The organism is Sphaerimonospora thailandensis, assembly GCF_016863115.1.
Lineage (GTDB): Bacteria > Actinomycetota > Actinomycetes > Streptosporangiales > Streptosporangiaceae > Sphaerimonospora > Sphaerimonospora cavernae.
Window position 1 is genome coordinate 1 of record NZ_BOOG01000015.1, and the last position, 53170, is coordinate 53170.

General features: G+C 70.0%; 68 protein-coding genes and 1 pseudogene (1 of these 69 cut by a window edge). 28 read left to right on the forward strand and 41 right to left on the reverse strand.

Annotated features, from left to right (window positions below; genetic code table 11):
• Positions 1 to 300 (reverse strand): helix-turn-helix domain-containing protein (locus Mth01_RS08545; protein ID WP_239089479.1); only part of this gene is annotated, 300 nt, incomplete at its 3' end.
• Positions 301 to 386: 86 nt separating this feature from the next.
• On the opposite strand from Mth01_RS08545, the gene Mth01_RS08550 reads away from it, so the two are divergent.
• Positions 387 to 635 carry a hypothetical protein gene (locus tag Mth01_RS08550; RefSeq protein WP_204014093.1) on the forward strand — a complete coding sequence of 83 codons (249 nt, stop codon included), beginning with the start codon at positions 387 to 389 and terminating at the stop codon, positions 633 to 635.
• 83 nt (positions 636 to 718) lie between these two features.
• Here the strand turns inward: Mth01_RS08550 and Mth01_RS08555 are convergent, their stop codons facing one another.
• From Mth01_RS08555 to Mth01_RS08670, 24 genes are all read right to left on the reverse strand, one after another.
• Positions 719 to 922 carry a hypothetical protein gene (locus tag Mth01_RS08555; RefSeq protein ID WP_204014097.1) on the reverse strand — a complete coding sequence of 68 codons (204 nt, stop codon included), beginning with the start codon at positions 920 to 922 and terminating at the stop codon, positions 719 to 721.
• Positions 919 to 1092: a hypothetical protein gene (locus Mth01_RS08560; protein ID WP_204014100.1), complete on the reverse strand. Its 174-nt coding sequence runs from the start codon at positions 1090 to 1092 to the stop codon at positions 919 to 921. Before Mth01_RS08560 ends, Mth01_RS08555 begins: the two co-directional genes overlap by 4 nt.
• Positions 1089 to 1247: a hypothetical protein gene (locus tag Mth01_RS08565; protein WP_204014103.1), complete on the reverse strand. Its 159-nt coding sequence runs from the start codon at positions 1245 to 1247 to the stop codon at positions 1089 to 1091. Before Mth01_RS08565 ends, Mth01_RS08560 begins: the two co-directional genes overlap by 4 nt.
• The gene (locus Mth01_RS08570) at positions 1244 to 1483 is read right to left on the reverse strand and encodes a hypothetical protein (RefSeq protein WP_204014106.1); all 240 of its coding nucleotides are present in this window, start codon (positions 1481 to 1483) and stop codon (positions 1244 to 1246) included. The genes Mth01_RS08565 and Mth01_RS08570 overlap by 4 nt, the downstream gene beginning before the upstream one ends.
• A complete protein-coding gene (locus tag Mth01_RS08575; protein WP_204014109.1) occupies positions 1480 to 1701 on the reverse strand; it encodes a hypothetical protein in 222 nt (73 codons plus the stop codon). The genes Mth01_RS08570 and Mth01_RS08575 overlap by 4 nt, the downstream gene beginning before the upstream one ends.
• The gene (locus tag Mth01_RS08580) at positions 1698 to 1934 is read right to left on the reverse strand and encodes a hypothetical protein (protein WP_204014112.1); all 237 of its coding nucleotides are present in this window, start codon (positions 1932 to 1934) and stop codon (positions 1698 to 1700) included. Before Mth01_RS08580 ends, Mth01_RS08575 begins: the two co-directional genes overlap by 4 nt.
• Complete coding sequence (locus Mth01_RS08585; protein ID WP_204014115.1) at positions 1927 to 2205, reverse strand: hypothetical protein; 279 nt, start codon at positions 2203 to 2205, stop codon at positions 1927 to 1929. Before Mth01_RS08585 ends, Mth01_RS08580 begins: the two co-directional genes overlap by 8 nt.
• Positions 2202 to 2420: a hypothetical protein gene (locus tag Mth01_RS08590; RefSeq protein ID WP_204014118.1), complete on the reverse strand. Its 219-nt coding sequence runs from the start codon at positions 2418 to 2420 to the stop codon at positions 2202 to 2204. The genes Mth01_RS08585 and Mth01_RS08590 overlap by 4 nt, the downstream gene beginning before the upstream one ends.
• The gene (locus tag Mth01_RS08595; protein ID WP_204014121.1) at positions 2420 to 2890 is read right to left on the reverse strand and encodes a hypothetical protein; all 471 of its coding nucleotides are present in this window, start codon (positions 2888 to 2890) and stop codon (positions 2420 to 2422) included. The genes Mth01_RS08590 and Mth01_RS08595 overlap by 1 nt, the downstream gene beginning before the upstream one ends.
• A complete protein-coding gene (locus Mth01_RS08600) occupies positions 2887 to 3444 on the reverse strand; it encodes a hypothetical protein (protein WP_204014124.1) in 558 nt (185 codons plus the stop codon). Before Mth01_RS08600 ends, Mth01_RS08595 begins: the two co-directional genes overlap by 4 nt.
• The gene (locus Mth01_RS08605) at positions 3441 to 3647 is read right to left on the reverse strand and encodes a hypothetical protein (protein ID WP_204014127.1); all 207 of its coding nucleotides are present in this window, start codon (positions 3645 to 3647) and stop codon (positions 3441 to 3443) included. Before Mth01_RS08605 ends, Mth01_RS08600 begins: the two co-directional genes overlap by 4 nt.
• Positions 3637 to 3975: a hypothetical protein gene (locus Mth01_RS08610; protein ID WP_204014130.1), complete on the reverse strand. Its 339-nt coding sequence runs from the start codon at positions 3973 to 3975 to the stop codon at positions 3637 to 3639. The genes Mth01_RS08605 and Mth01_RS08610 overlap by 11 nt, the downstream gene beginning before the upstream one ends.
• The gene (locus tag Mth01_RS08615; protein ID WP_204014132.1) at positions 3972 to 4226 is read right to left on the reverse strand and encodes a hypothetical protein; all 255 of its coding nucleotides are present in this window, start codon (positions 4224 to 4226) and stop codon (positions 3972 to 3974) included. The genes Mth01_RS08610 and Mth01_RS08615 overlap by 4 nt, the downstream gene beginning before the upstream one ends.
• Positions 4227 to 4288: 62 nt before the next feature.
• Positions 4289 to 4717: a hypothetical protein gene (locus Mth01_RS08620; RefSeq protein WP_204014134.1), complete on the reverse strand. Its 429-nt coding sequence runs from the start codon at positions 4715 to 4717 to the stop codon at positions 4289 to 4291.
• Positions 4718 to 4802: 85 nt separating this feature from the next.
• A complete protein-coding gene (locus Mth01_RS08625; RefSeq protein ID WP_204014136.1) occupies positions 4803 to 5099 on the reverse strand; it encodes a hypothetical protein in 297 nt (98 codons plus the stop codon).
• Positions 5089 to 5274, reverse strand: coding sequence for a hypothetical protein (locus Mth01_RS08630; protein ID WP_204014138.1), 186 nt, complete (start codon positions 5272 to 5274; stop codon positions 5089 to 5091). Before Mth01_RS08630 ends, Mth01_RS08625 begins: the two co-directional genes overlap by 11 nt.
• Positions 5261 to 5500, reverse strand: a complete 240-nt coding sequence (locus Mth01_RS08635; protein WP_204014140.1) for a hypothetical protein — start codon at positions 5498 to 5500, stop codon at positions 5261 to 5263. Before Mth01_RS08635 ends, Mth01_RS08630 begins: the two co-directional genes overlap by 14 nt.
• A gap of 99 nt (positions 5501 to 5599) precedes the next feature.
• Positions 5600 to 6532, reverse strand: coding sequence for a recombinase RecT (locus tag Mth01_RS08640; RefSeq protein ID WP_204014142.1), 933 nt, complete (start codon positions 6530 to 6532; stop codon positions 5600 to 5602).
• Positions 6532 to 7548, reverse strand: a complete 1017-nt coding sequence (locus Mth01_RS30110) for a YqaJ viral recombinase family nuclease (protein WP_204014144.1) — start codon at positions 7546 to 7548, stop codon at positions 6532 to 6534. The genes Mth01_RS08640 and Mth01_RS30110 overlap by 1 nt, the downstream gene beginning before the upstream one ends.
• Positions 7545 to 7988: a hypothetical protein gene (locus tag Mth01_RS08650; protein ID WP_204014147.1), complete on the reverse strand. Its 444-nt coding sequence runs from the start codon at positions 7986 to 7988 to the stop codon at positions 7545 to 7547. Before Mth01_RS08650 ends, Mth01_RS30110 begins: the two co-directional genes overlap by 4 nt.
• On the reverse strand, positions 7985 to 8341 hold the full coding sequence (locus Mth01_RS08655) for a hypothetical protein (RefSeq protein WP_204014149.1): 357 nt from the start codon (positions 8339 to 8341) through the stop codon (positions 7985 to 7987). The genes Mth01_RS08650 and Mth01_RS08655 overlap by 4 nt, the downstream gene beginning before the upstream one ends.
• Complete coding sequence (locus tag Mth01_RS30275; RefSeq protein WP_204014151.1) at positions 8338 to 8646, reverse strand: helix-turn-helix domain-containing protein; 309 nt, start codon at positions 8644 to 8646, stop codon at positions 8338 to 8340. The genes Mth01_RS08655 and Mth01_RS30275 overlap by 4 nt, the downstream gene beginning before the upstream one ends.
• Positions 8647 to 8707: 61 nt before the next feature.
• Positions 8708 to 8941 carry a helix-turn-helix domain-containing protein gene (locus Mth01_RS08665; protein WP_204014153.1) on the reverse strand — a complete coding sequence of 78 codons (234 nt, stop codon included), beginning with the start codon at positions 8939 to 8941 and terminating at the stop codon, positions 8708 to 8710.
• 3 nt (positions 8942 to 8944) lie between these two features.
• Complete coding sequence (locus Mth01_RS08670; RefSeq protein ID WP_204014155.1) at positions 8945 to 9178, reverse strand: helix-turn-helix transcriptional regulator; 234 nt, start codon at positions 9176 to 9178, stop codon at positions 8945 to 8947.
• A gap of 243 nt (positions 9179 to 9421) precedes the next feature.
• Here Mth01_RS08670 and Mth01_RS08675 point away from each other — a divergent pair, with 243 nt between their 5' ends.
• The 3 genes from Mth01_RS08675 (at position 9422) to Mth01_RS08685 (ending at position 11612) form a co-directional block, all read left to right on the forward strand.
• On the forward strand, positions 9422 to 9850 hold the full coding sequence (locus Mth01_RS08675; protein WP_204014157.1) for a hypothetical protein: 429 nt from the start codon (positions 9422 to 9424) through the stop codon (positions 9848 to 9850).
• A 147-nt stretch (positions 9851 to 9997) separates the two neighbouring features.
• A complete protein-coding gene (locus Mth01_RS08680) occupies positions 9998 to 10366 on the forward strand; it encodes a hypothetical protein (protein ID WP_204014160.1) in 369 nt (122 codons plus the stop codon).
• Between the two features lie 43 nt (positions 10367 to 10409).
• Complete coding sequence (locus Mth01_RS08685) at positions 10410 to 11612, forward strand: tyrosine-type recombinase/integrase (RefSeq protein ID WP_204014163.1); 1203 nt, start codon at positions 10410 to 10412, stop codon at positions 11610 to 11612.
• Between the two features lie 121 nt (positions 11613 to 11733).
• On the opposite strand, the gene Mth01_RS08690 is transcribed toward Mth01_RS08685, so the two are convergent.
• From Mth01_RS08690 to Mth01_RS08700, 3 genes are read right to left on the reverse strand one after another with little or no spacing between them, the layout of a single operon-like run.
• Positions 11734 to 11904 (reverse strand): hypothetical protein, encoded by a 171-nt coding sequence (locus Mth01_RS08690; protein ID WP_204014167.1) that lies wholly within the window; start codon positions 11902 to 11904, stop codon positions 11734 to 11736.
• 18 nt (positions 11905 to 11922) lie between these two features.
• Entirely contained in the window at positions 11923 to 12237 is a 315-nt protein-coding gene (locus tag Mth01_RS08695; RefSeq protein ID WP_204014170.1) for a hypothetical protein, read from the reverse strand.
• 60 nt (positions 12238 to 12297) lie between these two features.
• Positions 12298 to 13338 carry a glycoside hydrolase family 18 protein gene (locus Mth01_RS08700; protein WP_204014172.1) on the reverse strand — a complete coding sequence of 347 codons (1041 nt, stop codon included), beginning with the start codon at positions 13336 to 13338 and terminating at the stop codon, positions 12298 to 12300.
• Positions 13339 to 13431: 93 nt separating this feature from the next.
• Here Mth01_RS08700 and Mth01_RS08705 point away from each other — a divergent pair, with 93 nt between their 5' ends.
• The 3 genes from Mth01_RS08705 to Mth01_RS08715 are packed head-to-tail and all read left to right on the forward strand — an operon-like array spanning position 13432 to position 18444.
• The gene (locus tag Mth01_RS08705; RefSeq protein WP_204014174.1) at positions 13432 to 14349 is read left to right on the forward strand and encodes an LLM class F420-dependent oxidoreductase; all 918 of its coding nucleotides are present in this window, start codon (positions 13432 to 13434) and stop codon (positions 14347 to 14349) included.
• A 55-nt stretch (positions 14350 to 14404) separates the two neighbouring features.
• Positions 14405 to 15907 carry a 3' terminal RNA ribose 2'-O-methyltransferase Hen1 gene (locus Mth01_RS08710; protein WP_204014176.1) on the forward strand — a complete coding sequence of 501 codons (1503 nt, stop codon included), beginning with the start codon at positions 14405 to 14407 and terminating at the stop codon, positions 15905 to 15907.
• A complete protein-coding gene (locus Mth01_RS08715; RefSeq protein WP_275408908.1) occupies positions 15907 to 18444 on the forward strand; it encodes a polynucleotide kinase-phosphatase in 2538 nt (845 codons plus the stop codon). Before Mth01_RS08710 ends, Mth01_RS08715 begins: the two co-directional genes overlap by 1 nt.
• Before the next feature lie 126 nt (positions 18445 to 18570).
• Here Mth01_RS08715 and Mth01_RS30115 read toward each other — a convergent pair whose 3' ends face one another.
• On the reverse strand, positions 18571 to 18696 hold the full coding sequence (locus tag Mth01_RS30115; protein WP_275408909.1) for a hypothetical protein: 126 nt from the start codon (positions 18694 to 18696) through the stop codon (positions 18571 to 18573).
• Positions 18697 to 19004: 308 nt separating this feature from the next.
• Positions 19005 to 20996, reverse strand: coding sequence for a ricin-type beta-trefoil lectin domain protein (locus Mth01_RS08720; protein WP_204014178.1), 1992 nt, complete (start codon positions 20994 to 20996; stop codon positions 19005 to 19007).
• Between the two features lie 246 nt (positions 20997 to 21242).
• Here Mth01_RS08720 and Mth01_RS08725 point away from each other — a divergent pair, with 246 nt between their 5' ends.
• Positions 21243 to 21965, forward strand: a complete 723-nt coding sequence (locus Mth01_RS08725) for a metal-dependent hydrolase (RefSeq protein ID WP_204014180.1) — start codon at positions 21243 to 21245, stop codon at positions 21963 to 21965.
• A gap of 177 nt (positions 21966 to 22142) precedes the next feature.
• Positions 22143 to 24926: an aconitate hydratase AcnA gene (acnA, locus tag Mth01_RS08730; RefSeq protein ID WP_204014182.1), complete on the forward strand. Its 2784-nt coding sequence runs from the start codon at positions 22143 to 22145 to the stop codon at positions 24924 to 24926.
• 68 nt (positions 24927 to 24994) lie between these two features.
• Here acnA and Mth01_RS08735 read toward each other — a convergent pair whose 3' ends face one another.
• The 3 genes from Mth01_RS08735 to Mth01_RS08745 are packed head-to-tail and all read right to left on the reverse strand — an operon-like array spanning position 24995 to position 25871.
• The gene (locus tag Mth01_RS08735; RefSeq protein WP_204014185.1) at positions 24995 to 25186 is read right to left on the reverse strand and encodes a hypothetical protein; all 192 of its coding nucleotides are present in this window, start codon (positions 25184 to 25186) and stop codon (positions 24995 to 24997) included.
• A gap of 50 nt (positions 25187 to 25236) precedes the next feature.
• Complete coding sequence (locus Mth01_RS08740; RefSeq protein WP_204014187.1) at positions 25237 to 25569, reverse strand: type II toxin-antitoxin system PemK/MazF family toxin; 333 nt, start codon at positions 25567 to 25569, stop codon at positions 25237 to 25239.
• Positions 25566 to 25871: a hypothetical protein gene (locus Mth01_RS08745; RefSeq protein WP_204014189.1), complete on the reverse strand. Its 306-nt coding sequence runs from the start codon at positions 25869 to 25871 to the stop codon at positions 25566 to 25568. Before Mth01_RS08745 ends, Mth01_RS08740 begins: the two co-directional genes overlap by 4 nt.
• Positions 25872 to 26076: 205 nt before the next feature.
• Here Mth01_RS08745 and Mth01_RS08750 point away from each other — a divergent pair, with 205 nt between their 5' ends.
• The 7 genes from Mth01_RS08750 to Mth01_RS08780 all read left to right on the forward strand — a co-directional run bounded on the left by Mth01_RS08750 (position 26077) and on the right by Mth01_RS08780 (position 33396).
• Positions 26077 to 26790 carry a sulfite exporter TauE/SafE family protein gene (locus Mth01_RS08750; RefSeq protein ID WP_308440778.1) on the forward strand — a complete coding sequence of 238 codons (714 nt, stop codon included), beginning with the start codon at positions 26077 to 26079 and terminating at the stop codon, positions 26788 to 26790.
• A gap of 102 nt (positions 26791 to 26892) precedes the next feature.
• A complete protein-coding gene (locus Mth01_RS08755; RefSeq protein ID WP_204014193.1) occupies positions 26893 to 27426 on the forward strand; it encodes a 2,4'-dihydroxyacetophenone dioxygenase family protein in 534 nt (177 codons plus the stop codon).
• Between the two features lie 177 nt (positions 27427 to 27603).
• Positions 27604 to 28572, forward strand: coding sequence for a helix-turn-helix domain-containing protein (locus Mth01_RS08760; RefSeq protein WP_204014195.1), 969 nt, complete (start codon positions 27604 to 27606; stop codon positions 28570 to 28572).
• A 279-nt stretch (positions 28573 to 28851) separates the two neighbouring features.
• Positions 28852 to 29964, forward strand: a complete 1113-nt coding sequence (locus Mth01_RS08765; RefSeq protein WP_204014197.1) for a sugar ABC transporter substrate-binding protein — start codon at positions 28852 to 28854, stop codon at positions 29962 to 29964.
• A gap of 127 nt (positions 29965 to 30091) precedes the next feature.
• Positions 30092 to 30868: an ATP-binding cassette domain-containing protein gene (locus Mth01_RS08770; protein ID WP_204014199.1), complete on the forward strand. Its 777-nt coding sequence runs from the start codon at positions 30092 to 30094 to the stop codon at positions 30866 to 30868.
• On the forward strand, positions 30865 to 32112 hold the full coding sequence (locus Mth01_RS08775; protein WP_204014202.1) for a sugar ABC transporter permease: 1248 nt from the start codon (positions 30865 to 30867) through the stop codon (positions 32110 to 32112). Before Mth01_RS08770 ends, Mth01_RS08775 begins: the two co-directional genes overlap by 4 nt.
• 78 nt (positions 32113 to 32190) lie before the next feature.
• Positions 32191 to 33396: an ROK family transcriptional regulator gene (locus Mth01_RS08780; RefSeq protein ID WP_204014205.1), complete on the forward strand. Its 1206-nt coding sequence runs from the start codon at positions 32191 to 32193 to the stop codon at positions 33394 to 33396.
• Between the two features lie 24 nt (positions 33397 to 33420).
• Here Mth01_RS08780 and Mth01_RS08785 read toward each other — a convergent pair whose 3' ends face one another.
• Entirely contained in the window at positions 33421 to 34305 is an 885-nt protein-coding gene (locus tag Mth01_RS08785; RefSeq protein ID WP_204014208.1) for a neutral zinc metallopeptidase, read from the reverse strand.
• Between the two features lie 157 nt (positions 34306 to 34462).
• On the opposite strand from Mth01_RS08785, the gene dxs reads away from it, so the two are divergent.
• From dxs to Mth01_RS08805, 4 genes are all read left to right on the forward strand, one after another.
• A complete protein-coding gene (dxs, locus tag Mth01_RS08790; protein ID WP_204014211.1) occupies positions 34463 to 36424 on the forward strand; it encodes a 1-deoxy-D-xylulose-5-phosphate synthase in 1962 nt (653 codons plus the stop codon).
• A gap of 68 nt (positions 36425 to 36492) precedes the next feature.
• Positions 36493 to 37971: an amino acid permease gene (locus tag Mth01_RS08795; RefSeq protein WP_275408910.1), complete on the forward strand. Its 1479-nt coding sequence runs from the start codon at positions 36493 to 36495 to the stop codon at positions 37969 to 37971.
• Between the two features lie 45 nt (positions 37972 to 38016).
• Entirely contained in the window at positions 38017 to 38226 is a 210-nt protein-coding gene (locus tag Mth01_RS08800) for a type II toxin-antitoxin system VapB family antitoxin (protein WP_239089480.1), read from the forward strand.
• On the forward strand, positions 38217 to 38645 hold the full coding sequence (locus Mth01_RS08805; RefSeq protein ID WP_204014214.1) for a PIN domain nuclease: 429 nt from the start codon (positions 38217 to 38219) through the stop codon (positions 38643 to 38645). The genes Mth01_RS08800 and Mth01_RS08805 overlap by 10 nt, the downstream gene beginning before the upstream one ends.
• On the opposite strand, the gene Mth01_RS08810 is transcribed toward Mth01_RS08805, so the two are convergent.
• The 4 genes from Mth01_RS08810 to Mth01_RS08825 form a co-directional block, all read right to left on the reverse strand.
• Positions 38638 to 40752 carry a 3-hydroxyacyl-CoA dehydrogenase NAD-binding domain-containing protein gene (locus Mth01_RS08810; protein WP_204014216.1) on the reverse strand — a complete coding sequence of 705 codons (2115 nt, stop codon included), beginning with the start codon at positions 40750 to 40752 and terminating at the stop codon, positions 38638 to 38640. The genes Mth01_RS08805 and Mth01_RS08810 overlap by 8 nt on opposite strands.
• Complete coding sequence (locus Mth01_RS08815) at positions 40749 to 41933, reverse strand: thiolase family protein (protein ID WP_407695927.1); 1185 nt, start codon at positions 41931 to 41933, stop codon at positions 40749 to 40751. Before Mth01_RS08815 ends, Mth01_RS08810 begins: the two co-directional genes overlap by 4 nt.
• A gap of 69 nt (positions 41934 to 42002) precedes the next feature.
• Positions 42003 to 43226, reverse strand: a complete 1224-nt coding sequence (locus Mth01_RS08820) for an HRDC domain-containing protein (protein ID WP_204014223.1) — start codon at positions 43224 to 43226, stop codon at positions 42003 to 42005.
• Positions 43227 to 43229: 3 nt separating this feature from the next.
• Entirely contained in the window at positions 43230 to 43817 is a 588-nt protein-coding gene (locus Mth01_RS08825; protein WP_204014226.1) for a DUF3000 domain-containing protein, read from the reverse strand.
• A 419-nt stretch (positions 43818 to 44236) separates the two neighbouring features.
• Here Mth01_RS08825 and hemE point away from each other — a divergent pair, with 419 nt between their 5' ends.
• Complete coding sequence (gene hemE / locus Mth01_RS08830; protein ID WP_204014229.1) at positions 44237 to 45274, forward strand: uroporphyrinogen decarboxylase; 1038 nt, start codon at positions 44237 to 44239, stop codon at positions 45272 to 45274.
• On the opposite strand, the gene Mth01_RS08835 is transcribed toward hemE, so the two are convergent.
• Entirely contained in the window at positions 45263 to 46291 is a 1029-nt protein-coding gene (locus tag Mth01_RS08835; RefSeq protein ID WP_239089487.1) for a DUF4349 domain-containing protein, read from the reverse strand. The genes hemE and Mth01_RS08835 overlap by 12 nt on opposite strands.
• A gap of 117 nt (positions 46292 to 46408) precedes the next feature.
• Here Mth01_RS08835 and hemG point away from each other — a divergent pair, with 117 nt between their 5' ends.
• The 3 genes from hemG to Mth01_RS08850 all read left to right on the forward strand — a co-directional run bounded on the left by hemG (position 46409) and on the right by Mth01_RS08850 (position 49309).
• Positions 46409 to 47875: a protoporphyrinogen oxidase gene (hemG, locus tag Mth01_RS08840; protein ID WP_204014249.1), complete on the forward strand. Its 1467-nt coding sequence runs from the start codon at positions 46409 to 46411 to the stop codon at positions 47873 to 47875.
• Positions 47872 to 48603 carry a hydrogen peroxide-dependent heme synthase gene (hemQ, locus tag Mth01_RS08845; RefSeq protein WP_204014251.1) on the forward strand — a complete coding sequence of 244 codons (732 nt, stop codon included), beginning with the start codon at positions 47872 to 47874 and terminating at the stop codon, positions 48601 to 48603. Before hemG ends, hemQ begins: the two co-directional genes overlap by 4 nt.
• Before the next feature lie 121 nt (positions 48604 to 48724).
• Positions 48725 to 49309, forward strand: coding sequence for a hypothetical protein (locus tag Mth01_RS08850; protein WP_204014253.1), 585 nt, complete (start codon positions 48725 to 48727; stop codon positions 49307 to 49309).
• 7 nt (positions 49310 to 49316) lie between these two features.
• Here the strand turns inward: Mth01_RS08850 and msrB are convergent, their stop codons facing one another.
• Positions 49317 to 49718, reverse strand: a complete 402-nt coding sequence (gene msrB, locus Mth01_RS08855) for a peptide-methionine (R)-S-oxide reductase MsrB (RefSeq protein WP_204014255.1) — start codon at positions 49716 to 49718, stop codon at positions 49317 to 49319.
• Positions 49719 to 49994: 276 nt separating this feature from the next.
• Here msrB and ligD point away from each other — a divergent pair, with 276 nt between their 5' ends.
• Positions 49995 to 50996, forward strand: coding sequence for a non-homologous end-joining DNA ligase (gene ligD, locus Mth01_RS08860; RefSeq protein WP_204014257.1), 1002 nt, complete (start codon positions 49995 to 49997; stop codon positions 50994 to 50996).
• 59 nt (positions 50997 to 51055) lie between these two features.
• Entirely contained in the window at positions 51056 to 51592 is a 537-nt protein-coding gene (locus Mth01_RS29615) for a phosphoadenosine phosphosulfate reductase domain-containing protein (RefSeq protein WP_239089481.1), read from the forward strand.
• A gap of 42 nt (positions 51593 to 51634) precedes the next feature.
• Here Mth01_RS29615 and Mth01_RS30365 read toward each other — a convergent pair.
• A pseudogene (locus tag Mth01_RS30365) lies at positions 51635 to 52225 on the reverse strand (alpha/beta hydrolase); the annotation flags it as partial.
• A 101-nt stretch (positions 52226 to 52326) separates the two neighbouring features.
• Between Mth01_RS30365 and Mth01_RS08870 the strand changes: the two are divergent.
• Both Mth01_RS08870 and Mth01_RS08875 read left to right on the forward strand, forming a co-directional pair.
• A complete protein-coding gene (locus Mth01_RS08870) occupies positions 52327 to 53052 on the forward strand; it encodes a pyrimidine reductase family protein (RefSeq protein WP_239089482.1) in 726 nt (241 codons plus the stop codon).
• Positions 53049 to 53170: the 5' portion of an ATP-dependent DNA ligase gene (locus tag Mth01_RS08875; RefSeq protein ID WP_204014263.1), read on the forward strand. The gene runs 982 nt beyond the window's last position; 122 of the gene's 1104 nt are visible here — the first part of the coding sequence; its start codon is at positions 53049 to 53051; its stop codon lies off the right edge, out of view. Before Mth01_RS08870 ends, Mth01_RS08875 begins: the two co-directional genes overlap by 4 nt.

Consider the following 53170-nt stretch of genomic DNA (forward strand, 5'->3'; position numbering starts at 1 on the left):
TGACCATGGGTCCATGAGCTTGTAAACGATCTCCCCGTGTCGGCCGCGAGCGTCACGGGACTGCACGCGGACCAGGTAGCCGTACTTCTCCAGTTGCCGCAGGGCGGCCCGTACCGCGTCCCGGCCGTCTTCGTCGGAGGCGGCGATGATCGCGGCCTGGCTGATGACGAAGCCGGGGCCGTGCGAGGCGAGCCAGCCGAGGACGCCGCGCGCCTTCCAGCCCAGCCGCCGGTCCCGCAGCCAGTCGTTGCTGATCTGCGTGAACCGATCGGCTGGCAGAGGCCCCCGCCATATGCGCATCAGGCCTGTCCCTCGTTTCCGATAGAAATACGTACCGAGTGCAGGATATAGGTTCCCGAACAAGCAACGGGTTTTATTATTCGGAAGTGACAACCCTGACCTGCCACCATGAGGAGGTGGACGACGACGTGAGGACCGAACTGGAAGAGGCCGCAGCCGCCTACCTGAACGCGCCGAAAAAGCTCCAGGCCGCGATCGTGCGCGCGGGCGAGCAAGGCGAAACCGCCGTGGAGATCGCCAAGACGATCAGCTTCGCGTACTCGCCGGACTACGTCGCGCGGATCATCCGCGAAGCGCTCGGCCCGCGCCGCCCTGGCCGCCGCAAGGCGGACTGACCTTCCCGCATGCCTGAGCGGCCGGACCATCACCCGGCCGCTCTTCGTCGTTCCGACCTGCACATCTCTCCCTGCGCCGCTGGTCACTCCTCCCGGGGCGGGACCTGTCTTCGGTCGTCTTCCAGCCAGGCCAGGGCGCGCGCCCGGGTCTCCCCGCTGATGACACCGCGGCGCATCGCGTCCAGCAGCCCGGCGCAGATCCCGAGTTCGGCGGCGAGGCCGTCCCATGTGAGGCCGCGCTCGCGGCGGCGGGCGTTGAGGGCGGAGTGCAGCCGCTGAGGCGTCACCGGGTCACCTCGCCGTCTCGTCCGGCGCGGCAGTGGCCGCCGGCCCGTCCGGTCCAGGTGAGGTCAAGGCGGTCCAGCGGGGGGTAGTGCGCGGCGGGCGTGCCGTCCCGGCGCTGGACTACCGCCCGGCCGCAGGTGGGGCAGGTGGTGCGAGGGCGTGGTGTGGTCATGTCGGCCTCCTCACGGTGACGCACCAGCCGACGCACGCCGGGCTGGTCGAGCCGCAGGTGCGGCACGGCAGGCAGCGCAGGCAGATCGTGGCGCGGGGCGAGCGGTAGACCTTCGGCCAGTGGCGGGCGCGCAGGCACGCGATCAGCTGCCTCATCGCCGCTCCTTGATGATCAGGGCGATCGCCACGATGACGGTGAGCGGCCACAGCAGGCTGTAGGCGATGGTCATCACGAGCAACGCGGTGCGGTAGGACCAGCCGGCCATCCGCTGCATGTCGCCTAGCGCGACGGCGAAGTGGTCCGGCCGAATGAACGCGGCGAACGCGAGGACGGCCAGCCAGCCGAACGCGCCGAGGACGTACAACTGGAGCCACAGCTCGACGGCGCTCACTCGGCACCTCCGTCCGTGACGAGCCCGGACAGGTGCTGTAGGGCGTCGGCCATCTGGTCTTGGGCGGTGAGGTCGGCGATCACCTGGCTCTTGGGCTCGCCGAGCATGGCGGCGACCTGCGCGGCGGCGTCCCGGCTGACGAGCCACGAGCGGACGTACATGACGCCGCGCTCGTCTTCGACGCCGATGGAGACGGTGGCGGTGACGTCGGGCGTCATCCGAGGTCACCGCCGATCCTGACGATGCCGGGCGTGGCCAGGTAGGCCTGGCGGGTGGCGGCCTTGGCCTCGGCGGTGGCGATGGACTCGGACAGGTGGGGGCCGAGCGTGGCGGCGAACTCGTCGGCGCCGATGGGGCAGACGTGCCAGGTGCGGGTGTGGGTGGTGCCGTCGGGGTTGCGGATGCTGATGCCGAGGTAGGCGGTGCGGTCGTCGGGCGGGTGGTCACACATCGGCGATCCCCCCGGGGGCGTTGGCCTCGTCGAGGACGGAGCCGTCGAGGGCGTCGCGGTCGGCCTGGTCGCCGGGGTCGAGCGCGGACTCGATGGTGGCGACGGCGTCCAGCAGCTGGGCGCGGAGCCGCTCGACCTCGCAGAGGAGGTCTCGGCGGTCGGCCTCGGCCTGAGTGAGCGCATAGCGGGGGTCGGTTGCGAGTCTCAGGCTGATGTCGTCACGGCGGCGGATATCGGCGAGGCGCTCGCCGGTCATGGGTTCGGTGGTCATGGGTTCTCCGTGAGGTGGTAGCGGTGGTTGCCGTCCGGGGCGTCCACGCGGACGGCGCGGCACTCGCGGATCAGCACGGCCAGGACGGCCGACACCGTCGCCGGGCCGATCCCGGGATGCCGCAGGGACGCCGCGTGAGCGATGGCGTAGACGGTCAGGCCGGGCCCGGCCGCGGGGAGCAGCCGGGCGATGTCGTCGACGCGGAACGTGGCCATCACGGCCCCTCGATGACGGGCGAGGGGTGGACGGCCGCCGGGCGGTCCTGTACGGCGGGGCTCGTCGAGGCGACGGACATGATCGTGACCAGCGCGGCCAGCCACACCACGGCGAAGACCAGACTCCCGGGCCGGATGGCGGGCCGGCCGGTGCGCAGGATCAGCGGGCGCACGTGCCAGGCCCCGCACGGGCAGCGGCGCACGCGGAGGAACGCGCCCCGCAACAGGCCGCCGTGGCGGGCCTGCCGCAACGCTGCGCGGGCGTGGCCGTAGGTGGGGTGCGGGTCCAACGCCAGGTGCGGGCAGGCCTCGACGTCGATCCATTCCTCCTGCGGCCAGAGCCGGTCATGCCAGTCGGCGAGGAGGTCGTCCGTGGCGTCCGGGTGCGTGGTGTAGGAGTCCGGGTGCCCGGGCGGGAGCCGTACGGGCTCCTCGAGGAGCCGGGCGTGTGGGAGGCGGCGGCGGGTCACTCGATCACCTGCCCGAAGAGGACGGCTCCCGCCGCCTGGGCGACTGCGCGCAAGGCGTTCACGAACGCACCGCCCGGAGCGCCCTCCGGTGTCGGGTAGAAGTGCTGCTCGACCGCTCCGGTGTCGCGGCGCCGGGTGGCCGACCAGAGCCGGCCGTGGATGTCGGCGCAGTAGGCGGTGGCGAGTTCGACGGCGTCTTCGCGCTGGTAGAAGCGCCGCTCCAGGCGGTCCCGCTGGAAGCGCGCTTGCTCGTCGTCGCTGGCGTCGTCGGATGGGGCCATGACGGCGTGCGCTTCGAACAGCAGCAGGAAGGCGTGCAAGGTGGAGACCTCCTGCTGCTGCTCCACCGCCGTGCGGGCCACCTTCACCATGAGGGCCGGGTAGTCGGTTGGGTGCACGCTCGGGTCGATCGCGGCCAGGGTGCCGGTCGTGATCTGCTCGCCGTCCCAGTGCAAGGTTCGGAACTCGTGCAGGGTGTCCCACTCGTGGGCATCGAGGGCCTGGCGGACGGTGGCCGCGAGGACCTCGCGGCCGGGTATGGGGCGGCGGGTCATGCGGTCACCTGGCGCAGGTGCGAGACGACCACGGCCTCGCGGATGGGCGGCTCACCATCGATGATCTGGTCCCACGTGACGTAGGCGACGCCCTCGCCGCGCAGGATGGCGACGCCGTCGACGGTGCCCAGGCGGCGGCCGCGGCGGACGCGGGACCCGGGAGGGGTGAGGACGTGTAGCAGGGCCAGGGCGTCAGTGCTCATCGGTGTCCTCCATGGGGGTGTCGTGGTGGTGGGTGGCGGCGAGCAGGGCGGCCTCGGCGGGGGCGGTGGCACGCTCGCGGTCGCGGCGCTCGAGTTCGGCGCGGACGATGGCGGCGTACCGCTCGCACGCCTGGCTGGTGGCGTAGGCGGTGTCGATCGCGGCGCGCAGGCGGGTGTCGTCGGCGTCCAGCGGGGTGCCGATCATCAGGCCGTCGATCCACAGCAGGACCGTGGACTCGGCGACCTCGACGCGGATGGTGTCGGGGGTGGCGTGGCGGTGGCCGGAGTAGACGGCGACGGGGTACGCCTCGGCGGGGATCTGGCTCATGCGGGGTCTCCCGTGGGTCGGCGGGTGGTGCGCTCGTGGGCGATGTGCAGCTGCTCGGCCATCACGCGGGCGGCCTGGGCGAACTGGTCGGCCATGTGGGGGTCGGTGAAGTCGAGTTCGATGCCGCACACGGCGAGGGTCGCGACGGGCTTGCCGGTGACCTTGTGGCGGATGCCGAGGAACTCGGCCTGGCCGGTGAGGTTGAGGCGTCCGGCGACCTGAAAGGCCGGGGTAGCCTGTTTGTCGATCATGTCCAGCTCCTTGCTGGTTGGGGGTCGCCCGCCGGGGAAGCGGCGGGCGACCACAGGTCGGACTAGAAGGGGCTCGGCTCGTACCGGGTCCACTGCGAGGTGGAGATGGTGCGCTCCCACGGCGTGCCGAGGTCCGGGCGGTCCCCGGCGGCGCGTTCGGCGATGGAGCGGTTCACGCCGGAGTAGGGCCCCGGCTTGTCGCCGTCGGGGGTCAGCGCGTACTCGTGGCGGTGGTCCCGGCCGTGCCAGGCCTCCAGCTCGGCGCGCGCCTGCCGCAGCTCGGCGATCAGCGCGGGCATGTACTCCAGCAGGATCTGTGCCGCTTCCTTGCCCTCGGCGCTCGCGCCCTCGACCAGGTGCCTCGCGTGGATGTCCGTGAGGACGCCGAGGTCGACGGGCGGCTCGCCCTCCAGCTCCGGCGCCTCGGGCTCGCGGTCGTCGTCCATCTCACGCGGGTCGACGTCGCGGCCGTACTCGTCTTCGACGATCACGGGTTGCTCCTCTCGTCGTCGTCGCATACGTCGGCGGTGATCGCGTCGATCAACCCGGCGGCGAAGTCGTCGCAGCTCTGGCACATCAGGGGGTCTCCTCTTCGGTGCGATTGGTTCGGGGCGTGTCGGGGTTGGGGGTGCGTGCGGCGAGGTCGGGCCGGCCGCACACGAGGCCGATCGCGGCGATGTGCGGGCAGATCCCGGTGGCCGGGCAGGTGCACGACCACTCGCCGTCGCGGAGGGAGATCTCGTGGCGGCCGGTGTGGCCGTAGGCGACGGCCGCGACACGGAGCGGGGCGGTCCCGCCGTAGGAGGCGGCGCGGATGACGGCCCGGCCCTCGCGGATGTACGCGAGGGCGCGGGAGCGGGTGTCAGTCGCCATCGGGCACCTGCCCCACCTGGGGCGTGTACCAGTAGCCGTGCTCGCCGTCGTGGTCCTCGTAGTCGCCACACTTCTCGCCGGGGGCGTCGGGGTTGGGGGCGCCGCAGGGGCCCGGCTCGGTGGGCGGCTCGACGATGCCCAAGCACTCGGCGCAGTGGCACTCACTTGGCCACATCGGGCTTCACCCCCGCGGCCTCGACCCATGCCACCAGGTCGGGCTGCTCGTCCCAGTAGCCGGCGGCGACGGCACCCGTGAGCGCGGTCGCGGCGGCCTGGGCGAGCGTCGCGTGGATCTGCGCGGCGGCGAGCAGGAAGCGCTCCTGGTCGCTGCCGGGCTGTGCGGCCTTGGCGTCCTCCAGGACGCGCTCGGCGTCGCGGTAGTGATCAGCTCCGCTTGCCATTGGTGCCACCTCCGGTCTCCTGCCGGACCTCTTCGGCGATCTCCTCCGCCATGTGGGCCAGCTCGCCGATCAGGTCGTCGCGGTCGCTGGGCCTGCTCATCAGAAGCCGCCTTCCGGCTGGTTGACCGGCGGCCAGCCGACGTCAGGCCCGTCGGCCGGCGGCTCCGGAGCGGGGTCGGTGGGCGGCTCGATGGCGCCGGGCTCGACCTGGCCCTCGATGGTGGGCCGCTCGGTGACCTCGTCGGCGGGGGCGTTCGGGCTGATGTCCACGCGGATGCCCTCGTCCACGGTGGCGGCGATGGCCAGTTCGGTGGACAGGGGGATCATCTTGAGCAGCGGGCCACGGATCATCGTCTTGCGGGCCATCTCCACGAACTGCGCGGGGTCGGCCCACGGGCCGATGACCTGCCCGTCCTTCTTGGCCATGGCGTAGCGGTCGCGGTGAGCGGCCATGTCGGCCTGCGTCCACGGCTCGGTGAGGGCATATCCGCCCTGCAGCCGGGCCAGGGCGTAGTACAGGCGGGGCTCGCCGCGCGGCCCGTCCACGTACGGCTCGTGCTCCAGGACGTCGCCGTCGAGGTTGTAGGCGAGGCGGAACCGGTCGTTGCTGTAGACCACACGCGAGGCGATCGAGACGACCTTGTCGTGCCGGTAGCCCAGTTCGACGTACCCCCGGTAGCCGATGATCAGCGTGGCGTCGCGGCGGCCCTCCTTGCCGTTCCACATCGGCAGGAGCCAGGCGTGGCCGAGGCCTGCGACGCCGGGTCGGAGACCGAGCTGGGCGCACGTCATGAGGCCGCCCAGGATGGACGGGGCGTAGCACTCGGCGAGCTTCGGCGTGGCCCGCAGGCACGTCATCGCGTCGCGGATCAGCTGTGCCGCCTCGATGCCGCGGGGCATCGCGGCCTGGAAGTCGGCCTGGTGCTGCACGATGCGCGCGCCGACGGTCTGGATCTGGTCGGCGAGGGTGGCCGGCTGCTGGGTGGCGGCCCCGCGTGCCTGCTCGGCGCGCTGGGTGAGGTTGCGGCCCATCAGGCCATCAGTCCCTTCTTCTTCGGGAGGAAGACGCGGCCGCGGTAGGCCGCGTACAGGTCGGGGTGGGCGGCCTTGAGTGCCGCGGTGTCGAGCTGGGTGACGGTGGCGGTGAACTCGGCGGCCAGGGCGGGGTGTTCGGCGACGAAGGCGGCGGCGTCGAAGTCGCCGGTGTTCTTCCAGGTGGCGACCTGTACGCCGTTGTGGGTGGCGACGTTCGCGCCGCCCATGAGGGCGGTGGTCTCGTTCTTGACGGCGTCGCGCTGCCCCTTGAGGGTTTTGATCTCCTCAGCCCAGCCGAGGGAGGCGCGGAGCCGGGCCACCGTTGCGGCGTCCAGCTCGACTTCCCGCTCGGCCGCGTGCGGGTACAGCTCGGCCAGCGCGCGGGCGGTGGCGTCGGAGCCGTCGAGGGCGGGGGCGGTGCCGTCCTGCACCATCTGCCACAGCTCGGTCTCGGCGTCGATCAGGACCTTGATGAGCCGCTCGTCACGCTCGACGTGGCGGATCTCCAGGCGCTGCCCGCCGATGAGAGCGGCGGCGTACCCGTGCTTCAGGCCGGTCACGGCGAGGTAGTGCTGCAGCTGGGCTTCGGCGGCGTCGGCGACCTGGTCGTCATCCCAGTCCGACGCCCGGTAGGCCGACGTGGTTTTGATCTCCAGGATGCCGCCGTCGGCGGTGAGCCGGTCTACGGAGGCGAGCTGCCAGGACCGCTCCAGGTTCCGCATGAGGCCGCATGTGCGGGTCGGGATGCCGGTGCGGGCCTCGAACTCCTCGGCGATGACGGGCTCCAGCTTGCGGCCCCACGCCATCACCTCGGAGTCGTCCTGCTCTCGCAGGAGGCCGGACTTCTCGGCCCACACCTGGTAGCGGGAGCCGTACTGCGACAGCCCGAGCACGGCGAGCGCGTCGGATCCGCCGATGCCCTTCCGGCGGGCGGCCAGCCACTGGGGCCGGGGCGCGTCGGCGGGAAGGATGAGGACGCCGGTCGGGGTGACCAGTTCAGCCGTGGTCGTCATGCGTCCACCTCGACCGTCTCGGTGACCGGCCAGGTGTGGACGGGGCACGACCCGGAGCCGTCGCAGGCGCACGAGACATCGGGCGCGTCGACCAGGGGCGGGGTGGACAGCTCGGCCGCGGTCAGGCCGGGAACGTGCGGGGCCCCGTTCCAGATCTGGACGGTCACGCCCTGGTAGGTGCCGGTGACGGCCAGACGCGCCGAGGTGGGGGTGTTCCCGTAGGGCTCGTACTCCCAGACCGGGCCGTCCAGGAGAGGGGTCCACTGGTGGAGGGCGATCCGGGTCTGGTCGAGGCTGACGGCGTACAGCTGGCCCCGGATGGTGCCGTCCTCGCGGATCTCCCACGTCCAAATCTCGGGGGCGGGGATGGTGAGCAGGTGGGCGAGTACGAGGGCGGCGGTCCGCTGCTGGCCGGCCGCGGGGGCGATGGTGGTGGTCACTGGTCACCGTCCTTGGCGGGCTTGGGGTGGACGCGGGTGATGGGGCCGTGCCCCTCGTGGATGAAGGTCCACAGGCTGCGGCGGCCCTTGGTGTCGATGAGGTCGCCGTCCGTGGTCGCCCAGTAGTGCTCGCCGCGGTTGTCGGCCCAGATCTGGCCGGGCTGGGGCGTGCCGTCGGCCGGGGTGGTGCGGCGGAGGGTCACCATGTGCGTGTCGAGCCGGACGGTGACCAGCTCGGCCGGGCCGTCGTCGAGGCGGAGGGCGAGGGTCACCACGTTGTCCGTCTGGGAGACGACGGTGGCGGGGGCGGTGAACTGGAGGACCTCGCGAGGCTGGTAGGTGGGCGTGTTCATCGGGCGTCGTCTCCTTCGGTGTCGTAGCCGTCGTCGTAGTCGGCCTGTTCGCGCCGGTACTCGGCCTCGGCCCACTCGTCGAGCGGGGGCCCGGCGCGGTGCGGCACGGGGGCGGGCGGCTTGGACTCGCCGCGCAGGATCGCCTCGACCTGGGCGCGGTAGAAGCGGCGGTGGTTGCCGATGGTGCGGATGCTGTCGAGGCGGCCGGCGTTGGCCCAGCGGGTGACGGTCTTGGGGTCGACGCCGAACGCGGCGGCGACCTCACCGAGGGCCATCATCGAGTCGGGCTGGGTACGGTGTTGCATGTATCCCTCCTTGGGATCTGGCGCCCCCGTGTCGCCTCGGTCGGCCGGGGGCGTCGGCATGTCAGGTGGTGCGCCTGCGTGCGGGCTTGGCGGGGGTGGTGCGGGCGGCGATGTAGGCGTGCAGGCCGTCGCGGGGGACGCGGGTCCGGGACCGCTTGGAGCCGGGGGGCGCGATGTCGGTAGACGGCAGGGCGCCGCGTGCGATGAGGCGGGCGACGGTGTTGTAGCTGCAGCGCAGTTCCTTGGCCGCCTCGGGGATGGTGAGGAGTGCGGTCTCGTTCTCCGGCTTGGTCATTTTTCACTTCCTCTCTGTGGCTGATGATTTTGCAGACAGTGCGGGCCGAAAAAGATGATCGGCCGGGATGTCCAGGGCGGTCGCGATGGCGGTTGCGGTTTCCTGGCTGCAGGTGCGTTTGCCGCCGAGGATCATCACGAGAAATCCCCGTGACCTGCCGATTTCTTTGGCCAGGGTGGTGACGTTGTGCTTGCCCGTCATGGCCTGCCGGAGCCGGGTCGGGTCCGTGAGGGTCATGCCACGGGGTCGTGCCATGGGCTGGTGCTCCTGATTGCTCGTGGGGAACCCTGGGTGGTGCTGGATGATTCTTCAGACACCGTAACGGATCGCTTTGGGGTTGGCAACAAATCCGCGCGGTGACAACTGCGTCACTTGACCGGCCCCCGTATTGTTGTCACCTGCATAACGGTGCAGACTCGGACGAGTTGGCGATTCATCAGCCACCGTTCGCCAGGCGAGGGCAACCAGGAGGGCGACCAGATGCCGCCGCAGACCGAGACGCCGCGGCCAGACGAGAGCATGCTGCCGCTGAGCGCTGCCGTCTGGGACCACCTGCGCGAGCAGGCCGGCGACAGCCTGCGTTCGCTCGCCCGGCGGTGTGTCGATCCGGCGACCGGGATGGATCTCAAGCGGCCGTGGCTGGCCGACCTCGCGGCCGGGGACATCGGCAGGGCTCCGGAGCTGTGGCGGTTGCGGGCGCTGGCGGCCGGGCTGGGGCTGCCGCTGGGACGGGTGCAGTTGCTGGCGGCGCGGCAGTGGCTGGGGATCGACCTGGAGGCGTTGGACGTCCGGGTGGGCGAGGGCGATCATGTAATCGTGCCGGTGCCTGCGAGTTTGAGCGAGGCGGGCCGGGCGCGGGTTGTGAAATGGGCGCGGCGGTGGGCGGAAGATCAGGCCGACGAAAGCTAACTCTCAGGTTACTCAAGGGTTACTCTCGAATTACTTTCAGGTTGCCGTCTTTATTCGCGGTTTCGGGTGCGTAATACTCCCATTCCCGGATCGTGAATCATCCTCAATCGGCGCGGAAGGGCACTGCGTGACCACATGCCTGGAACGGTGCACTATCGCCTAATCCCATCAGAGCGGCTGCCGTACGGGCCGGTCGCCCTACGCCTGCGGCCGGACGGCCGGGTCGTCGCCGCCATCGCCGACGATCAAATAGATCCCGTGCTGGCCGCCGAGCTCGGCCGGGTGGGGAGCGCTATTCTGCGGCCGTACGCCCGGCGGGTCGAGCCGCAGGCCGTGCCCGTGCTCGCCTGCCGGATCGAGCGGGTCGCGACGGTGCCCGTGGGGCTGGTCTCGGCCGAGGTCGTCGGCCATGTGCTGCGCGTGCGCGTCCCACGCGATCTGCTGAGCAAGGCCGCCGCGGCCGGCCTGTCGGTGGCCGCGACCGCGCTTATGCAGCACTTCAGCAGCGGTTTATGAATTTCTTTCACAATTCCATTCCCATCCCAATTGGAGGCTTCCCGTGCCCTCCTATCGAAAACTGCCGTCCGGGCTGTGGCAGGCGTCCGTGCGCCTGCCGTCCGGGCGGCGAGTCACGAAGACGGACAAGCTGAAAAAGGTCGTCCAATCATGGGCGTCCGAGCAAGAGGCGCTGATCGCGCGAGGCCATCGGGTGGATCCGCGCGCCGGGCGGATCACGGTCGCCGAGTGGCATGCGAAGTGGTGGGAGGCTCGCGTCGTCGAGGACGAGACCCGCCGCGGTGACGAGACCACGTGGCGGCTCCACGTCGAGCCGCATTGGCGGGAGTGGCGCCTGGGGGATGTCGGCCGGATCGACGTCCAGAAGTGGGTGCGCACCCTGCAGAAGGACGGCGTCGGGCCGCATGCGATCCGGCACGCCTACAACCTGCTCGTCTCCCTGATGGGGGATGCGGCGATGGAGGGGCTGATCCCCGTCAGCCCGTGTCAGAAGATCGACCTCCCGGCCACTCCGCCGAAGGCTCCCGCGTGGTTCACGCGCGAGCAGGTCGATCTGATCCAGGCCGAGCTGCCGCCTGGGCACGCGGTCATGACGGAGTTGATGTGCTACGCGGGCCTGCGCTGGGGCGAGGCCGCCGCGGTGGCCGGGGCCGATCGGGACGATGAGGTCGGCAACCCGGTCGACTGGCTGCGGGGGAAGATCCGGATCCGGGGGGCGATGAGCCAGGGCGGCAAGTGGAAGCCGTACCCGAAGAACTCCGCCAGCCGTGGGGAGGTGCCGGTGCCGCGTCACGTGCTGGACATGATGGCGCCGCTGCTGGCGGGCCGGGCGCGGGATGGGTGGGTGTTCGTGGCGACGCGGCGCGCGCCGGGCAGCGACAGGGGTACGGCGGAGCGGCCGACGCTGAGCGGCAGCAACTGGACGAACCGGTTCGTGGCGGCGATCAAGGCGGCGAACAAGAAGATCGAGGCGGCGAACAGGGGGCTGCCGGCGGATCGGCAGCGGGCGCCGATTCCGGCGTACAGCACGCATGACTGCCGGCATACGGCGGCGAGCTGGCTGGTGCAGGCGGGGGTTCCGCTGTATGACGTTCAGCATCTGCTCAGGCACGCCTCGTATCAGACGACGATGCGGTATGCCCATCTGGCGCCGGACGCGCACAACGCGGTGGAGAGCGGCTGGTCGAAGATCATCGCGCATCAGGGGCGCACGGCCCCTGATCGGCGATCAGGTGAGGGTGGCTGACCTGGAGTTTCTGCAGATGGATGTGTACCCGATGACCCACCACGTGGAGTGCGTGGCGCTGCTGGTCAGGGAGTAATCATGGAAAGCCCCGCATCATCCGGTGCGGGGCACTTCCGTCGCATTACGTCTGATCGGGGGCGGTGTGGTCCACGCAGACGGCGACGCGGGCGAGAAGATCACGTATCTCGATCTGGCGGGCCTTCAATTCGGCAAGGTCTGCGATGAGGTGGTCGAGCCGCAGTTCCATTCTGGACTGTCCGACCATGCTGGCCGCAATGTCGCCTTTGGTCATAGTTGTCGGTTATATTGATCAGACGTTCACGCCTTCCAGCCGGGCGACGACGCGGGCGAGGAGGTCACGGGTCTCGATCTGCCCGGCCTTCAGCTCCGCGATATCATCTCGCATGATCGAGTTGTTCTTCTCGATGCTGCCGACGGATCGTTCCAAAACACCGAGGCGACCTTTGATCTCGGCCACGTCTGCGACGACGCGGTTGAGTTTCAGTTCCATGCCGGCCTGTCCGGCCTTGACAGAAGCGACGTCGCCTTTGATCTCCGCGGTGTCGCTTCTGACTTCGCGTATGTCGGACTCGACGGTGCCGACGCGTTGTTCGAGGTAGGGCATGCCGCTGAGCATATGAGTTCTCCTGTGGGGCGGGGGGTCGAACGATGACTTTCGTGGAAGCTATTCGGCCAGGTCAGAGAGGGTGCGGATGACGGATTTCGGGGGTTTCGCACCGCGGAGTGACAGCCAGGCCAGGCCGTGCCTCGCGCGGAAGGCGGCCAGCCGCCTGGCTTCGGCCACGCCGAGATCGCGGGGGTCGGACAGCACGGGTGTGAGGGCGATCCGCCGCCAGGCCGAGGTGCCGTCGACGTCCAGCAGGCGCTGCAGTTGCCCCTGTGCCGACCGCGCGGCCGCGGCCAGCCCGTGGAGGCCCCGGGAGGACGGGACGAGCAGGTTGACGGTGTCGATCTCCGCGCCCGCCGTCCGGACAGCGCGGAGCATGCTCATGTCCGCCGCGGCCATGCCGTACTCGGAGGCGGGCAGCGTGAAGGTGATGCTGATCGGCCGGCCCCGGTCACGTGAGTCGCGCTGCAGCCGGGCGATGGCGGCCGCGCGGCGGCGGGTGGCCGCGGCGTCCGCCGAGTCGTGGACCTCGAAGTCGAGGCCGGCCGGATCGAACGTCCTGATCACCCGCCGGTAGGCCGCGATGAGGCGGGCCTCGCTCGGACACGAGGCCGACAGTTCCGATCCGTACGGCCCGCCGAACGCGATGTCGGCGTCGCCGCCCTCGGCCCGGAACAGGGCGAGCCGGTCGGCGACCGGGATGTGGTCGAGCGCCGGGCGGCCGGCCCATCGGCCGGTCCATCGGAGCGTGCACCCGTCCGGTCCGGCCGTGAGGTGGCCGATCGTGTACCACCTCGCCCGGGCCGCCGTCGGTCCCGCTGAGGCGTCCACGAACTCGGTGTATGTCCGTCCGGGGGTGACCGGGAGCGGATCCGGCACCGCCGAGGCCGGCGGCGGCATCGGCGTCGTGGCCGGCTTCGTGGTCGGCGTCGTGGTCGTACGGATCGCCCTGACCTGGTGCGAGACGACCATGGGCTCGGCGGAGGTGGGCAGCAGCCAGAGCGCCAAACCGGTACCGAAGACGAGCGTCGACGCCCCCAGGAAGACGAGGAACCGGGGTGGGGTGCCCGCTTCGCGGGCAGGCCGTGCCGACTCCATGCCGACTCCACCATTCACCACGAGGAGTTGTTGAATGACTACGTCATGTCAACGCTAGCAAGGAGCCGGGGAGGGCGAGGTGATAATGGACGGGTGAAATTGAGGATCTTCACTGAGCCCCAGCAGGGTGCGAGCTACGACGACCTGCTGAGCGTCGCGCAGGCGGCGGAACGGCTAGGGTTCGACGGCTTTTTCCGTTCTGACCATTACCTCCGAATGGGGGCCGGTGATCCCGAGCCGGGTCCCACCGACGCCTGGGTGACGCTGGCGGGCCTGGCCCGCGAGACGTCCACGATCCGGCTGGGGACGCTGGTGACCGCGGGAACGTTCCGCCTGCCGGGGCCGCTGGCGATCGGCGTCGCCCAGGTCGACCAGATGAGCGGTGGCCGGGTCGAGCTGGGTCTGGGCACCGGCTGGTTCGAGGAGGAGCACACCGCCTACGGCATCCCGTTCCCTCCGCTGGGGGAGCGGTTCGAGCGGCTCGAGGAGCAACTGGAGATCATCACGGGTCTCTGGACGGCGGCCAAGCCGTTCTCGTTCGAGGGGGTCCACTACCGCCTCGTGGACTCTCCGGCGATGCCGAAGCCGGCGCAGCGGCCCCGGCCCCCGATCATCCTGGGCGGCACGGGACCGCGGCGCACGCCGCGGCTGGTCGCGAGGTTCGCCGACGAGTACAACGTGCCGTTCAACCGCGTCGCCGACACCGGGGCCGCCTATGGCAGGGTGCGGGAGGCGTGTCAGGCGGTGGGACGTGGTGCGATCACGCTGTCCGCCGCCCAGGTGGTCTGCGCCGGCCGCGACGAGAACGAGATCGCCCGCCGTGCGGCTGCCATCGGCCGCGACGTGGCGGAGTTGCGCGTCAATGGCCTGACCGGCACCCCGGACGAGATCGTGGAGAAGATCAAGGAGTTCGCCCAGATCGGTGCGGAACGGATGTATCTCCAGGTCCTCGACCTCGGTGACCTCGAACACCTGGAGCTGATCGCGGCCGAGGTGCTCCCGCACGTCTGATCGGTCCTGCTGAATTCGGTAGCGGATGAAAGGGGCATCCGGCACACTTTGCCGGGTGCTCCTCACGATCTCGACCACCGCGCGCCCGGCCACGGACCTCGGCTTCCTCCTGCACAAGCACCCTGACCGGGTGCAGGAGTTCGGCCAGTCGTTCGGCACGGCACGGGTCTTCTACCCGGAGGCGGATGAGGACCGGTGCACGGCGGCACTGCTGGTGGAGGTCGATCCCGTCCGCCTCGTCCGCTCGCGCGGCAGGTCGTCACCCGACTTCTCTCTCGGCCAGTACGTCAACGACCGTCCGTACGCGGCCTCCTCTCTGCTCGCGGTGGCTCTCGCCGATGTGTTCCGTACGGCACGGGCCGGCCGGTGCGCCTCACGGCAGGAGCTGGCCGACGGCCCGATCCCGTTGGAGATCGCTCTGCCCGCGCTGCCGTGCCGGGGCGGAGCCGATCTCGCGTACCGGCTGTTCGAGCCGCTGGGCTGGACGGTGGACGCGGCGGCGGTGCCGCTCGACGAGCGCTTCCCGGAGTGGGGAGACTCCCGATATCTGCGGCTCGCGCTGCGCGGTGCGGTACGGCTGGCCGACGCGCTGAACCACCTGTACGTGCTGCTGCCGGTGCTGGATGACGCCAAGCACTACTGGATGGCCGGCGACGAGGTCGACAAGCTCGTCCGCGCCGGGGAGGGCTGGCTCGCCGCCCACCCCGAGCGTGGCCTGATCACGCGCCGTTACCTCGGCCGGCGTGCCACGCTCACCCGGGAGGCCTTCGCCCGCCTGGCCGAGATCGGCGACGACCTCGAGGAGAGCCTGGAGCCGCCGGTGGAGGAGGAGGCCGCCGCGGCGACGACGGTCGAGACGGGCACCGGCCCTGGAGCCGACCCCGCCGCCGACCCCGCCGCCGACCCTGGCGCCGACCAGGGCGGTGAAGCCGGGGCGCCGCTGAACGTGCTGCGCCGGGAGGCGGTGGTGGCGGCCCTGGAGGAGGTCGGCGCCCGCACGGTGATCGACCTCGGCTGCGGATCCGGGCAGCTGCTCTCCGCGCTGCTGGCCAGGCCGGCCTTCACGCGGGTCGCGGGGATGGACGTGTCGGCGCGGGCACTCGCCCTGGCCGGCCGCAGGCTCAAGCCGGAGCGCATGCCCGACGCCAAGCGTGCCAGGCTGGAGTTGTTCCAGGGGTCGCTGACGTACACCGACACGCGGCTCGCCGGGTACGACGCCGCGGTCCTGATGGAGGTCGTCGAGCACGTCGATCCGCCGCGGCTGCCCGCGCTCGAACGGGTGGTCTTCGGTGCGGCCGCGCCGACGCACGTCATCGTCACCACGCCGAACGCGGAATTCAACGTGCGATACGAGTTCCTGGCCCGGGACGACGGCACCCCGGTATGGCGGCACCCCGACCACCGGTTCGAGTGGACTCGCGCCGAGTTCGCCGAGTGGGCGGCCGGGGTCTGCGAGCGGTACGGCTACGCCGTGACCCAGCGCCCGGTAGGGGAGCATGACCCCGAACTGGGATCCCCCACCCAGCTCGCCATCTTCACTCGTCTGGGGAGGCAGTAGTGACCGAAGTGACACCGTCAGAAGCGGCGCGGCCGACGGTGAGCCTGCCGGAGATGTCGCTGGTGGTGCTGGTGGGCATCTCCGGGAGCGGCAAGTCCACCTTCGCGGCGCGGCACTTCCGGCCCACCCAGGTCGTGTCGTCGGACTTCTGCCGGGGACTGGTCGCCGACGACGAGAACGACCAGACGGCCACGCCGGACGCCTTCGACGTCCTCCACTACATCGTCGGCACCCGGCTGAGACGCGGCCTGCTCACGGTCGTGGACGCCACCAACGTGCAGTGGGAGGCGCGCAAGAAGCTGATCGAGCTGGCCCGCGCGCACGACGTGCTCGTCGACGCCATCGTGCTCGACGTGCCGGAGGAGGTGGCGATCGCCCGCAACGCGGACCGGCCCGACCGCTCCTTCGGCCCCCAGGTGATCCGTCGCCAGCGCAAAGACCTCAGGCGATCGCTCGGCAGGATCGGCAGGGACGGCTTCCGCCGGGTGCACGTCCTGCGCGGGGAGGAGATCGACCGGGCCGTCATCGGCTATGAGAAGGCCTGGAGCGACCGGACCGAGCTGACCGGTCCCTTCGACATCATCGGCGACGTGCACGGCTGCCGGTCCGAGCTGGAGTCGCTGCTGCGCCGCCTCGGCTGGGACGTCACGCCGGACGGCGCCGTACACCCCGAGGGCCGTACGGCGGTGTTCGTCGGAGATCTCGTCGACCGCGGTCCGGACACGCCGGGCGTGCTCCGCCTGGTCATGGGCATGGTCGCGGCCGGAAACGCCCTGTGCGTGTGCGGCAACCACGAGCAGAAGCTGGTCCGCGCGCTGGCCGGCCGTGCCGTACGGGCCACCCACGGCCTGGAACGGTCGCTGCTGCAGTTCGACGCCGAGCCGGCGGAGTTCCGGGAGGCCGCGCGGGCGTTCATGGACGGGCTGCTGAGCCACTATCGGCTCGACGGCGGCCGGCTGGTGGTCGCGCACGCGGGGCTCAAGGAGGCCTACCACGGCCGGGCGTCCGGCCGCGTCCGGGCCTTCGCTCTCTATGGCGACACCACGGGGGAGACCGATGAGTACGGCCTGCCGGTGCGTTACCCGTGGGCGGACGAGTACCGGGGACGTGCCATGGTCGTCTACGGGCACACGCCGATCCCGGAGCCCGAGTGGGTCAACAACACGATCTGCCTGGACACCGGGGCGGTCTTCGGCGGGCGGCTGACCGCCCTGCGCTATCCCGAGCGGGAGCTGGTGTCGGTCCCGGCGGAGCAGGTCTGGTACGAGCCGGTACGGCCACTCGCCGCGCCCACGGCGGTACGAGATCCCGGTGTCCTCGACATCGGCGATGTGGACGGCACGCGTTACGTGGAGACGCGGTACGGCGGCCGCATCAAGATCGCGGAGGAGAACTCCCGGGCCGCACTGGAGATCATGAGTCGGTTCGCGGTGGATCCCCGCTGGCTGGTCTACCTCCCGCCGACGATGTCGCCGCCGGAGACCTCGACGCTCGACGGTTTCCTGGAGCACCCGTCCGAGGCGTTCGAGGAGTTCGCCAAGGCCGGCGTCGCGCGGGTGGTGTGCGAGGAGAAGCACATGGGCTCCCGGGCGATAGCCGTGCTGGCCCGGACCCCGGATGTGGCCGCGAAGCGGTTCGGCGTCGCCGACGGCTCGGCGGGCGTCGTCTACACCCGCACCGGCCGCCCGTTCTTCGACGATCACGTCCGCGCCGCCGGACTCGTCGACCGCCTGCGCGAGGCGGTGCGACCGCTCTGGCGGGAGTTGGACTCCGACTGGATCGTGCTCGACTGCGAGCTGCTGCCGTGGTCGGCCAAGGCGGAGGGCCTGATCCGTGAGCAGTACGCCTCTGTCGGTGCGGCGGCCGCGGCGGCGCTGCCCGAGACGGTCGCGGTGCTGGAGCAGGCCGCGCGGCGCGGCCTGGACGTGGCGGGCCCGATCGAGCGCGCCCGGCTGCGGGCACGCAACGCCGTGCTGTTCCGGGAGGCGTACGCACGTTACTGCTGGCCGGTTTCAGGTCTCGAGGGCGTACGGCTCGCACCGTTCCAGATCCTCGCCTGCGAGGGCGGGCCGGCGGCCGCGGAACGGTCGCATGATTGGCATCTGGATCTACTGGGCCGCCTCGACGCGGAAATGATCGCTCCGACCCGGCACGTCTTCGTCTCGCTCGACTCACCGGAAGATCGGGCCGCGGCCGTCGCATGGTGGTCGGCGCTCACCGAGGCCGGGGGCGAGGGCATGGTCGTGAAGCCGGCCCAGTTCACGTCGGCACAGTTCACTCCGGGGCGGGTGCAACCGGGGATCAAGGTTCGGGGGCGGGAGTATCTGCGCATCATCTATGGGCCCGACTACACGGAGTCGCTCGACGTGCTGCGGCGCCGGTTCACCGGCAAGAAGCGCTCGCTGGCGCTGCGGGAGCACGCGCTGGGGCTGGAGGCGATCACCAGGCTGACCGAGGGCGAGCCGCTGTGGCGTGTCCATGAGGCGGTCTTCGCGGTGCTCGCACTGGAGTCCGAGCCGGTGGACCCGCGCCTGTGATCGGCGGCTGTGATCGGCGGCTGTGATCGATGTCTTTGACCGCGCACCCGTGAGGCCTCGGGCCATGGACCCGCGTGTGGATCCGCCCAGTGGAGCAGTGGAGCCCGCGCGGGTCCGGGGTGCGTCTCAGTTGCCGTTGGCGTTGCTGCAGACGGGCGTTTCGGCCGTCTCCAGCTTCCTGATCCTGATCTTCGTAGCCTGGGTGCTCCAGGTCGCTGCCCTTACTGCGGGTGCCGTGTTGACGGAGTCCATCTGCCCCTCCAGGCGTCACCTTGATCGTTCGCCCCGGACCGGGTCTGGTCAAGTCACAATTCGGCGGACGCGTCGCCGGAAGAGTGACGCAGATCACTTAAGGCCGTACTATGGAAGGGAACATAGGCCGAGACCTGAGCGTTATCTCGGTAAGACGGGACCGTTCCGCTTTGAGAGGGCTGGGGGGTGCTCTTGGAGCGGGACAGTCCCGTCTTTTCTTGTTCCTGTCTTGATTCCTGCCGCCTCGGGGTGGGCCGTGGGTGTCGGCACGCCCCGGTGACGGGGAGCGTGCCGACGTCTGTCTCAGATCAGTAGATGTCCACGGTGAGGAACTTCCAGGGGTCGGCGGTACGGCTCGGCCCCGGCGTCCAGCGCTGCCCCGACTGTCCTGTGACCGGCTGCAGCACGATCCGCGCGTTGTTCGCCGTCCCGGACGCGGCGATCGCCCACCCGTCGTCCTTGCGCGAGGTGTAGACGCCGTCGGTCAGGTCCCACCGCATCGACGCGGAGTACTGGCCGACCGCGGAGGCGCAATGCGCCACCTGGATCGGCTGCCCGGCCCGGACCGTGCCGCCTTCCAGGTCGATGCAGAACGCCGGGTCGGCCAGGTTGTGCACCTGGCCGGAGACCGGGTTGTAGCCCCAGAACTGGTCGGTGTTGCCGTCGCAGGTGTAGAGCAGCAGGTCCGCACCGCTCTTCGGCATGCTGCCGGGCACGTCCAGGCACTTGCCGGCGTAGCGCAGCTCGGTGTAGGTGAACGACTGCTTGGGCTCCCAGGTGAAGACCTGCCGGGCGTCGCCGCCGTCGCAGGCCGCCAGGACGAGCTGGTCGCCGTGGGCCTTGGCCGTACCGGGCAGGGTGGCGCAGAGCGACGGCGCGTCGGCGGCGTGCAGGCGGGCGCCGTCGTAGGTCCACCGCTGGGCGGCCCCGGCGTGGCAGTCCCACACCTGCACCGCGGTGCCCGTCTTCAGGGCGCCGCCGTTGATGTCCACGCAGCGGTCGTGGGAGAGCTCGGTGTGCAGCGTCTTCTCCGCCGGGTCGTACCAGAACGCCTGGTTGCGGGCGCCGTCGCAGGCCCACGAGCCCAGCTTGCGCCCGTTGCGAGAGGAGTTGCCCTCCACGTCCAGGCAGTTGCCGGTCGCGGCGTGCCGCAGTTGCCGGAACTCGGGCGTCCCCTGGTAGAGCCGCGGGGCGAGTGAATCCGCCGGCAGCATGCAGGTGGCCTGGCTGTCGGCTGAGTTGTAGAACAACCCGAGGCAGGCGCCCATGGCGGCGTGGCCCGAAGAGTTCGGATGGAAGGACTGCTGGGTCGCCCGGGGGTTGAGGATGTCCCCGTTCACCGCGAACAGCCCGGTCACCCAGGGGCTGTCCATGCACACCTCGCGGCCATGGAAGAGCCGGCCGGCGTCCAGGTAGCGGGCGCCGGCCTGGAGGGCGGCCTGCCGGATGCCCTGTTCGAAGATCGGCACCGCCTTGTTGCGGGCGAACGCCGCGTCGGCGAGGTAACCGGTGCAGCCGCCGGCGTACCAGCCGGGGAACTTCGGGTTGTCCTCCACGTCCGGGCTCATCGGGCCCGGATAGGACATGGAGATGAGCTGGTAGTCCCCGGGGGAGTACCCCGCGTCCGCCATGATCTGCTCGATGTCGGTCAGCGCCTTGGCCACCCGAGGCACGATGTAATCGACCTGCTGCTGCCACGCCGGGTCGTACTTCGGCCAGCAGACGCCCTGGAGGAGCACGCGGCGCGTCACGCAGTCGGTCACGGTGGGGCCGAACTCGACGCCGCCGAAGTCGTTGGCCCCGACCACAACTGTGATCATCTTGATCCGGGTGTTGCGGGCCTTGATCGCGAGGTTGTCTCCCTGGTTGAGCTCGTTGTACTGGTGGGAGCCGCCGATCACGATGTCGTCGGTCCGCCCGCCGGAGCAGGCGAGGTTGTAGGTCGTGTCGACCGGGATCCCGGTGACGTGGATCGCGGCCTTGACGGAGCGGTGGCACCAGTTGTCCGGGCCGTTGGTGCCGGGCTCGTAGAGCGAGGAGTCGTAGGCGCCCTCGCCGGAGATCTCACTGTCGCCGAGCGAGGTGAGGGAGGTCTTGCGCTGGTCGAGGGGGCGGATGGCGTCGTCGCCGTAGAGCTTGATCGCCTCTCCCTTGCGGATGGCCTCGAGCTCGGGCGGCAGGGGCCTGATCTCCGTCAGGGACGGTACGGCTTGGGCCGGCGGTGCGATGATCATCGCTCCGGCCAGGCAGGTCAGGGCGGACAGGACCGCCAGGACCAGCCTGCGGGGACGGTAAGGCATGGCTACCTCACTTGGGGTGGGGGTGATACCGCAAGCGCTCGCTACTCACAGGTAACTGCGAAATCCGGCGAAGGTGAACAGGGCTCATGTATCAAATCGGTCTCATTGCTCGTGCTCGCCGGCGGCTCGACACGGCTCGACGTGGCTCGACGCGGCTCGACACGGCGAGGAGGGTGCTCCGTTGCGGATTCGGTGCGGCTTTGCCGTACAGTCACCTGGAGAGATCTTGAAAGCGGTGACGAAGCGATGATGGGGCACTCGCACGCTCTCAGCGGAGCGGCCGTGTGGCTGGCGGCTGCGCCGGCCCTGGTGGCGCTTCCCGACGCCCTGGGGGTGCCGGAGCTCGCCGCGGTGACCGGCGGGGTGCTGACGCCCGCCGAGCTGATCGCGGGCACGTTGGTCTGCGCCGGGGCCGCCATGCTGCCCGACCTCGACCATCCCCACGCCACGATCGCGCAGACCTTCGGCCCGGTGACCTGGCTGCTCAGCAAGGGGGTCAACGTCGTCAGCGGCGGGCACCGGCACGCCACCCACTCGCTGCTGTTCTCCGTCCTCGCCGGGCTGGGCGCTCACCTGCTCGCGGAGCGCTATCCCATCGGGCGCGACATCCTGGTCGTCCTGATGATCGGGCTCGCGCTGCGGGCCGTGGGCGTCGGCGTGCCCCGTAAGACCATCACCTCGGCCCTCGTCAACATGGCGCTCACGGCGGCGACCTTCGTCGTCTTCTTATCGATGGGCGTCACCTACGCGTGGCTCGGCGTCGCGATCGGCGTCGGCTGCCTCGTCCACGTGATCGGCGACTGCCTGACCGAGCGCGGCTGCCCGGTGCTGTGGCCCATCGAGAAGCGGTGGCTGTTGCCGTACGACATCGGGATCAAGACGGGGAAGACCTTTGAGAAGAAGTTCCTCGGCCCGGCCCTGTCGGTCGTGGTGCTCGCGCTCCTCTGTCTGCGGTTGATCCCGGTCTGATCCTATTACTTATCAGTAACTTGATGTCGAGATACCTTGCGCGATATCTTGATGTCGAGACACCTGTCATCTTGTGAAAGTTAGGCAAGCCTTATTGCCGAGCGCGTTCGCGAGGTGCGGCAGGATGACATATCCGAAAACTTGTGACAATCCCGGAAACCTGGGGAGGCGAACTTCGTGTCCGCGAACAGCTTCGGCAGCCGTGACACGCTGCGCGTCGGCGACGCGTCGTACGAGATCTACCGGCTGGACGCCGTCGAGGGGTCGGCGCGCCTCCCGTACAGCCTCAAGATCCTGCTGGAGAACCTGCTGCGCACCGAGGACGGTGCGAACATCACCGCCGACCACATCCGCGCGATCGGCGGCTGGGACCCGGACGCCGCGCCGAGCGTGGAGATCCAGTTCACCCCGGCCCGGGTGATCATGCAGGACTTCACCGGCGTGCCGTGCGTCGTCGACCTCGCCACCATGCGCGAGGCGATGCGCGACCTCGGCGGCGACGCCGGCAGGATCAACCCGCTCGCCCCGGCCGAACTGGTCATCGACCACTCGGTCATCGTCGACTACTTCGGTCACCCGGACGCCTTCCGGCGCAACGTCGAGCGGGAGTACGAGCGCAACCACGAGCGCTACCAGTTCCTGCGCTGGGGCCAGAGCGCGTTCGACGAGTTCAAGGTCGTCCCGCCCGGCACCGGCATCGTCCACCAGGTCAACATCGAGCACCTGGCCCGCGTGGTCATGTTCCGGGGCGGCGTGGCCTACCCCGACACCTGTGTCGGCACCGACTCCCACACCACCATGCAGAACGGCATCGGCGTCCTCGGCTGGGGCGTCGGCGGCATCGAGGCCGAGGCCGCGATGCTCGGTCAGCCGATCTCCATGCTGATCCCCCGGGTGGTCGGATTCAAGCTCACCGGCAAGCTGCCCGCCGGCGCGACCGCCACCGACCTGGTCCTCACCATCACCGAGATGCTGCGTCAGCACGGCGTGGTCGGCAAGTTCGTCGAGTTCTACGGCGAGGGCGTCGCCAGCGTGCCGCTGCCCAACCGCGCCACGATCGGCAACATGAGCCCCGAGTTCGGCTCCACCTGCGCGATCTTCCCGATCGACCGTCAGACGATCGACTACCTCACGCTCACCGGCCGGCCGGCCGAGCAGGTCGCGCTCGTCGAGGCTTACGCCAAGCAGCAGGGCCTGTGGCTCGATGCGGCGGCCCCGGCGGCGGAGGAGGCACGCTACTCGGAGTACATCGAGCTCGACCTGTCCACCGTCGTCCCGTCGATCGCCGGGCCGAAGCGCCCGCAGGACCGCATCGTGCTGTCCGAGGCGAAGGAGGCCTGGCGGGCCGCAGTGCGCAACTACGTGCCCGGCAGCAGCATCCAGGGGCCTGCCGATGAGGCGTCGGCCGAGTCGTTCCCGGCCTCGGACTCCCCGGCGATCTCCCACAGCGAGGTGGGGGACCGGCCGCAGGCCGCCCGGCACAACGGCGGCCGCCCGAACCGGCCGACCCCGGTCACGCTGGCGGACGGCACGTCGTTCGAGGTCGACCACGGCGCCGTGGTGATCGCCGCGATCACCTCCTGCACCAACACGTCGAACCCGTACGTCATGCTCGGCGCGGCCCTGCTGGCCAGGAACGCGGTCGACCGCGGCCTGACCCGCAAGCCGTGGGTGAAGACCTCGCTGGCTCCGGGCTCCCAGGTCGTCACGGGTTACTTCGAGCGCTCGGGGCTGCAGCCGTACCTCGACAAGCTGGGCTTCAACCTGGTCGGCTACGGCTGCACCACGTGCATCGGCAACTCCGGGCCGCTGGACCCGGAGATCTCCGAAGCGGTGCACGCCTCCGATCTCGCGGTGACCGCCGTGCTGTCGGGCAACCGCAACTTCGAGGGCCGGATCAACCCGGACGTCAAGATGAACTACCTCGCCTCCCCGCCGCTCGTCGTGGCGTACGCGCTGGCCGGGACCATGGACATCGACCTCGACAACGAGCCGCTCGGCATCGGCTCCGACGGGAAGCCGGTGTTCCTCAGGGACGTGTGGCCCTCGGCCGACGAGGTCGCCGAGGTGGTGTCGAAGTCGATCGGTCAGGACATGTTCCTGCGGGACTACGCCGACGTGTTCAAGGGCGACGAGCACTGGCGGTCGCTGCCGATCCCGACCGGCGACACCTTCGAGTGGGACGCCGACTCGACCTACGTGCGCAAGGCGCCGTACTTCGACGGCATGCCCGCCTCGCCGGAGCCGGTGACGGACATCGGCGGCGCCCGCGTGCTCGCTCTGCTCGGCGACTCGGTCACCACCGACCACATCTCGCCCGCCGGGTCGATCAAGGCCGACTCGCCGGCCGGTCGCTACCTGCGCGAACACGGCGTCGAGGTGCGGGACTTCAACTCGTACGGCTCCCGCCGGGGCAACCACGAGGTGATGATCCGCGGTACGTTCGCCAACATCCGGCTGCGCAACCTGCTGCTGGAGGGCGTCGAGGGCGGCTTCACCCGGGACTTCACCCGCGAGGGCGAGCAGACGACCATCTACGAGGCGGCGCAGAGCTACGAGGCCGCCGGCGTCCCGCTGGTCATCCTGGCGGGCAAGGAGTACGGCTCGGGCTCGTCGCGTGACTGGGCGGCCAAGGGCACCGCGCTGCTCGGCGTCCGTGCCGTCATCGCCGAGTCCTACGAGCGCATCCACCGGTCGAACCTGATCGGCATGGGTGTGCTGCCGCTGCAGTTCCCCGAGGGCCACAGCGCCGCGTCCCTCGGCCTGACCGGCACGGAGACCTTCGACATCACCGGCGTCGAGGAGCTCAACGCGGGCGACACGCCGGCGACGGTGACCGTCAGGGCTGGTGACGTCGAGTTCCAGGCCGTCGTACGGATCGACACGCCGGGCGAGGCCGACTACTACCGCCACGGCGGCATCATGCAGTACGTCCTGCGCTCCCTGCTCGCCAAGAGCTGAGCGACCGGACATCACGTCTGTAGCCGTCCTGATCGGACCCTCGTCCCCTCAGGACGGCTACGGCATCCCTACGGCTTCTCCCGAACCGTGTAGGCGGGAATGTCATCAGGCTCAGGCCCGTCCGCCGCGGCGTTGTCGAAGAGTTCTGTCTCCGCCAGGTACTCGGCCCAACCCTCGGGGTCCTCACGCTGGATGCGCTCAACTGCCTCACGGAACTCTTGCCGAAACTTCTTGCGCTCGTCATCGGTTACTGGGGCCACGGGTTAACTTCCCTTCCTCGGGTTCCGCCACGTGCGGCCGGAACCTGCGGTCAGACCATTTGCCCCAGGACGTGGAGGACTTCGCCGACGACCTCGGTGGGGGCCTGCCCCAACCGGTATTCAAAACGCATAGGGGAAAGCGATCGGACCTGTTGGACCATCGCCCAACTGGTCTTCCGCAGGCCGGTGGCTCCGGTCGGAACCTCTATGTGGTTGGTCCACCCGCGGTTGCGGGTCGTCAGCGGCACAGCGATGACGAGGCCGAATCCCGCCGCGTGGAAGTCGTCGTTACTGACGATCAGGGCCGGCCGAGGGTAACCCTGCTCTCGACCGACAGGCTCACCGTAGTCGGCGAACCAGATCTCTCCTTGCTTCACCCTCATCTCTCTCCTTGGGGAAAGTCGATGAGTCCCTCCCATTCCGGGGCGATCCGGTGCGTCCTGGATGGCGGTCCGTTGATCTCCTCGACCTCGGCCAGGTAGCCAGCCCAGCCCTCGGGGTCCTCGCGCTTGGTGCGCTCGACCTGCTCACGGACCTTCTCCCAGAACTGCTTCTTTCTGTACTGCTCCACCGCATCGTCGATCACTGCGGTCATGCTTCTTTCCTCCTGTTCAGCGATGTGCGCGATCTTGTCGCGAGTAACGGTGCTGACCCGGATCGACGTGTGCTGTTGCTCGGTGCCCATACAGCTGAGGTTATGTCCGCGTCCGCGTGAGGGCCATGGCTCTGTCCTCGCCCTGAACTCTATAGGCGAGTGATTACTCTCGCAATAGATTTCGATTACTGAGAGTTATTATCCTACTTCGGGAGGGTTTTGGGGGCCGGATGGCCCGGTGCCTGCCGCATGCGGCACACCGTTAAGGTCGGCCGCCATGGGTCATGATTTGGTTTTGTTGCTTGTCGGGGGATTTGCGGTTTTCGCCGGGGCGCTGGTGCAGGGCGGGGTGGGGTTCGGACTGGGCTTGGTCGCCGCTCCTCTGCTGACGTTGCTCGACCCGACGGCCATGCCGGGAGCGATCATGGTGGTCAACGCCACCATGCCCCTGTTCACGCTGGCGGCCGAGTGGCGGCGGGTGGACTGGCGCGGCTTCGGCTTCGCTGTGCTGGGAAGACTGCCGGGCAGCGTCATTGGCGGCTTCGTCGTCGTGTACGTGAGCACGAACGCGCTCGGCGTCGCCGTCGGGGTGATGGTGCTCGTCGCGGTGGCGCTGACCGCCCGCGCGATGGCCGTGCCGCGCAACGGGGTCACTCTGTCGGCGGCCGGGTTCCTGTCCGGTGTCACCGGCACGGCGACCGGCATCGGCGGGCCGCCGATCGCGCTGGTCTACCAGAGCGCCAGGGGTCCGCAGATCAGGGCCACGCTCGCGATGTTCTTCTTCCTGAGCGCGATGCAGTCGATCGCGGTGCTGGCGGTCCTCGGCCGGATGCCGCCGCGCGTCCTCGGCGCGGGAGCGCTGCTGATCCCCTTCGTGGTGGCCGGTTTCGCGGCGTCGGGTCCGCTGCGGCGCTACCTCGACGGCGGCCGTGTCCGGCTCGCGGTCCTCTGCGTCGCCGCCCTGTCCGCCTGCGTGCTCCTCGTCCAGAGCCTGACCGGTTCGCTGTGATGTCCGGAATATGCAAACCGCGATGTCCGGCAGCGGAAAGACGGCCGGGGCCGCGACGGGGTTCACTCTCAGGACCACGATTGTCGTAAGGAGCGTCTGACCATGCCTGAACAGCCGACGACCGAGTTCTGGAGGACCCTCAAGCCGCTGCAGAATTCGCAGAAGCCCGACGCGCTGCCCGAGGTCTACCTCTCCAAGGTCGCAACCGACGACGACCGTTACTACGTGCCGTTCAGCGAGACCGTCGGCTCGCGCCCCCTTTGGATCAACGTCAAGGACAACAGCTGGGCGGACATCCTGCGCGCCAAGGAGGCAGGCCTGGTCAACCGGCACTATCACCCGCACGAGGTGTTCGCGTACACCATCTCGGGCAAGTGGGGTTACCTGGAGCGCGACTGGACCGCCACCGCCGGCGACTTCATCTACGAGGCGCCGGGCGAGGGCCACACGCTGGTCGCCTACGACAGCGGTGAGCCGATGAAGACGTTCTTCATCGTCAAGGGCCCCCTCATCTGGCTCGACGAGAACGGCGACGCCGCGGGCGTCTTCGACGTGCACGACTACATCGCCATGTGCCGCGAGCACTACGAGAAGGTCGGCATCGGCGCCGACTACGTCAACTCGCTGTTCCGCTGATCCTCCACGGCACCGCGCCCTGGGAGAAGAACGCGATGACCTACCCCGAGAGCCGCGTGAGGGCCGCCGTCCGGTAGGGAACTCGCCGCATTCCCGTACGGCCGGGCGGGTGTTATCCGGTGGTCTGATTCCGGACATACTGGTGCGTGGAGCGCCAGATGGTAAGGAGACCCCCTGATGCCCGCGAAGGCCGTCTCCGTGATCTCCCGGGCCACGACCGAGGACGTCGCGCCCGCGGAGCGCGTCCATTTCTGGGAGGAGTACAACCGCAGGGCGCTGGTGGGCCTGTCCTGCAGGTCCTACTCCGATCAGGGCCTGCTGGTCTCGCAGACGAACATCCGGCTCGCCGAGGTACGGCTGGCCGACATCACGGGCAACGCGCACGTCATCGAGCGGACGCCGCAGCTGGCGAAGGCCGCGCCGAAGGACTCGGTCTTCGCCAGCCTGCTGCTCAAGGGCGACGCGGTCTTCTTCCACGGCGGAGGCTGCCTGTCGGCCACAGCCGGTGATCTCGTCGTCTACGACACGCGGCGGCCGTACCTGTTCGGTTTCTCCTCATCGATGCGGCAGATCCTGGTGGACGTCCCCCGAGAGCTGTTCGCCGAGTCGTGTGTGCCCGGCGGGGTTCCCGCGCCGATGCTGCTCGGCAGGGGATCGGCCCGTGAGCGCACGCTCATGTCCGCCCTGCGCTCGCTGCTCGGCGAGCTGGCGGCGATGCGCCGTCGCGACGACGGCCCCGACGAGACCCAGCAGGCCGTGCTCGAGCTGATCCGCCTGCTCACGCTGGAACGGGCGGGCGGCCCGGTGTCGCCGTCGGCCCGACTCATCATCGCCTGGGACCACATCGAGCGGCGCCTGCACGACCCGCTGCTGGACGCCGCGGAGGTCGCCCGCGAGCTCGGGATCTCGGTGCGCCAGCTCGCGCGGGTGTTCGCGGCGGCCGGGACCACCCCCGCGCGCCACATCCTCGATCGGCGACTGGACCGGGCCCGTGCCGAACTCGACGAGGCGGGAAACGCGACGATCGCGGACGTCGCCCACCGTTGGGGCTTCTCCAGTCAGGCCCATTTCGCCCGGGTCTTCCGCGCCCGCTTCGGCCAGACCCCGAGCGAGGCCAGGGCGCTCGCCGTACGCACGGTCGGCTGACGGACCCCGAGCCCGCCGTCGTCGTCACCCATCGGCTCACGGGCCCCTTCAGGCACGCCGCTGTGCGCTCGACGCGCGTTTCTTGATTGTTATGGCAGGCAACAAACGTTACCGTCCTGTGTCTTCTACCGGTGGGCGCCGGAGGCTTACGTTGTCTCAAACAACATTCATTCACACGGTGAGAGCCGCGATCCGGCCATGCCGTACCCCTCCCCATTGACATCCCAGCTATAGGCATCCCAGCTATAGACCCCCAGTCAGAGAAAGGACCCACGCATCATGCGCAAGGGGATCCTCAGCATCGGCGCCGCCGCGGTGCTCACCCTCGGTCTCACCGCCTGCGGGGGCGAGAGCGGTGACACCTCCGCCCAGAGCACCGACGCGGCCTCCGCCGCCCCGGCCAAGGCCGGCAAGGTCGGCGTGATCCTTCCCGACAGCAAGTCGTCGGCCCGGTGGGAGACCGCCGACCGCAAGTACCTCGAGGAGGCCTTCAAAGCGGCGGGTGTCGAGTACGACATCCAGAACGCCCAGGGCGACAAGACCCAGTTCCAGACCATCGCCGACCAGATGATCACTGACGGCGCGACCGTGCTGATGATCGTGAACCTGGACAGCGGCACCGGCAAGGCCGTGCTGGACAAGGCGCAGTCGCAGGGCGTCGCGACCATCGACTACGACCGTCTCACGCTGGGCGGCAGCGCCTCCTACTACGTCTCCTTCGACAACACCAAGGTCGGCACGCTGCAGGGCGAGGGCCTGGTCAAGTGCCTGACCGACAAGAAGGCGGACAAGCCGATCGTCGCCGAGTTGAACGGCTCGCCGACCGACAACAACGCCACGCTGTTCAAGAACGGCTACGACGGCGTGCTGCAGCCGAAGTACGACTCCGGCGAATATGTCAAGGGCCCGGACCAGTCGGTCCCGGAGTGGGACAACACCCAGGCCGGCACGATCTTCGAGCAGATGCTGACCCAGGAGCCCAAGATCGCCGGCGTGCTCGCCGCGAACGACGGTCTGGGCAACGCCGCCATCGCCGTGCTGAAGAAGCAGAAGCTCAACGGCAAGGTCCCGGTCACCGGCCAGGACGCCACCGTGCAGGGCCTGCAGAACATCCTCGCCGGCGACCAGTGCATGACCGTCTACAAGGCGATCAAGAAGGAGGCCGACGCCGCCGCCCAGCTCGCCGTGGCGCTCGCCAAGGGGGAGAAGCCTGCCGCGAGCGGCTCGGTCAAGGACACCGAGAGCGGCCGGGACGTGCCCTCGGTGCTGCTCGATCCGCAGGCCATCTTCTTCGACAGCGTCAAGGACGTCGTGGCCGACGGATTCGTGAGCAAGGACGAGCTGTGCACCGGCGAGCTCGCCGCCAAGTGCACCGAGGCCGGCATCGGCTAGCCGTCCCCCGGGCCGTGTCCCGTGGATCTTCGCCGTAGCGAGGGTCCACCGGACACTCCCTCGGCGGGGCGCCGTCACGGCGCCCCGCCCGACGCACGTCCCCCCTTATCCAATGGAGTAGCTCATCGTGTCCCAGGGACCGATCCTGGAGCTGCGCGGCATCAACAAGAGCTTCGGCCCCGTGCAGGTCCTTCACGATGTCGCCTTCTCGGCCCATGCCGGAGAGGTGACCGCACTCGTCGGCGACAACGGCGCAGGAAAGTCCACGCTGGTGAAATGCGTCGGGGGCATTCACCAGATCGACTCCGGGGAGTATTTCTTCGAAGGCCGGAAGGTTCAGGTGCACGGTCCCCGGGATGCCGCTGAGCTGGGTGTCGAGATCGTCTACCAGGACCTCGCGCTCTGCGACAACCTCGACATCGTGCAGAACATGTTCCTGGGCCGCGAGCGCAGGAGCGGCCTGGTCCTGGACGAGGCCGGCATGGAGGAGATGGCGGCGAAGACCCTGGAGGGGCTGTCGGTCCGCACGGTCAAGTCGCTCCGCCAGCACGTCTCCAGTCTCTCCGGAGGACAGCGGCAGACGGTGGCCATCGCCAAGGCCGTGCTGTGGAACAGCAAGGTCGTGATCCTGGACGAGCCGACGGCCGCCCTCGGCGTGGCGCAGACGGCGCAGGTTCTGGAGCTGGTCCGGCGCCTGGCCGACAACGGGCTCGCCGTGGTGCTCATCTCCCACAACATGAACGACGTGTTCGCGGTGTCCGACCGGATCGCGGCGCTCTACCTGGGCCGGATGGCCGCCCAGACCAAGACCTCCGAGGTGACCCACTCGCAGGTCGTCGAACTCATCACCTCCGGGCGCAGCGGAGAGCTCGGGCTCGGGAACGGCAACGGAGCGACATCATGACAACGGAAACGCTCCCCGAGCAGCGGGCCTCCGACTCCAGGGTCGGCGGCCACCTCAGGAACTACTTCGAGCGGGTGCGCGGCGGCGAACTCGGGGCCCTGCCCGCCGTGTTCGGCCTGGTCGTGCTGTGCGTGATCTTTTCGGTGCTGCGGCCGGCCTTCCTGTCGGCGATCAACTTCGCCAACCTGTTCACCCAGGGCGCGGCGGTCACCGTCATCGCGATGGGCCTGGTCTTCGTGCTGCTGCTCGGCGAGATCGACCTGTCGGCGGGTTTCGCCAGCGGTGTCTGCGCGGCGGTGCTCGCCGTACTGCTCACGCTGGAGGGCTGGCCGTGGTACCTGGCCGTGCTGGCCGCCATGCTCACCGGCGTGTTGATCGGGCTGGCGCTCGGCTCGCTGGTGGCGAAGCTGGGCATCCCCTCGTTCGTCGTCACGCTGGCCGCGTTCCTCGCATTCCAGGGCGTCGTGCTGCTGCTGGTCAAGAACGGGACGAACATCTCCATCCAGGACGGCACGATCCTCGCGATCGCCAACAACAACGTGCCGCCGTTGCTGGGTTGGGCCGGTGCGGTCGTGGGCGTGGCGGCCTACGCCGTCATCCAGATCACGCAGGCGCGCCGCCGGACGGGGCGCGGCCTGGTCGCCGACCCGATGAGCGTGATCGGGTTCCGTGTCGCGGCGCTCGCCGCGGTCGCCGGCGTGGCGGTCTACGTGCTGAACCTGGAGCGCAGCCGCAACGCCGCGATCGTCTCGCTCAAGGGCGTGCCCATCGTGGTCCCCCTGATCGTGCTGCTGTTGATCGTCTGGACGTTCGTGCTGCGCAGGACCGCGTACGGCAGGCACATCTACGCCGTCGGCGGCAACGCGGAGGCGGCCCGCCGGGCCGGCATCGACGTCGACCGCATCCGCATCTCCGCCTTCGTCATCTGCTCGTTCATGGCCTCGGTCGGCGGCATCATCGCCGCGTCCCGCGCCAACTCCGTCGACCCCAACACGGGCGGCAGCAACGTGCTGCTGTTCGCCGTCGGCGCGGCCGTCATCGGCGGCACCAGCCTGTTCGGCGGCAGGGGGCGCGCGCTCGACGCCGTCCTCGGCGGCGCGGTCGTGGCGGTGATCGAGAACGGCATGGGCCTCATGGGCTACAGTGCGGGCGTCAAGTTCGCCGTGACCGGGTCCGTACTGCTGCTCGCGGCGAGCGTGGACGCGCTGTCGAGGAAGCGAGCGGCGGCCGGCGGCCGACGATGACCGGGTCCGGCCCCCGCTAAAGTGATCTTCGACTCGACTTGACCGACCCGACCCCCACGGAATCCGAGGCTGGCCATGATGCGCGCAGGTCCCTCCCAGGAGGAGATCCGCAAGCACAACCTCGGCACGCTGCTGCGCCACGTCCATCTGGCGGGGCCGACGTCGCGGGCGGAGTTGACCAACCTCATGGGGCTGAACCGCAGCACCATCATGGCGCTCACCGCGGACCTCACGGCGGCGGGCCTGGTACGCGAGGAGCTGCCGAGGGACACCGGCCGAGCCGGACGGCCCTCCCTGGTGGTGCTGCCCGAGTCGGCGCGGGTCCACGTGCTCGCCTTCGACGTCGGCGTCGACCGGTTGGTCGCGGCCCGAGTCGGCCTCGGCGGAGTGATCCTGGACCGCCGCCAGATGGTCCGGCCGCGCCACGGGTTCGAGATGGAGGAGGTCGTCGCCGCCCTCGCCGGGTTCGCCAGGCAGATGCGCCGCAGGATCGGGCCCGACTCGGTCTGCGTGGGGGCGGCGGCCGCGATCTGCGGAGCCGTCGGCCGTACGGACGGAGTCGTGCGGTTCGCGCCGAACATCGGCTTCGAGGACGCGCCGTTCGGAGAGGAACTGACGAAACGGCTGGAGATCGGCCTGGACGTCGCGGTCGGCAACGACGGGAACCTGGGTGCGCTCGCCGAGCAGTCGCGGGGCGTCGGCGTCGGTTGCCGCGACCTCATCTACCTGCACGGTGACGTGGGCATCGGCGGCGGGATCATGGCAAACGGTCGGTTGCTGGGCGGCCTGGGCGGTTACGGCGGCGAAGTCGGTCACATGATCATAAATCCGGGGGGCCGGCTGTGCGCGTGCGGATCCCGCGGCTGCCTGGAGGCCGAGGTCGGGGAGCGCGCCTTGATGGAGCACGCCGGCCGGTACGGCCAGGCCATCGGAGGCGAGGCCGTGCGCGTGGTGGTCGACGCCGCCGACCGCGGCGACGTGGGAGCGCAGGACGCCCTGCACCGGGTGGGCGACTGGCTCGGCCTCGGCGTCGCCAACCTCGTCAAGATCTTCAATCCGGAGATGGTGATCTTCGGCGGGGTGTTGAGGGAGCTCTATCTGGGCGCTGCCGCCCAGATCCGGACGCAGATCAACACCACGACCCTGACCGCCTCCAGGGAGCGGCTCCGGCTGCGCACGTCGGCGCTGGGCGACGACGCCACCCTGGTGGGGGCCGCCGAGCTGGCTTTCGCCCAGGTGCTCGCCGACCCCCTGGAGGCGCTGGCGCGCGTGGCGCCCGCGTAGGTGCGGCGCCCCGCGTGGGCGCCGTCAGGTGACGCGGGACGCGGGGGCGCTGAAGGTGTTGCAGGCGTGCGGGCCGTTGGCCAGCCAGCCGCGCTTCAGCCAGTAGCGGATGTTCTTGGTCGTGCCGTGAAGCTTGTCTCCCATGATCCAGTCGAGTTGCTTGTCGAAGTCGACCTGGTCGCGCCCCAGGGAGCTCCAGACGCTGCCGATGAACGCGCCGGAGAAGCACTCGGCCTGCAGTTCGATGCGGCGGGTCATCGCGTAGACCTGCCGCTTGCTCGCCTTGCGCAGCTGCCGGTTGGCCGCGGTGAAGACGCCCGCGCGGTCCTGGGCGTAGTGCCCGTACTCGTGGGCGATCACGGTGAACAGGTTGAACTCGTTCGGGTCGGCGAGCTGGTACTTCGACACCATGATCCACATGGTCTTGTCGAGCAGGCAGTACATGCCGGCGGCGTAGTTCGCCGGGTACGTGCCGCAGCCGGTTTTCACGCCGCGGGTGATGTAGCGGACCTTCGGCGGTGAGAACGGCAGCCGGGCCTGGCGGAACTCCTCGGTCCATGAAACGTTGAGACAGTCGAGGAGGTGGTCGAGGTAGACCCGGTAGCTGTCGAGGTCGTCGGGACTGCGGCTCAGCTCCTTACAGTCGGGGAAGTCGAATTCCCCCGTCTTGTACAGGGGATTGCCGATGAGGGCGTTGCCCCGTGCGGCCGACTGGGCGGCGGACTGGGTGGTCGACTGCGTGGTTGACTGAGCGCTCGACTGGACGGTCGATCGGACGGCGGCCTCGGCCGGAGCCGACAGGGAGAACGCGGCGACCACGGCCGTGACCGCGGCGACGATCGGGCGAAGGCCTGCGCGAATCGTCGTCGGGCGTCTCCGGCGGGCAGAGAGTCGAAGGGTTTCGGGCACGAGATCAGAAGCGTAGGGCAGAAGGGACGGAAGGGTAAAGCGGAATCAATGGGATACGCGGTAGGTATGTCAAGATTCAGCGCAGTCCCTGGGGTGGTGAGCGCTCCCGCGAATTAGACTGCGTGTCTGTTCGACGGCGAGCGGGAGAGGAAGACTGGTGGGGATTCTGGAGACGATCAAGGACCCGCTCGACGTGAAGCGACTGGAGGCCGGTGACCTCCCCCAGTTGGCCGCGGAGATCCGCGAGTCGCTGGTCGGCTCCGTGGCGCGGTCCGGCGGCCACCTCGGTCCCAACCTCGGCGTCGTGGAACTGACCATCGCCCTGCACCGGGTCTTCGACTCGCCGCGCGACCCCGTCCTCTTCGACACCGGCCACCAGGCGTACGTCCACAAGATGCTGACGGGCCGGGCCGGCGACTTCGACACGCTCCGCCAGGAGGGCGGGCTGTCGGGCTATCCGAGCCGGGCCGAGTCCGAGCACGACTTCATCGAGAACTCCCACGCCTCAACAGCCCTGTCCTACGCCGACGGCCTCGCCAAGGCCTTCCGCCTGCGCGGTGAGACCGGCCGCACGGCCGTCGCGGTGATCGGCGACGGCGCGCTCACCGGCGGCATGGCCTGGGAGGCGCTGAACAACATCGCGGCACACCGGGACCTGCCGCTGATCGTCGTGGTCAACGACAACGGCCGCTCCTACTCGCCGACCATAGGCGGTCTCGCCTCGCACCTGTCGTCGCTGCGCATGACCCAGGGCTACGAGCACGCGCTCGAACTGGTGAAGAACAACCTCGGCAGGGTGCCGGTGGTCGGTCCTCCCCTGTACGAGACGCTGCACGGCATCAAGAAGGGCGTCAAGGACATCCTGACGCCGCAGGTCATGTTCGAGGACCTGGGGCTGAAGTACGTCGGCCCGATCGACGGCCACGACGAGGCGGCCGTGGAGTCCGCGCTGCGCCGGGCCAGGGCGTTCGGCGGGCCGGTCATCGTGCACGTGCTCACCCGAAAGGGGCACGGCTACGCGCACGCGGAGAACCACTACGAGGACTGCTTCCACGGGCCGGGCCCCTTCGATCCGGTCACCGGAGAGGAGCGGCCCAAGCCGCACGGCTGGACCAACGTGTTCAGCGAGGAGGTGGTGCGGCTCGGCGCGGAGCGGGACGACATCGTGGCCATCACCGCGGCGATGCTGCACCCCGTCGGGCTCGCCTCCTTCGCCGCGGCCTACCCCGACCGCATCTACGACGTCGGCATCGCCGAGCAGCACGCGCTGACCAGCGCCGCCGGGCTGGCCATGGGCGGCCTGCATCCGGTCGTGGCGCTCTACGCGACCTTCCTCAACCGGGCCTTCGACCAGCTCCTGATGGACGTGGCGCTGCACCGGCTGCCCGTCACCGTCGCGCTCGACCGCTCCGGGGTGACCGGCGACGACGGGCCGAGCCACAACGGGATGTGGGACCTGTCGATCCTTCAGGTCATCCCCGGGTTGCGGGTCGCCGTGCCCCGTGACGCCGTACGGCTGCGCGAACTGCTGGCCGAGGCCGTCGCGGTGGACGACGGTCCCACGGTGGTGCGCTATCCCAAGGGGGCCGTGCCGCCCGAGGTCGAGGCCGTCGGCCGGCTCGGCGGCATGGACGTGCTGCGCTTCGACGGCGCTGACGCGCGGGCGGCCGGGGGAGCGGACGTTCTGCTCATCGCCGTCGGTCCGATGGCCGGGGCGTGCGTGGAGGCGGCGGCCCTGCTCGACGCCCAGGGCATCTCGGCCACGGTGGTCGATCCGCGCTGGGTCAAACCACTGGACGAGGCGCTTGTCGAGGCCGCGGCCGCGCACAAGCTGGTGGCGGTGGTGGAGGACAACGGCCGGGTCGGCGCGGTCGGCGACGCCGTCGCCCGCCTGCTGCGCGACGCCGATCTCGACGTGCCGGTGCGCACGTACGGCATCCCGCAGCGGTTCCTCGACCACGCCAAGCGGCCGAAGATCCTGTCCGAGATCGGGCTCACCGGGCAGGGCATCGCCAGGAAGATCACCGAAGCGGTGGCGCGGCGCGTTCCGGCGTTGGAGGACCAGCGCTCGCCTATCCTGGAGGGCCAACCTGCACGACAGGCCCAGTCGACGGATTGACAAATCACGAGTAAAACCTCCAGTTTCCGGGAAGTCTGCAGGTCACCGACCCAATGAGGAGCCTGCGGATGAGCGTTTTCCGGACGAAACCGGTTGAGCAGTCCATAGCTGACGCCGAGGACGGCGAGCACCGGTTGAGACGGAGCCTGTCCGCCCTCGATCTGACCGTTTTCGGCGTCGGCGTCATCGTCGGCACCGGGATCTTCGTGCTGACCGGCGTGGCCGCGCGTCAGGCGGCCGGCCCGGCGGTCGCGATCTCCTTCTTGATCGCGGCCGTCGTGTGCGGCCTGGCGGCGCTGTGTTACGCGGAGTTCGCCTCCACCGTCCCGGTGGCCGGCTCGGCCTACACGTTCTCCTACGCGACGATCGGGGAGTTCCCGGCCTGGATCATCGGCTGGGACCTGATGCTGGAGCTCGCCCTCGGCGGTGCGGTGGTGGCCGCCGGCTGGTCGGGCTACTTCACGTCCCTGCTCAAGAACTTCGGGATCTACCTGCCGGACTCGATCGCCGGCGACCACGCGGTCGTCAACGTGCCGGCGGCGGCGATCGTGCTGCTGCTGACCGCCGTCCTGGTCGCCGGGATCAAGATGTCCGCCCGCTTCAACGGCGTCATGGTGGCGGTCAAGCTGGTGGTGGTCCTGCTCGTGATCGCGGCCGGCCTGTTCTTCGTGAAGGGCGAGAACTACCGGCCCTTCATCCCGCCGCCCCACGAGATCCCGGCCGGCCACGGGCTGTCGGCGCCGCTCATCCAGGTCGTGTTCGGTGTGACGCCGGTGGCGTACGGGGTCTTCGGCGTCTTCACCGCGGCCGCGCTGGTGTTCTTCGCCTACATCGGCTTCGACGTCGTCGCCACCGCGGCGGAGGAGACCCGTGATCCGCAGCGCGACCTGCCGATCGGCATCATCGCCTCGCTCGCCGTCTGCACGCTGCTCTATGTCGCGGTCTCGCTGGTGGTCGTCGGCATGCAGCACTACTCCACGCTCAGCGAGTCGGCGCCGCTGGCCGACGCCTTCCGCGCCGTCGGGAAGCCCTGGATCGCCACGACGATCAGCGTCGGCGCCATCGCCGGGCTCACCACGGTCGTGATGATCCTCATGCTGGGCCAGAGCAGGGTGCTGTTCGCCATGTGCCGCGACAACCTCCTGCCGCGTTCCCTCGCCCGGGTCCACCCCCGGTTCCGCACGCCCTACCGGATCACGATCGTCATCGGATGCGCGACCGCGCTGCTCGCCGCGCTGATCCCGCTCAGCGCGATCGCGCAGCTCGTCAACATCGGCACGCTGTTCGCGTTCATCGTGGTCGCGATCGCCGTGGTGATCCTCCGCCGGACCCGGCCCGACCTGCCGCGCGCGTTCCGCACACCGTGGGTGCCGGTCGTGCCCGCCCTGTCGGTGCTCGCCTCGCTCTACCTGATGCTCAACCTGCCGGTCGAGACGTGGCTGCGGTTCCTCGTCTGGATGATCATCGGCTCCGGTGTCTACTTCCTGTACGGCTACCGCCGCAGCCGCGTCTCCGCCACCGCACCGGAGCCGGCCCTCGAAACCTGAGCGCACGCGGGTATATATTTGTATATACATAGGGGAGGTGGCTGCATGAAGACCGTGATCGACCTGGACACCGAGTTGACCGAGGCCGCCGCCGAGGTGCTCGGTACCAAGACCAAGAAGGAGACGATCCACGCGGCGCTGCGAGCGGCGGTGGATGCGGCGCGTAGAAAGCGCGAGCGCCAGCAAAGGCTGATCAACAGCCTGGGTTCTCCCGACATCGCTGATGACGAGGTGATGGACGGGGCATGGCGTTGAGCGAGGTCTACCTCGTCGACAAGAGTGCCCTCGCCCGTGCCGAAAGGAACGATACGGCCAGGAAGGCGTTCCTTGCCCTTGACGAGGTGGGCGTCCTGGCAACGTGCGCGATCATCGATCTCGAAGTCGGCTATAGCAGCCGCAATCTCGCCGAGTTCGATGCGATCGCCACTGATCGCCGGGAGCTCTATCTGGACCTGCCCATCACACGTGCGGTCTGCGTGCGTGCCAGGCAGGTCCAGCGCGAGTTGGTCAAGCGCGGCCAGCACCGCGGGCCGGGCGTCTCCGACCTGGTGATCGCCGCGTGTGCCGAGTTGAACGACGCGGTCGTCGTGCACTACGACCGGGACTTCGACACCATCGCGGCGTTCACGGGGCAGAAGGTCCGCTGGCTGGTGCCCGCGGGTTCCGTTAACTGACAGATATCGGGACGGAGGCCGTCCCAGGATCCAGGAAGCGGGAGCCGGTGACCTCCTCGGAGATGCCGGTCCGGTCCAGGTACGGCGTGACGCCGCCGGTGTGGAACGGCCAGCCGGCGCCGAGGATCATGCACAGGTCGATGTCCTGCGCGGCCGACACCACGCCCTCGTCGAGCATGAGCCTGATCTCCTGGGCCAGCGCCCGCAGCGCGCGCAGCCGCACCTCCTCGCCGGTCGAGGGGGACGAGCCGCCCTCGAACAGTGCCCGCGCCTCGGGGTCGATCTGGAAGTCGGCCCCGTAGACGCCGGGCCTGCCCGCCGCGACCAGCTTGGCCAGGTTCTCCGACACCGAGAAGCGGTCGGGGAACGCCGCGTGCATGGTCTCGGCGACGTGCAGCGCGACGGCCGGGCCGACGAGCTGGAGCAGCGCGAACGGCGTCATGGGCAGGCCGAGGGAGTCGAGGGCGTGGTCGGCGACCTCCAGCGGGGTGCCCTCGTCGACCGCCGCGATGACCTCGCCCATGAACCGGGTGAGCAGCCGGTTGACGACGAACGCTGGGGCGTCCTCGACCAGAACGGATGACTTCTTCAGCGACTTGCCGACCGCGAAGGCGGTGGCCAGCGTCGCGTCGTCGGTGGCGGCGCCGCGCACGATCTCCAGCAGGGGCAGTACGGCCACCGGGTTGAAGAAGTGGAAACCGACCACCCGCTCGGGGTGGCGCAGCTCCGCGGCCATCTCCGTGATCGACAGCGACGAGGTGTTGGTGGCGAGCACGCAGGTCTGCGAGACCACCTCCTCGACCTCGGCGAACACCTTCCGCTTCACCCCGAGGTCCTCGAACACGGCCTCGATGACGAAGTCCGCGTCGGCGAAGGCGTCCTTGGTCAGCGACCCGGTGACCAGGCCCTTCAGCCGGCCCGCCTGGTCGGCGGAGATCCTGCCCTTGGCGTGCAGCTTGTCCACCTCGGCGTGCACGTAGCCGACGCCCCTGTCCAGGCGCTCCTGATCGAGGTCGGTCAGCACGACCGGCACCTCCAGCCGCCGCGCGAACAGCAGCGCGAGCTGCGAGGCCATCAGCCCGGCGCCGACCACGCCGACCTTGGTGACCGGCCGGGCCAGCGCCCTGTCGGGCGCCCCCGCCGGCCGCTTGGCGCGCCGCTGGACCAGGTCGAAGGAGTACAGCCCGGCCCGCAGCTCGTCCCCCATGAGCAGGTCGGCCAGCGCCTCGTCCTCGGCGGCGAAGCCCCCGTCGCGCGAGGCCGTACGGGCCAGCGCGATGAGGTCGAGCGCCCGGTAGGGCGCCGGGGAGGCGCCACGCAGCTTCAGATCGACGAGCGTGCGGGCCTGTTCGATCACCGGTGCCCAATCGGCCTCGGCGTGCGCGGCGCGCGCGACGGTCACCTCGCCCAGCAGCACCCGGGCGGCCCAGCGCAGCGACTCCTCCAGGAAGTCGGCGGGCTCGAACATCGCGTCGGCGACGCCCAGCTCGAACGCGTCGCGGCCCTTGATCGTGCGGTTCTGCGACAGCGGGTTCTCGATGATGAGCTTGATGGCCTTCTCCGGGCCGATCAGGCGCGGGAGCAGCTGGGTGCCGCCCCAGCCGGGGACCAGGCCGAGGAAGCATTCGGGCAGCGCGATCGCGGGGACGCCGGACGAGACGGTGCGGTATGTACAGTGCAGCGCGATCTCCAGCCCGCCGCCCATCGCCGCGCCGTTGACGAACGCGAACGACGGCACGCCGAGCTCGCCGAGCCGACGGAAGACGTGGTGGCCCAGCGCGCCGATCGCGTGTGCCTCCTCGCGGGTGGCGAGCTCGGCCGCGCCCTTGAGGTCGGCTCCGACCGCGAAGATGAACGGCTTGCCGACGACGCCCACGGCCGCGATGCCGGACCTGGCCACTATGCCGTCCAGCGCCTCGTTCAGCGCGATCAGGCCATGCGGGCCGAACGTGTTGGGCTTGGTGTGGTCGAAGCCGTTGTCGAGCGTGATCAGCGCCATCGTGCCCGCGCCGTACGGAAGCTCGACGTCGCGGACGAGCGCCCTGGTGACGACCTCGTCAGCGCTCTTCCCGGTGAGGAGGGACTTCAGGTTCTCGAGGTTGCTCATGCCATGTTCTCCCAGATGACCGTGCCGCCCATGCCCATGCCGACGCACATCGTCGTGATGCCGTACCTGACGTCCGGACTGTCGGCGAAGTGGCGCGAGAGCTGGGTCATCAGCCGAACGCCGGACGACGCGAGCGGGTGGCCGAACGCGATCGCGCCGCCCCAGGGGTTGACGCGCGGGTCGTCGTCGGCGATGCCGAAGTGCTCGAGGAAGGCGAGCACCTGTACGGCGAACGCCTCGTTGATCTCGAAGAGACCGATGTCGTCGATGGTCAACCCGGCCAGGCGCAGCGCGCGTTCCGTGGACGGGATCGGACCGATGCCCATGACCTCGGGGTCCACGCCGGCGAAGGCGTAGGAGACCAGCCGCATCCGCGGGGTCAGCCCCAGCTCCCCGGCGACCTCCTCGGCGGCCACCAGGCAGCCGGTGGCGCCGTCGTTGAGGCCCGCGGCGTTGCCCGCCGTGACCCTGCCGTGCGCGCGGAAGGGGGTCTTCAGCGTGCGCAGGCCCTCCAGTGTCGTGCCGGGCCGGGGTGGCTCGTCGGCCGTCGCCAGGCCCCAGCCCTCGGCGGCCTTGCGGGTCGCCATCGGCACCAGGTCGTGCTGGATCCTGCCGTCGGCGTACGCCTTGGCTACCTTCTCCTGGGAGGCGACGGCGTACGCGTCGGCGCGCTCCTTGGTGATCGACGGGTAGCGGTCGTGCAGGTTCTCCGCGGTCATGCCCATGATCAGGGCCGAGCCGTCGACGAGCCGCTCGGACAGGAAGCGCGGGTTGGGGTCGACGCCCTCGCCCATCGGATGGCGACCCATATGCTCGACGCCGCCGGCGATGGCCACATCGTAGGCGCCGAAGGAGATGCCGCCGGCCACGTTGGTGACGGCGGTCATGGCGCCGGCGCACATCCGGTCGATGGCGTAGCCGGGCACCGATTTGGGCAGGCCGGCGAGCACGGCGGCCGACCGGCCGATGGTCAGGCCCTGGTCGCCGATCTGGGTGGTCGCCGCGATGGCGACCTCGTCCACCCGCTCGGGCGGGAGGGCAGGATTGCGCCGCATCAGCTCACGGATGACGCGGACTACCAGGTCGTCGGCACGCGTCTCGGCGTACAGGCCCTTGGGGCCCGACTTGCCGAAAGGCGTCCGAACGCCGTCGACGAAGACGACTTCACGGGACGCAGGCACCATTCGCTCCTACTCGTCGGTAGCTTCCACCCTAATGCTACTGACCAGTAACCAAAACGGGGGAGCGAGTCAGAGCTCGCCTTTGATTTCCAGGCGTTCGAGGGCCTTGGCGAGGGGGCGGGCGGTCAGTGAGATCTGCCACTGGCGGGCGCCCAGCTCGCGCAGCCGTACGGCGATCGCCTCAGCCGAGGCCTCGGCGGGCGGCTCCCACATGAGCCTGCGCACGGTGTCGGGCTGGAGCAGATTCTCCGTCGGCATGCGGTGCTCGTCGGCGAGGGCGGCCACGACGGCGCGGGCGGCGGCCAGCCGCCGGGCGGCGGCGGGGTCGCGGTCGGCCCACCGGTTGGCCGGGGGAGGACCGTCGCCGGGTCCGACGGGCTGGGGAAGCGCGCTGTCCGGCAGGTTGCGCGCCCGGGCCACCGCGGCGAGCCAGCCATCGAGGTGGCGGCGTGCGGCGCGGCCGACGAAGGGGCTGATCTCGGTGAGCGCCTTGGTCGTGCGCGGTTGGTCGAGGGCGGCCTGCACGATCGCGGAGTCGGGCAGCACGCGGCCGGGCGCGAGATCGGCCGCCTGGGCGACCTTGTCGCGCAGCGTCCACAGCTCGCGCACCACGGCGAGCCCGCGCAGCGTGCGGACCCGGTGGATGCCCGAGGTGCGCCGCCAGGGATCGCTGCGCGGCAGGACGGCCGGCGCGGCCAGGACCGCGGCGAACTCCTCCATCGCCCACCCGAGCTTGCCGGCGGCGGTCAGCTCGGCGTGCAGCGCGTCGCGCAGTTCGACCAGCACCTCGACGTCGAGCGCCGCGTAGCGCAGCCAGTCCTCGGGCAGGGGCCGCTTCGACCAGTCGGCGGCCGAGTGGCCCTTCTCCAGCCGCAGCCTGAGCACGAGCTCCACCATCGTCCCCAGCCCGACCCGCTCGTACCCAAGAAGCCGCCCGGCCAGCTCGGTGTCGAACAGCCGCCGGGGCCGCAGGCCGAGCTCGGTCAGGCAGGGCAGGTCCTGTGTGGCCGCGTGCAGGACGACCTCGGTGTCCGCCAGCGCCCGGTCCAGTGCGCTCAGGTCCGGGCAGCCGACCGGATCGACCAGCGCGGTGCCCGCCCCGGCGCGCCGCAGCTGCACCAGGTAGGCGCGGCCGCTGTAGCGGTAGCCCGAGGCGCGTTCGGCGTCGACGGCGACCGGCCCGCTGCCCCGGGCGAAGGCGTCGATGACGGCGGCCAGGGCCTTCCCGTCCCGGATGACCGGCGGGATTCCTTCACGTGGCTCCAACAGTGGCTGGACTTCGGGTTCGATCACGGGCTACGGGGCTTTCGGATGGGTGGTGCGCGGACGCAGGGTGGCGACATCGGGGGGCAGCGGCGGGATGCCCGCGGCCAGGCACATCAGGTCGCACCAGGCGGCGACGTGCGGCGACAGGTCCTCGTCGAGGGGCGACCAGGAGGCACGCAGCTCGAGCTCGGTGGTGACCGGGTCGTCGGCCTTGTTGCCGAAACCCTCCGACACCGCACGGGTGACCGTGCCGCCGGCGGCGGCGTAGGCCGCCCCGTGCGCGTCGAGCGCCTCGGTGAGCCAGCTCCAGGCGACCGGCCCGAGCAGCGGATCGGAGGTGATCTCCGGTTCCATGTCGGCCCGGACGTAGGCGACGAGGCGGAACGGTCCCTCCCAGCCCCGCTGGCCGTCCGGGTCGAACAACATGATCAGCCGGCCCACGGCGAGCTCGTCATCGTCGCGGTAGACGGAGGCGCCGACCGCCCCTGAGTACGGCGCGAGCCGCTGGGGCGCCGGAATGTCCTCCAGCTCTATCTCCGGCCGCACCTCGGCAGGGCGCAACGTCTCCAGGGCGCGCCGGAAGGCGGCGGGAGGCGCCGGTGGTTCACCGAGGGTCATGACCGAAGAGTAGGTCGAGTTCGGCAGTGCGCGAAGCAGAGGGGTGACAGCGGGGGGCATGGATGTCTGTCAAGCCGTGGCCATTCCGGACATCAGGGTGCTTCCCGCACGGGTTGGCGTGCGGCGTTCTGCGGAACTCCACATCGAAGTCATCGCTCCGGAGCCTCTCGTCGGATCCACGGTCGTGTCGGGTCGCTTGGGACTGATCCGACGTTGGCACGTCCCGCCGACATTTCCCCGCAACGCGCTCGGCGTGTCTCGAAAGTGGTATAACTAAGCCGCCATTTGGCGAACATTTTGCCGAAACGTGAGATGACTCACACGTGGCGGTGGGTCAACCTTACGATCTTCCCGGGAGCGTGCGGACAGGACCGTAGGTCGGCGCGCGGACCGCCGCCCCGGCATGGCACCCTGTGAGAATGACTCCCCACCCGGCTGACTCCGTTTTCGTCCGCGCCTGTATGCGCAGGCCCGTGCCGTACACCCCGGTCTGGTACATGCGGCAGGCGGGCCGGTCGCTGCCGGAGTACCGCCGGGTGCGCGAGGGCATCGAGATGCTGACCGCGTGCGCCACGCCCGACCTGGTCGCGGAGATCACGCTGCAGCCGGTCCGGCGGTACGGCACGGACGCGGCGATCTTCTTCAGTGACATCGTGGTTCCGCTCAGGGCCATCGGCGTCGACGTCGACATCAAGCCGAACGTCGGACCGGTCATGGGGGCCCCGGTGCGGGACCGGGCCGGCGTCGCCGCCCTGCGTCCGCTCGAGCCGGACGACGTTCCGTACGTCACCGAGGCGGTTCGGGCGCTGACGAAGGAGCTCGGCGGGACCCCGCTGATCGGTTTCGCCGGCGGGCCGTTCACCCTCGCGTCATACCTGATCGAGGGAGGTCCCTCCAAGAACCACGACCGCACGAAGGCCATGATGTACGGCGAGCCGGACCTGTGGCATGAGCTGATGGACCGTCTCACCGAGATCACGCTGGGCTTCCTGCGGGTCCAGGCCGACGCGGGCGCGTCGGTCACCCAGCTCTTCGACTCCTGGGTCGGGGCGGTGGCCCCGCAGGACTATCGGACGTACGTGCTGCCGCACACCAAGAAGATCTTCGAGGGGCTGGCCGGGCTCGGCGTGCCGCGGATCCACTTCGGCGTCGGCACCGGCGAGCTGCTCGGCCTGTTGGGCGAGGCCGGGGCCGACGTGGTCGGCGTCGACTGGCGGGTGCCACTCGACGAGGCGGCCGTGCGGGTGGGCGCGGGCAAGGCGCTGCAGGGCAACCTCGATCCGGCGATCCTGCACGCCCCGTGGGAGGTCATCGAGGGGCGGGCCCGCGACGTGCTCGACCGCGGCCGGGTCGCGGAGGGGCATGTGTTCAACCTCGGTCATGGCGTGCTCCCCTCCACCGACCCCGGCCAGCTCGAGCGGCTCACCGACCTCGTCCACGAGGCCTCAGCCCGCTGAGTCCGGCCCCTGCTCGGTCTGGCCCGCTTCGGCCGGTTGTGCCGCGACCGGTTGAGGTTGGACCGGCTGGGGCTGGACCGGCTGGGCGGGCGGCGCCGGGATGGGACGGGGGCGGAACCGGCGTGTGATCACCCGTACGATCAGCCAGACGACGGCCGCCAGGACCAGCCAGGGCAGCAGCACGCCCAGCACGGTCAGGCCGATCTCGACCGCCTCGACGAACGCGCGCCAGCCGACGCGCAGCCCGGACAGGAAGCCCGACCGCGTCTCCTGCTTCTCGGGCTTGGCGCTCGGCTTCGGCTGGGGGATCAGCGTGAGCGTGATCGTCGCCATGCCGGTCTGCGCCGCCAGTGCCTTCTGCCTCGCCTGAAGCGACTCGAGCTCGGCCTCCCGGTCGGAGATCTCCCGTTCGATCTCCATGATCTCGCCGATCTTGTTCGCCTTCGACAGCAGCGTGCGGAACTGGTCGAGCGTCGCGCGGGCCGACTTCACCCGGCTCTCGACGTCGGCGACCTCCTCCGTGACGTCCTTGGCGCCCTGGTGCATCGACTCCCGCTTGCCCAGATCGCGGCCGAGTTGGGCGAGCACATCGGGATAGCGCTGCGGGGGGACCTTGAACGTGATGACCGCGCGGTCGTCACGGCCGTGGGAGTCGCTCTTCTCCTGCGAGACGTAACCCTCGGCGCCCAGCACGATCGTCTTGGCCCGGTCCGCCGCCGAGGGCACGTCCGCCGCCCGGACGGTCAGCTCGGCCGTGTAGATGATGGCCCGGTCCGCCGCCGCGACATCGACCCGCCGGTCGGAGGACTGCCGCTCGGTGGATGAGGCGTCCTGCCCGGGCAGCGCGGCCACGGGGCCCGCGTCCGCCGCCTCTCCCGCGGCGGCCGGGACGGCGGCACGGTCGGCCGCCGAATCGTCGGCTCCGCCCCCGCAGCCGGTTACGAGGACGGCGGCCATGATCGCGGCTGCGGCGGCCGTGCCGTACCGGAAGCGCATGCCGTACCGGAAGCGTGTCATGTACTTCACACGATTCACGATCCTCGCCGGTTCGGTGCTGACGATCACGGTGCCGTCACGATGCCGTCACGGCGGGCCGTGTGGGGCCCGGGCGTGCGGGCCGGTAGCTTTTGGGGTATGGACGAGATCTCTGGTCGTCATGTCGTGATCGTCGGTGGGGGCATCGCCGGCCTGGCCGCCGCCCTCCATCTGAACCGCGCCGACGCCCGACTCAAGATCACGGTGCTGGAGGGCGCCGTGCGGATCGGCGGCAAGCTGCACGCCTCCGAGGTCGCGGGCGTGGAGGTGGACGCCGGCGCAGAAGCCATGCTGGCGCGGCGGCCGGAGGGCAAGGACCTCGCACGGCTCGCCGGTCTCGGCGACGCGCTCGTCCATCCGGGGACCACGCGCGCGGCCGTCCTGTCGCGGGGGTCCCTGCGCGCCATGCCCGCCGGGCAGGTGATGGGCGTGCCCTCCGACCTGGTCGCGCTCGCCCGATCGGGCATCCTGTCCCCGGGCGGCCTCGCCCGGGTGTCGCTCGACCGGGTCCTCCCGCCGACGCTCGTCACGACCGACGTGTCCGTCGCCGCCTACATCCGGGCGCGGATGGGCGGCGAGGTGGTCGACCGGCTGATCGAACCGATGCTCGGCGGGGTGTACGCGGGCCGCTCTGACAGGTTGTCCCTGGACGCCACCATGCCCAGCGTCGCCGCCGCCGCCCGGACCGAGCGGTCGCTGCTGCGGGCCGCCTCCGTCATCGCGGCCAAGGCGCCCAAGGACGCCGGCCCGGTGTTCACCACCCTCAAGCACGGGATGGGCAGCCTGCCGCAGGCGGTGGCGAAGGCCTCCGGCGCGGACGTCCGTACGGGGACCACGGTCCGCGAGCTCATCCGCACCGAGGACGGCTGGCGGCTGGTCGTCGGTCCCACCCGGGAGGAAGAGATCATCGACGCGGACGCCGTGATCCTGGCGGTCCCGGCCCGGCCCGCCTCGCGGCTGCTGGCGCGGGAGGCGCCCAGGGCGGCGGCCGAGCTGGCGCGGATCGAATACTCCAGCATGGCCGTCGTCACCCTCGCCTACCCCGGGGCGGCCTTCCCGCAGGCGCCGCGCGGCAGCGGCTACCTGGTGCCGGCGGTCGAGGGCAGGCCGGTGAAGGCGGCGACGTTCGCCACGACCAAGTGGCCGCACCTGGCCGAGGCCGGCCGCGACCTGGTCATCGTGCGCTGCTCGCTCGGCCGGCTGGGCGAGGAGGCGGTTCTCCAGCGTGACGATGCCGAGTTGGTCGCCCTCGCGATGAACGAGATGACGGAGATCATGGGGGCGCGCGGGCTGCCGGCCGACACGCGCGTCACGAGGTGGGGCGGCTCGCTTCCGCAGTACGACGTCGGTCACCTCGACCGGGTCGCCCGAGCGCGCGCCGCGGTGGCCGCACAGCCCGGTCTGGCGTTGTGCGGCGCCGCCTACGACGGCGTCGGCATCCCGGCCTGCGCCGCCACCGGCCGTACGGCCGCCGCCCGCATCCTGGAACACCTGAGGGCCGAGCAGGAGCCGAAGGCCGGGGCGCGGACCGACCCGGCGGCTCCCGAAGGCAGAATGAAGCCATGAGCGAGCCCACCGCACCTGAACCCGTCCAGTCCGAAGCCGCCCAGCGTCCGAAGGCGCGTGACCTCAACCTCGTGATCCGCTACACCATGTGGTCGGTCTTCCGGCTGCGCGACCGGCTGCCGGAGGCCAGGGAGAGCCTCACCGGGGAGCTCGAGGAGCTGCTCGCCCAGGCGGCGGGCAAGGACGTGGTGACCCGCGGCTGCTACGACGTGGCCGGGTTCCGGGCCGACGCGGACTTCATGTTCTGGTGGCACGCCCCGTCCGCTGAGGACCTGCAGGACGTCTACACCCGCTTCCGCCGTACGGCCGTGGGCCGCGCCAGTGAGCCGGTGTGGTCGGCGATGGCCCTGCACCGCCCGGCCGAGTTCAACAAGTCGCACATTCCGGCCTTCCTCGCGGACGAGCAGCCCAGGGGTTTCGTCTGCGTGTATCCCTTCGTCCGGTCGCTGGAGTGGTACCTGCTGGAGGACTCCGAGCGCAGGGCGATGCTCGCCGAGCACGGGAAGATGGCCCGGGAGTACCCCGACGTGCGGGCCAACACGGTCTCCTGCTTCGCGCTGAACGACTTCGAGTGGATGCTCGCGTTCGAGGCGGACGAGCTGCACCGCATCGTCGACCTCATGCGCCACCTGCGGGGGGCCGAGGCACGGCGGCACACCCGGGTGGAGATCCCGTTCTACACCGGGGTGCGCAAGCCGGTCAGCGAACTCGTCGCCGCGCTGCCCTGACTCCGCATCCGGCCGGACAGGTGTGAGCGGAGTCACTTGCGCTGAATGTCGGAATCACGGGCTGGTCATGGCCGAGGCTTTGCCATAATGTGACGGAACGTTCCCGTCTTTGTGAGGCAGAGTGTCGAGCCGTCTGGCACGTTCCAGGGCGCGCCGCCGCAAGCGGCGCGCCAGGGCACAGGTCGCCGCCCTCGGGGTGACCATCGCCGCCGGGGGAGCCTTCGCGGTCGCCGGCCCGATCTTGCATGTGGCAGACCCGCCGGGCGCCGCGACGACGGCGGCGGTCGCCGCGCCGGCGTCGACCGAGGCGCCGATCGAGGCGCCGATCGAGGCGGCCGCCGAGACCACGGCGAAGTCGGCCGGGACGTCGGCCGCCAAGGCGTCCGGCCTTTCGAAGTTCACCGACAAGAAGGCGGCGGCCTACTTCAAGAGCCGATGGAAGGACGGCACTGCCAAGCGCGTGCGCGACATCCGGACCACCGGGCGCTACCTGCGGATCTACACGAACCTGCCGGAGAACGCCGGAAACTCCAAGACGGCGATCACGCTGTGCAAGCGCGGCCTGGAGTACCTGGAGGAGCAGGGTGAGCGCAACCCGGTCGTCTTCGTGCAGGCGAAACACGGCGGGAACGGCAACCCGGTCCTCGCCAACGTCCTCGGCCCCGACGACGCCGACTGCCGCGTGACCCACCCGGAACCTCAATGAGGTGAATTCACTCCGTGGGTTCGAGCGTCAGGCACACGGAGTTGATGCAGTAGCGGTCGTCGGTCGGGGTCGGGTAGCCCTCGCCGTGGAAAACATGCCCCAGGTGGGAGTCGCACCTCGCGCAGCGGACCTCCACCCGGCTCATGCCCAGTGAGTCGTCCCGGTGCAGGGTCACGGCCGCCGACTCGGAGGGTTCGAAGAACGACGGCCACCCGCAGTGCGACTCGAACTTGGCCCGCGAGCGGAACAGCTCGGCGCCGCAGGCACGGCAGGAGTAGACCCCGGCCGTCTTGGTGTCCACGTACTCACCGGTGAAGGGTTGCTCCGTCCCCGCCTGCCGGAGCACCCGGTACTCCTCCGGAGACAGCCGGGCCCGCCACTCCTCTTCACTTCTGATCACCTTGTCCATGAGCACCAGCCTAATTCGGCCAAGGGAAGGTCAGTTCTCCTCGCCCGGAGCATCCTTTCGCGGTCCTCCCGGCGTCTTCACAGACGAGGCCTCAGGGCGAGAAGCACCCGACCCGTGCTGGACGCCGCTCTGGGGCGCCTCACGTGGTCCGTCCCGTCGCGTTCACGCGACCACGAGCCCCGCCCGGACAGGGCGAGCGGGCTTGTGGGAGCTCCCGGTCCGGCCGCCGTTGGCAGCCCGGGGCGGACCATCTCCTTTCTGGGTAGTGTCCGTCACATGGCATCGCCGTACATCGAACTCGAAGTCGAGGGTCAGACGGTCAAGGTGACCAACCCGGACAAGATCTACTTCCCGGGTGTGGGAGCGACCAAGCGCGACCTGGTGGAGTACTACGTGAGCGTCGGGGACGGTGTGCTGCGCGCCCTGCGCGACCGGCCGACCTACCTCAAACGGCACCCCGACGGTGTCGAGTCCGAGGCGATCTACCAGAAGCGGATGCCCAAGCATCCCGACTGGATCGAAACCGTCACCGTGGGCTTCCCCAGCGGGCGCACCGCCGACGCGTTCTGCCCGACGGAGGTCGCGGCCATCGCCTGGTGCGCGAACCTCGGAACGATCGACTTCCACCCCTGGCCTGCCCGCCGGCCCGACCTCGATCACCCCGATGAGCTGCGCATCGACATCGACCCGCAGCCCGGCACCTCCTTCGAGGACGCCCGCAAGGTGGCCTTCGCCGCGGGCGAGGTGCTCGGCGAGCTCGGCATGACCGGGTTCCCGAAGACCTCGGGCAACCGCGGCGTCCACATCAGCGTGCGCATCGAGCCCCGCTGGACCTTCACCGAGGTACGGCACGCCGCGATCGCGTTCGCCCGCGAGGTGGAGCGGCGTCTCCCCGGCCTGGCGACCACCGCCTGGTGGAAGGAGGAGCGGGGGGAGAAGGTCTTCATCGACTACAACCAGAACGCCCGCGACCGCACGGTGGCCGCCGCCTACGCGGTGCGCGCCCGGCCGGACGCCACGGTCTCCGCCCCCGTGACCTGGGATGAGCTGGCCGACTGCGACCCCCGCGACTTCGACATCCGCAGCATGCCGAGGCGGTTCGCGGAGATCGGCGACCTCCAGCGGACCATCGACGACCAGGCGTTCGCCATCGACACGCTGCTCGAGTGGTACGCCGCGGACGGCCGGGGCGACCTGCCATACCCGCCGAACTACCCCAAGATGCCCGGCGAACCCAAACGCGTCCAACCTTCCAAGGCCCGCCCGTCGGCCTCCTGACAGGGACGCACGCAGCCCGTCGGCAACGTGCCGATTCCAGTCGCCCGGACGGCGAGCGAGTGTCCTTCGACGACCTGGAGATCGGCGAGATCGCGATGGATCTCGATGACCAGGAACCCGAGGACGTCATCGAATGGGCCTTCGATGCACTCGGCGACCGGGTGGAGGTGGTCACCGTGCTGCAGATCGACGGCATGGTCGTGCTGGACATGGCCACGAAGATCCGTCCGGACGTGCGGGTCATCACGGTCGACACCGGGCGGCTGCCGCAGGAGACGTACGCGTTCATCGAGCAGGTGCGCGAGCGCTACCCGCAGATCCTGGAACCCGAGGGTCCACGCGTGCAGAGCGTGCAGACGGCGGTTGACCGCGGACGCGTCAACCAGGTGCCGACGCTACGGCGAACACGAAAGGATCGCGTCCTTTATCAGGCGCCCGGCCTCGGGGTGATTTTTCACCAACCCGGTGCTGTGGTCCTTCCCGGGGACGAACAGCAGTTCTCCACGATTCCGGGTGTTCACGTGGCCGAATATCTCTTTGGCGTTGCTCGCGATGTCGGTGTTACCTTCCTCGGTGGCGATCCATGTCTTGGGTAGCGGTTCTTTCGCGCCCAGAGGGTCGACCGAACCACTTCGGTCACTTATGGCCTGTAATGGCGAGATGGCGACAGCCGCGCATATGGCAATATTTTCGTTTCCGGCTTTCTTCCCGGCGGCGAGGGCGATGGGAGCGCCGTAGGAAGTCCCCATGACCGCGAACCGTACGGCTCCACCACTCTTCAGCCAGTGCAGCGCATCGATCGTGTCCTCCACGTACCGGGTCATGTTCGGGGCTCCTTCGCTGGAACCCGTGCCGCGGCGGTCGGGAATCACCACCTGTGCGTGAGTTTCCTCGACGACTTCGCCGATCTCCTCCAGCCAGTCGCACAGGCTCTGATTCAGTCCGTGAACGAGAACCACGCCGACCCGGGCGTCGGCGGGACCGAGAGCGGCCGCGCCCAGTCGGACGCCGTCTCGCGCCCGCAGGATCACTCGCCGGACGTCTGGAGGAACAGAACCACATTGATCCCGCAGCGCGCTCTCCGGAGAAACCCTGACGGGCTTGCCGGAACCACATCCGGTAAGCCCGGCCAGGGTCAGGCTGAGAAGCAGCGAGAGGCCGCGATAGCTCAAGACGAAACCTTTCCGCCCCGAATCCTTACGAGCGCAGCCTCTGGTAATGCATTGCATTTGGAGATCACCGGCCGAGCCTACCGGCCGGCAGCGTCAGGTGGCACGTGAGCGGCGGGATCACCAACCCTGGAGGTCCGTAGGTGTGCCAGGGTGGGAGCGTGCGTCGTATACATCCCTATGTCGAGGACGATCCTGACCTCGCCGCCGTCTACGCCTACCCGCCGGGAGGATGCCTGCGGGTCAACATGGTGGCCAGCGCCGACGGTGCGGCGTGGCTGGAGGGCAGGTCGGCGGGGCTGTCGAGCCCGGGGGACCGGCGGATCTTCCATGTCCTGCGCGGCCTGGCCGACGTGGTGCTGGCGGGTGCGGGGACGGTCAGGACCGAGGGGTACGGCCCGTCGAAGCCGCGTGCGGGATGGCCCGCGCTGCGCGAGGGCCGCCCGCCCGCGCCGCCGATCGCCCTCATCACCCGGCGGCTCGACCTCGACCTGCGCGGGCCGCTGTTCGCCGAGGCCGAGCCGTACCAGCGGACCATCGTCATCACCACCCGGGCGGCGCCGCGGGACCGCCTCGAAGAGGCGGGAAAGAACGCCGAGGTGCTCGTCGCGGGGGAGGAGCTGGTCGACATGGCGGTGGCGGTGCGCCTGCTGCGCGAGCGTGGGCTCGGCCGCATATTGTGCGAGGGCGGGCCGCGGCTGAACGCCGAGCTCGCCGCAGCCGGGTTGGTCGACGAACTGGTGCTCACGATCAGCCCGTTGCTGGCCGGCGGAGACGCGGCGCGTGTCCTGAACGGCGTCGCCGCACGGACGCCGCTCGCCCTGGCGCACGTGCTCGAGGAGGACGGCGTCCTGTTCACCCGATACGTCAGGGAGGAGCCTCGATGAACCTTCCGGTCGAACCGCCGGTGGCGCCGATGCTGGCCAAGGCGGTCAAGCGGCTCCCGCCGCAGGACGGCACGCTCTACTACGAGCCCAAGTGGGACGGCTTCCGCTGCATCGTGTT

Coding starts and splice junctions, on each gene's coding strand:
- Mth01_RS08610 (WP_204014130.1), bottom strand. CDS start 3,975: ATGAGCCAGATCCCCGCCGAGGCGTACCCCGTCGCCGTCTACTCCGGC.
- Mth01_RS08720 (WP_204014178.1), bottom strand. CDS start 20,996: ATGCCTTACCGTCCCCGCAGGCTGGTCCTGGCGGTCCTGTCCGCCCTG.
- Mth01_RS08700 (WP_204014172.1), bottom strand. CDS start 13,338: ATGGAGTCGGCACGGCCTGCCCGCGAAGCGGGCACCCCACCCCGGTTC.
- msrB (WP_204014255.1), bottom strand. CDS start 49,718: ATGGACAAGGTGATCAGAAGTGAAGAGGAGTGGCGGGCCCGGCTGTCT.
- ligD (WP_204014257.1), top strand. CDS start 49,995: ATGGCATCGCCGTACATCGAACTCGAAGTCGAGGGTCAGACGGTCAAG.
- Mth01_RS30115 (WP_275408909.1), bottom strand. CDS start 18,696: ATGGACTCCGTCAACACGGCACCCGCAGTAAGGGCAGCGACCTGGAGC.
- Mth01_RS08585 (WP_204014115.1), bottom strand. CDS start 2,205: ATGACCACCGAACCCATGACCGGCGAGCGCCTCGCCGATATCCGCCGC.
- Mth01_RS08575 (WP_204014109.1), bottom strand. CDS start 1,701: ATGACGCCCGACGTCACCGCCACCGTCTCCATCGGCGTCGAAGACGAG.
- Mth01_RS08765 (WP_204014197.1), top strand. CDS start 28,852: ATGCGCAAGGGGATCCTCAGCATCGGCGCCGCCGCGGTGCTCACCCTC.
- Mth01_RS08755 (WP_204014193.1), top strand. CDS start 26,893: ATGCCTGAACAGCCGACGACCGAGTTCTGGAGGACCCTCAAGCCGCTG.
- Mth01_RS08745 (WP_204014189.1), bottom strand. CDS start 25,871: ATGGGCACCGAGCAACAGCACACGTCGATCCGGGTCAGCACCGTTACT.
- Mth01_RS08810 (WP_204014216.1), bottom strand. CDS start 40,752: ATGAGCAACCTCGAGAACCTGAAGTCCCTCCTCACCGGGAAGAGCGCT.
- Mth01_RS08565 (WP_204014103.1), bottom strand. CDS start 1,247: ATGAGGCAGCTGATCGCGTGCCTGCGCGCCCGCCACTGGCCGAAGGTC.
- hemG (WP_204014249.1), top strand. CDS start 46,409: ATGGACGAGATCTCTGGTCGTCATGTCGTGATCGTCGGTGGGGGCATC.
- Mth01_RS08835 (WP_239089487.1), bottom strand. CDS start 46,291: ATGACACGCTTCCGGTACGGCATGCGCTTCCGGTACGGCACGGCCGCC.
- Mth01_RS08560 (WP_204014100.1), bottom strand. CDS start 1,092: ATGACCACACCACGCCCTCGCACCACCTGCCCCACCTGCGGCCGGGCG.
- Mth01_RS08635 (WP_204014140.1), bottom strand. CDS start 5,500: ATGGCAAGCGGAGCTGATCACTACCGCGACGCCGAGCGCGTCCTGGAG.
- Mth01_RS08675 (WP_204014157.1), top strand. CDS start 9,422: ATGCCGCCGCAGACCGAGACGCCGCGGCCAGACGAGAGCATGCTGCCG.
- Mth01_RS30275 (WP_204014151.1), bottom strand. CDS start 8,646: ATGCAACACCGTACCCAGCCCGACTCGATGATGGCCCTCGGTGAGGTC.
- Mth01_RS08725 (WP_204014180.1), top strand. CDS start 21,243: ATGATGGGGCACTCGCACGCTCTCAGCGGAGCGGCCGTGTGGCTGGCG.
- Mth01_RS08615 (WP_204014132.1), bottom strand. CDS start 4,226: ATGATCGACAAACAGGCTACCCCGGCCTTTCAGGTCGCCGGACGCCTC.
- Mth01_RS08740 (WP_204014187.1), bottom strand. CDS start 25,569: ATGAGGGTGAAGCAAGGAGAGATCTGGTTCGCCGACTACGGTGAGCCT.
- Mth01_RS08625 (WP_204014136.1), bottom strand. CDS start 5,099: ATGGCGACTGACACCCGCTCCCGCGCCCTCGCGTACATCCGCGAGGGC.
- Mth01_RS08670 (WP_204014155.1), bottom strand. CDS start 9,178: ATGACCCTCACGGACCCGACCCGGCTCCGGCAGGCCATGACGGGCAAG.
- hemQ (WP_204014251.1), top strand. CDS start 47,872: ATGAGCGAGCCCACCGCACCTGAACCCGTCCAGTCCGAAGCCGCCCAG.
- Mth01_RS08605 (WP_204014127.1), bottom strand. CDS start 3,647: ATGAGCACTGACGCCCTGGCCCTGCTACACGTCCTCACCCCTCCCGGG.
- Mth01_RS08640 (WP_204014142.1), bottom strand. CDS start 6,532: ATGGGCCGCAACCTCACCCAGCGCGCCGAGCAGGCACGCGGGGCCGCC.
- Mth01_RS08600 (WP_204014124.1), bottom strand. CDS start 3,444: ATGACCCGCCGCCCCATACCCGGCCGCGAGGTCCTCGCGGCCACCGTC.
- Mth01_RS08580 (WP_204014112.1), bottom strand. CDS start 1,934: ATGTGTGACCACCCGCCCGACGACCGCACCGCCTACCTCGGCATCAGC.
- Mth01_RS08760 (WP_204014195.1), top strand. CDS start 27,604: ATGCCCGCGAAGGCCGTCTCCGTGATCTCCCGGGCCACGACCGAGGAC.
- Mth01_RS08590 (WP_204014118.1), bottom strand. CDS start 2,420: ATGGCCACGTTCCGCGTCGACGACATCGCCCGGCTGCTCCCCGCGGCC.
- Mth01_RS08825 (WP_204014226.1), bottom strand. CDS start 43,817: ATGACCCTCGGTGAACCACCGGCGCCTCCCGCCGCCTTCCGGCGCGCC.
- Mth01_RS08630 (WP_204014138.1), bottom strand. CDS start 5,274: ATGTGGCCAAGTGAGTGCCACTGCGCCGAGTGCTTGGGCATCGTCGAG.
- Mth01_RS08655 (WP_204014149.1), bottom strand. CDS start 8,341: ATGAACACGCCCACCTACCAGCCTCGCGAGGTCCTCCAGTTCACCGCC.
- Mth01_RS08800 (WP_239089480.1), top strand. CDS start 38,017: ATGAAGACCGTGATCGACCTGGACACCGAGTTGACCGAGGCCGCCGCC.
- Mth01_RS08780 (WP_204014205.1), top strand. CDS start 32,191: ATGCGCGCAGGTCCCTCCCAGGAGGAGATCCGCAAGCACAACCTCGGC.
- hemE (WP_204014229.1), top strand. CDS start 44,237: ATGACTCCCCACCCGGCTGACTCCGTTTTCGTCCGCGCCTGTATGCGC.
- Mth01_RS08805 (WP_204014214.1), top strand. CDS start 38,217: ATGGCGTTGAGCGAGGTCTACCTCGTCGACAAGAGTGCCCTCGCCCGT.
- Mth01_RS30110 (WP_204014144.1), bottom strand. CDS start 7,548: ATGACGACCACGGCTGAACTGGTCACCCCGACCGGCGTCCTCATCCTT.
- Mth01_RS08665 (WP_204014153.1), bottom strand. CDS start 8,941: ATGACCAAGCCGGAGAACGAGACCGCACTCCTCACCATCCCCGAGGCG.
- Mth01_RS08775 (WP_204014202.1), top strand. CDS start 30,865: ATGACAACGGAAACGCTCCCCGAGCAGCGGGCCTCCGACTCCAGGGTC.
- Mth01_RS08795 (WP_275408910.1), top strand. CDS start 36,493: ATGAGCGTTTTCCGGACGAAACCGGTTGAGCAGTCCATAGCTGACGCC.
- Mth01_RS08690 (WP_204014167.1), bottom strand. CDS start 11,904: ATGACCAAAGGCGACATTGCGGCCAGCATGGTCGGACAGTCCAGAATG.
- Mth01_RS08695 (WP_204014170.1), bottom strand. CDS start 12,237: ATGCCCTACCTCGAACAACGCGTCGGCACCGTCGAGTCCGACATACGC.